The sequence below is a fragment of the Cupriavidus sp. F041 genome (assembly GCF_057814235.1).
Map to the genome: position 1 here is coordinate 1533177 of NZ_JBVASY010000001.1, position 55148 is coordinate 1588324.

The 55148-nt window shown below is 65.6% G+C and carries 54 protein-coding genes and 1 pseudogene (2 of these 55 cut by a window edge); 31 read left to right on the plus strand and 24 right to left on the minus strand.

Annotated features, from left to right (window positions below):
* On the minus strand, positions 1-172 hold the 5' end (the start) of the coding sequence (locus ACZY0R_RS06970) for a hypothetical protein (RefSeq protein WP_488857731.1). Its footprint begins 854 nt before the window's first position; only the first 172 of its 1026 coding nucleotides appear in the window; it begins with the start codon at positions 170-172; its stop codon lies beyond the left edge, outside the window.
* On the opposite strand from ACZY0R_RS06970, the gene ACZY0R_RS06975 reads away from it, so the two are divergent.
* From ACZY0R_RS06975 to ACZY0R_RS06985, 3 genes are all read left to right on the plus strand, one after another.
* Positions 150-554 (plus strand): hypothetical protein, encoded by a 405-nt coding sequence (locus tag ACZY0R_RS06975; RefSeq protein ID WP_488857732.1) that lies wholly within the window; start codon positions 150-152, stop codon positions 552-554. The genes ACZY0R_RS06970 and ACZY0R_RS06975 overlap by 23 nt on opposite strands.
* A 656-nt stretch (positions 555-1210) precedes the next feature.
* Positions 1211-2908 carry a 2-isopropylmalate synthase gene (leuA, locus tag ACZY0R_RS06980; protein WP_488859551.1) on the plus strand — a complete coding sequence of 566 codons (1698 nt, stop codon included), beginning with the start codon at positions 1211-1213 and terminating at the stop codon, positions 2906-2908.
* A 359-nt stretch (positions 2909-3267) separates the two neighbouring features.
* Positions 3268-3915: an OmpW/AlkL family protein gene (locus tag ACZY0R_RS06985; protein ID WP_488857733.1), complete on the plus strand. Its 648-nt coding sequence runs from the start codon at positions 3268-3270 to the stop codon at positions 3913-3915.
* Between the two features lie 85 nt (positions 3916-4000).
* On the opposite strand, the gene ACZY0R_RS06990 is transcribed toward ACZY0R_RS06985, so the two are convergent.
* Positions 4001-4696, minus strand: a complete 696-nt coding sequence (locus ACZY0R_RS06990) for an HD-GYP domain-containing protein (RefSeq protein ID WP_488857734.1) — start codon at positions 4694-4696, stop codon at positions 4001-4003.
* Between the two features lie 340 nt (positions 4697-5036).
* The gene (locus tag ACZY0R_RS06995; RefSeq protein WP_156176992.1) at positions 5037-6533 is read right to left on the minus strand and encodes an AMP nucleosidase; all 1497 of its coding nucleotides are present in this window, start codon (positions 6531-6533) and stop codon (positions 5037-5039) included.
* A 172-nt stretch (positions 6534-6705) separates the two neighbouring features.
* On the opposite strand from ACZY0R_RS06995, the gene ACZY0R_RS07000 reads away from it, so the two are divergent.
* Positions 6706-7095: a GNAT family N-acetyltransferase gene (locus tag ACZY0R_RS07000; RefSeq protein WP_488857735.1), complete on the plus strand. Its 390-nt coding sequence runs from the start codon at positions 6706-6708 to the stop codon at positions 7093-7095.
* Positions 7096-7134: 39 nt separating this feature from the next.
* On the plus strand, positions 7135-7569 hold the full coding sequence (locus tag ACZY0R_RS07005) for an EamA family transporter (protein WP_488857736.1): 435 nt from the start codon (positions 7135-7137) through the stop codon (positions 7567-7569).
* Positions 7570-7594: 25 nt separating this feature from the next.
* On the opposite strand, the pseudogene ACZY0R_RS07010 reads toward ACZY0R_RS07005, so the two are convergent.
* Both ACZY0R_RS07010 and ACZY0R_RS07015 read right to left on the minus strand, forming a co-directional pair.
* Positions 7595-7702, minus strand: a pseudogene (locus ACZY0R_RS07010) (MBL fold metallo-hydrolase); the annotation flags it as partial.
* A 59-nt stretch (positions 7703-7761) separates the two neighbouring features.
* Positions 7762-8355 carry a hypothetical protein gene (locus tag ACZY0R_RS07015; protein WP_488857737.1) on the minus strand — a complete coding sequence of 198 codons (594 nt, stop codon included), beginning with the start codon at positions 8353-8355 and terminating at the stop codon, positions 7762-7764.
* A 158-nt stretch (positions 8356-8513) separates the two neighbouring features.
* Here ACZY0R_RS07015 and ACZY0R_RS07020 point away from each other — a divergent pair, with 158 nt between their 5' ends.
* Positions 8514-8648 carry a hypothetical protein gene (locus ACZY0R_RS07020; RefSeq protein WP_488857738.1) on the plus strand — a complete coding sequence of 45 codons (135 nt, stop codon included), beginning with the start codon at positions 8514-8516 and terminating at the stop codon, positions 8646-8648.
* Between the two features lie 58 nt (positions 8649-8706).
* Here the strand turns inward: ACZY0R_RS07020 and ACZY0R_RS07025 are convergent, their stop codons facing one another.
* The 3 genes from ACZY0R_RS07025 to ACZY0R_RS07035 all read right to left on the minus strand — a co-directional run bounded on the left by ACZY0R_RS07025 (position 8707) and on the right by ACZY0R_RS07035 (position 11526).
* Positions 8707-9693, minus strand: coding sequence for a Bug family tripartite tricarboxylate transporter substrate binding protein (locus ACZY0R_RS07025; RefSeq protein WP_045236386.1), 987 nt, complete (start codon positions 9691-9693; stop codon positions 8707-8709).
* An 85-nt stretch (positions 9694-9778) separates the two neighbouring features.
* On the minus strand, positions 9779-10168 hold the full coding sequence (locus ACZY0R_RS07030; RefSeq protein WP_488857739.1) for an AtuA-related protein: 390 nt from the start codon (positions 10166-10168) through the stop codon (positions 9779-9781).
* Complete coding sequence (locus ACZY0R_RS07035; RefSeq protein ID WP_488857740.1) at positions 10165-11526, minus strand: acyclic terpene utilization AtuA family protein; 1362 nt, start codon at positions 11524-11526, stop codon at positions 10165-10167. Before ACZY0R_RS07035 ends, ACZY0R_RS07030 begins: the two co-directional genes overlap by 4 nt.
* 164 nt (positions 11527-11690) lie before the next feature.
* Here ACZY0R_RS07035 and ACZY0R_RS07040 point away from each other — a divergent pair, with 164 nt between their 5' ends.
* Positions 11691-12608 carry a LysR family transcriptional regulator gene (locus tag ACZY0R_RS07040; RefSeq protein ID WP_488857741.1) on the plus strand — a complete coding sequence of 306 codons (918 nt, stop codon included), beginning with the start codon at positions 11691-11693 and terminating at the stop codon, positions 12606-12608.
* Between the two features lie 436 nt (positions 12609-13044).
* Here ACZY0R_RS07040 and ACZY0R_RS07045 read toward each other — a convergent pair whose 3' ends face one another.
* The 8 genes from ACZY0R_RS07045 to ACZY0R_RS07080 form a co-directional block, all read right to left on the minus strand.
* A complete protein-coding gene (locus ACZY0R_RS07045) occupies positions 13045-13812 on the minus strand; it encodes an SDR family oxidoreductase (RefSeq protein WP_488857742.1) in 768 nt (255 codons plus the stop codon).
* A gap of 53 nt (positions 13813-13865) precedes the next feature.
* Positions 13866-15002 carry an ABC transporter substrate-binding protein gene (locus ACZY0R_RS07050; RefSeq protein ID WP_488857743.1) on the minus strand — a complete coding sequence of 379 codons (1137 nt, stop codon included), beginning with the start codon at positions 15000-15002 and terminating at the stop codon, positions 13866-13868.
* 242 nt (positions 15003-15244) lie between these two features.
* Positions 15245-15757 carry a hypothetical protein gene (locus tag ACZY0R_RS07055; protein WP_045236392.1) on the minus strand — a complete coding sequence of 171 codons (513 nt, stop codon included), beginning with the start codon at positions 15755-15757 and terminating at the stop codon, positions 15245-15247.
* Positions 15758-16001: 244 nt separating this feature from the next.
* The gene (locus ACZY0R_RS07060; RefSeq protein ID WP_488857744.1) at positions 16002-17444 is read right to left on the minus strand and encodes an acetate kinase; all 1443 of its coding nucleotides are present in this window, start codon (positions 17442-17444) and stop codon (positions 16002-16004) included.
* Between the two features lie 106 nt (positions 17445-17550).
* A complete protein-coding gene (locus tag ACZY0R_RS07065) occupies positions 17551-18897 on the minus strand; it encodes a hypothetical protein (RefSeq protein WP_488857745.1) in 1347 nt (448 codons plus the stop codon).
* Between the two features lie 10 nt (positions 18898-18907).
* Entirely contained in the window at positions 18908-19603 is a 696-nt protein-coding gene (locus ACZY0R_RS07070; RefSeq protein WP_045236394.1) for a C39 family peptidase, read from the minus strand.
* Complete coding sequence (locus ACZY0R_RS07075) at positions 19600-20055, minus strand: hypothetical protein (protein ID WP_488857746.1); 456 nt, start codon at positions 20053-20055, stop codon at positions 19600-19602. The genes ACZY0R_RS07070 and ACZY0R_RS07075 overlap by 4 nt, the downstream gene beginning before the upstream one ends.
* Before the next feature lie 200 nt (positions 20056-20255).
* On the minus strand, positions 20256-21764 hold the full coding sequence (locus ACZY0R_RS07080; RefSeq protein ID WP_488857747.1) for a hypothetical protein: 1509 nt from the start codon (positions 21762-21764) through the stop codon (positions 20256-20258).
* Positions 21765-22429: 665 nt separating this feature from the next.
* Between ACZY0R_RS07080 and ACZY0R_RS07085 the strand changes: the two genes are divergently transcribed.
* The 4 genes from ACZY0R_RS07085 to ACZY0R_RS07100 are packed head-to-tail and all read left to right on the plus strand — an operon-like array spanning position 22430 to position 26101.
* Positions 22430-23209 carry a GntR family transcriptional regulator gene (locus ACZY0R_RS07085; RefSeq protein WP_035875078.1) on the plus strand — a complete coding sequence of 260 codons (780 nt, stop codon included), beginning with the start codon at positions 22430-22432 and terminating at the stop codon, positions 23207-23209.
* Positions 23210-23259: 50 nt separating this feature from the next.
* Positions 23260-24288 (plus strand): tripartite tricarboxylate transporter substrate binding protein, encoded by a 1029-nt coding sequence (locus tag ACZY0R_RS07090; RefSeq protein WP_488857749.1) that lies wholly within the window; start codon positions 23260-23262, stop codon positions 24286-24288.
* Complete coding sequence (locus tag ACZY0R_RS07095; RefSeq protein WP_488857750.1) at positions 24285-25592, plus strand: 3-isopropylmalate dehydratase large subunit; 1308 nt, start codon at positions 24285-24287, stop codon at positions 25590-25592. Before ACZY0R_RS07090 ends, ACZY0R_RS07095 begins: the two co-directional genes overlap by 4 nt.
* Positions 25589-26101 carry a LeuD/DmdB family oxidoreductase small subunit gene (locus ACZY0R_RS07100; protein WP_488857752.1) on the plus strand — a complete coding sequence of 171 codons (513 nt, stop codon included), beginning with the start codon at positions 25589-25591 and terminating at the stop codon, positions 26099-26101. The genes ACZY0R_RS07095 and ACZY0R_RS07100 overlap by 4 nt, the downstream gene beginning before the upstream one ends.
* An 18-nt stretch (positions 26102-26119) precedes the next feature.
* On the opposite strand, the gene ACZY0R_RS07105 is transcribed toward ACZY0R_RS07100, so the two are convergent.
* The gene (locus ACZY0R_RS07105; protein ID WP_045236522.1) at positions 26120-26815 is read right to left on the minus strand and encodes a phosphoribosyltransferase; all 696 of its coding nucleotides are present in this window, start codon (positions 26813-26815) and stop codon (positions 26120-26122) included.
* A gap of 555 nt (positions 26816-27370) precedes the next feature.
* Between ACZY0R_RS07105 and ACZY0R_RS07110 the strand changes: the two genes are divergently transcribed.
* The gene (locus ACZY0R_RS07110) at positions 27371-27553 is read left to right on the plus strand and encodes a hypothetical protein (protein ID WP_488857753.1); all 183 of its coding nucleotides are present in this window, start codon (positions 27371-27373) and stop codon (positions 27551-27553) included.
* A 59-nt stretch (positions 27554-27612) separates the two neighbouring features.
* Here ACZY0R_RS07110 and ACZY0R_RS07115 read toward each other — a convergent pair whose 3' ends face one another.
* The 3 genes from ACZY0R_RS07115 to ACZY0R_RS07125 form a co-directional block, all read right to left on the minus strand.
* Complete coding sequence (locus ACZY0R_RS07115; RefSeq protein ID WP_488857754.1) at positions 27613-27789, minus strand: CsbD family protein; 177 nt, start codon at positions 27787-27789, stop codon at positions 27613-27615.
* Between the two features lie 410 nt (positions 27790-28199).
* Positions 28200-29846 carry an EAL domain-containing protein gene (locus ACZY0R_RS07120; RefSeq protein WP_488857755.1) on the minus strand — a complete coding sequence of 549 codons (1647 nt, stop codon included), beginning with the start codon at positions 29844-29846 and terminating at the stop codon, positions 28200-28202.
* The gene (locus ACZY0R_RS07125) at positions 29843-31897 is read right to left on the minus strand and encodes an ATP-binding protein (RefSeq protein WP_488857756.1); all 2055 of its coding nucleotides are present in this window, start codon (positions 31895-31897) and stop codon (positions 29843-29845) included. The genes ACZY0R_RS07120 and ACZY0R_RS07125 overlap by 4 nt, the downstream gene beginning before the upstream one ends.
* A 382-nt stretch (positions 31898-32279) precedes the next feature.
* Here ACZY0R_RS07125 and ACZY0R_RS07130 point away from each other — a divergent pair, with 382 nt between their 5' ends.
* Both ACZY0R_RS07130 and ACZY0R_RS07135 read left to right on the plus strand, forming a co-directional pair.
* A complete protein-coding gene (locus tag ACZY0R_RS07130; protein ID WP_488857757.1) occupies positions 32280-32873 on the plus strand; it encodes a response regulator in 594 nt (197 codons plus the stop codon).
* A 141-nt stretch (positions 32874-33014) separates the two neighbouring features.
* Positions 33015-33458: a nucleoside deaminase gene (locus ACZY0R_RS07135; protein WP_488857758.1), complete on the plus strand. Its 444-nt coding sequence runs from the start codon at positions 33015-33017 to the stop codon at positions 33456-33458.
* A 273-nt stretch (positions 33459-33731) separates the two neighbouring features.
* Here ACZY0R_RS07135 and cynS read toward each other — a convergent pair whose 3' ends face one another.
* Positions 33732-34175, minus strand: coding sequence for a cyanase (gene cynS / locus ACZY0R_RS07140; protein ID WP_045236404.1), 444 nt, complete (start codon positions 34173-34175; stop codon positions 33732-33734).
* A gap of 63 nt (positions 34176-34238) precedes the next feature.
* The gene (locus ACZY0R_RS07145) at positions 34239-34367 is read right to left on the minus strand and encodes a hypothetical protein (protein ID WP_488857759.1); all 129 of its coding nucleotides are present in this window, start codon (positions 34365-34367) and stop codon (positions 34239-34241) included.
* Positions 34368-34892: 525 nt separating this feature from the next.
* Here ACZY0R_RS07145 and ACZY0R_RS07150 point away from each other — a divergent pair.
* From ACZY0R_RS07150 to ACZY0R_RS07230, 17 genes are all read left to right on the plus strand, one after another.
* On the plus strand, positions 34893-35084 hold the full coding sequence (locus ACZY0R_RS07150; protein ID WP_045236405.1) for a DUF4089 domain-containing protein: 192 nt from the start codon (positions 34893-34895) through the stop codon (positions 35082-35084).
* Positions 35081-36493 (plus strand): AtzE family amidohydrolase, encoded by a 1413-nt coding sequence (locus ACZY0R_RS07155; RefSeq protein WP_488857760.1) that lies wholly within the window; start codon positions 35081-35083, stop codon positions 36491-36493. The genes ACZY0R_RS07150 and ACZY0R_RS07155 overlap by 4 nt, the downstream gene beginning before the upstream one ends.
* Positions 36490-37197, plus strand: coding sequence for a GntR family transcriptional regulator (locus ACZY0R_RS07160; RefSeq protein WP_488857761.1), 708 nt, complete (start codon positions 36490-36492; stop codon positions 37195-37197). The genes ACZY0R_RS07155 and ACZY0R_RS07160 overlap by 4 nt, the downstream gene beginning before the upstream one ends.
* 658 nt (positions 37198-37855) lie before the next feature.
* Positions 37856-38188: a hypothetical protein gene (locus ACZY0R_RS07165; protein WP_441626116.1), complete on the plus strand. Its 333-nt coding sequence runs from the start codon at positions 37856-37858 to the stop codon at positions 38186-38188.
* Between the two features lie 338 nt (positions 38189-38526).
* The gene (locus ACZY0R_RS07170; protein WP_488857762.1) at positions 38527-39564 is read left to right on the plus strand and encodes a GDP-L-fucose synthase family protein; all 1038 of its coding nucleotides are present in this window, start codon (positions 38527-38529) and stop codon (positions 39562-39564) included.
* A gap of 1 nt (position 39565) precedes the next feature.
* Positions 39566-40627, plus strand: coding sequence for a glycosyltransferase (locus tag ACZY0R_RS07175; RefSeq protein WP_488857763.1), 1062 nt, complete (start codon positions 39566-39568; stop codon positions 40625-40627).
* Between the two features lie 38 nt (positions 40628-40665).
* A complete protein-coding gene (locus ACZY0R_RS07180) occupies positions 40666-41928 on the plus strand; it encodes a glycosyltransferase WbuB (RefSeq protein WP_488857764.1) in 1263 nt (420 codons plus the stop codon).
* An 833-nt stretch (positions 41929-42761) separates the two neighbouring features.
* A complete protein-coding gene (locus ACZY0R_RS07185; RefSeq protein ID WP_488857765.1) occupies positions 42762-43661 on the plus strand; it encodes a response regulator transcription factor in 900 nt (299 codons plus the stop codon).
* Between the two features lie 213 nt (positions 43662-43874).
* Positions 43875-44813: a glycosyltransferase family 2 protein gene (locus tag ACZY0R_RS07190; protein ID WP_488857766.1), complete on the plus strand. Its 939-nt coding sequence runs from the start codon at positions 43875-43877 to the stop codon at positions 44811-44813.
* A 265-nt stretch (positions 44814-45078) separates the two neighbouring features.
* Positions 45079-46287: a GDP-mannose 4,6-dehydratase gene (gene gmd, locus ACZY0R_RS07195; protein WP_488857767.1), complete on the plus strand. Its 1209-nt coding sequence runs from the start codon at positions 45079-45081 to the stop codon at positions 46285-46287.
* Positions 46280-47272 carry a GDP-L-fucose synthase family protein gene (locus ACZY0R_RS07200; protein ID WP_488857768.1) on the plus strand — a complete coding sequence of 331 codons (993 nt, stop codon included), beginning with the start codon at positions 46280-46282 and terminating at the stop codon, positions 47270-47272. The genes gmd and ACZY0R_RS07200 overlap by 8 nt, the downstream gene beginning before the upstream one ends.
* Before the next feature lie 49 nt (positions 47273-47321).
* Positions 47322-47900, plus strand: a complete 579-nt coding sequence (locus ACZY0R_RS07205) for a putative colanic acid biosynthesis acetyltransferase (RefSeq protein ID WP_488857769.1) — start codon at positions 47322-47324, stop codon at positions 47898-47900.
* Between the two features lie 104 nt (positions 47901-48004).
* Entirely contained in the window at positions 48005-48133 is a 129-nt protein-coding gene (locus ACZY0R_RS07210; RefSeq protein ID WP_488857770.1) for a hypothetical protein, read from the plus strand.
* Positions 48134-48573: 440 nt separating this feature from the next.
* Positions 48574-49983, plus strand: coding sequence for a hypothetical protein (locus ACZY0R_RS07215; protein ID WP_488857771.1), 1410 nt, complete (start codon positions 48574-48576; stop codon positions 49981-49983).
* A 335-nt stretch (positions 49984-50318) separates the two neighbouring features.
* Complete coding sequence (locus ACZY0R_RS07220) at positions 50319-51464, plus strand: glycosyltransferase (protein ID WP_488857772.1); 1146 nt, start codon at positions 50319-50321, stop codon at positions 51462-51464.
* 135 nt (positions 51465-51599) lie between these two features.
* Positions 51600-52676 carry a glycosyltransferase family 4 protein gene (locus ACZY0R_RS07225; protein WP_488857773.1) on the plus strand — a complete coding sequence of 359 codons (1077 nt, stop codon included), beginning with the start codon at positions 51600-51602 and terminating at the stop codon, positions 52674-52676.
* 54 nt (positions 52677-52730) lie between these two features.
* The gene (locus tag ACZY0R_RS07230; protein ID WP_488857774.1) at positions 52731-54023 is read left to right on the plus strand and encodes a glycosyltransferase family 4 protein; all 1293 of its coding nucleotides are present in this window, start codon (positions 52731-52733) and stop codon (positions 54021-54023) included.
* 161 nt (positions 54024-54184) lie between these two features.
* Here the strand turns inward: ACZY0R_RS07230 and ACZY0R_RS07235 are convergent, their stop codons facing one another.
* Together ACZY0R_RS07235 and ACZY0R_RS07240 are read right to left on the minus strand one after the other, a co-directional pair.
* Positions 54185-54889, minus strand: coding sequence for a glycosyltransferase family 2 protein (locus ACZY0R_RS07235; RefSeq protein WP_488859553.1), 705 nt, complete (start codon positions 54887-54889; stop codon positions 54185-54187).
* Between the two features lie 168 nt (positions 54890-55057).
* Positions 55058-55148: the final stretch of a lipopolysaccharide biosynthesis protein gene (locus ACZY0R_RS07240; protein WP_488857775.1), read on the minus strand. 1265 nt of this gene lie beyond the right edge of the window; only the last 91 of its 1356 coding nucleotides appear in the window; its start codon lies beyond the right edge, outside the window; it ends in the stop codon at positions 55058-55060.

Here is a 55148-nt window from a genome sequence, read left to right on the forward strand (position 1 = left end):
GCTGCACCTGGCCGTCGACCAGCGACAGGACCGGATTCGACAGCGCCAGGTTGTAGCTGACAGTGCCCGGCTGCACTGTCACCGTCGCGGTCTGTGCGGGCAACTGCGTGGTGGTGTTGTCGGCCGCCTTGACGCTGGCGACCACCTGGATGGTGGCCGTACCCACCGCCATGCCTGTCACGGTGGCGCTGCCGTTTGCAGCGGCGGCAGGGATCACGGTGGCCACTGTATTGGCTGACGAAGTCCAGGCGAAGGTGGTGGAAGAGGTCACGTCCGTGCCCTTGCTGTCCACCACCGAGGCTGACATCGAAATGCTGCGTCCCACGCCCACCTGTCCCGAGGTCATCGTGAGCGTTACCGAGTATTTCAACGGTGTCGTATCGGCCGCGGTGCTCGCCGTGCTGGGCGCGGCCGAACTTCCCCCGCCGCCCCCGCCACCGCAACCCGCCACCAGCAATGCCATGGCGCCACAGGCCAGCCATGCTGGCCACCTCTTGGTGTTTGTCATGATGTCTCCCCCGTATGGCGTCCTGTCCGCGAGCCATGCCGAATGAGGCAAAAGGCGCAGGTGCCGAATCTCGTTTTCCGGACGCGCCAGCTGAGAAAATGGCGGAATCTCTGGTCACGTCGCTTACCAGACTAGTCAGGATGTGCGGGCTGCTGTACCAGCCATACGGTTGAGGGTTCCAGGCTTATGTGCGGCAGCGCTCATCCCCGCGCCGCCATGCGTCAGGGTGAAATGCGAAACGCGCACCTTTGCGGTTCAGGCCCGCCCGAAGGCGATGCGGCGGCGCCCTTGACGCCCGCGCGTCAACTCGACTACTCTTGCCAGATGCTTGCCGCTTCGCTGGCGACAGGCATGCAACGCAAGTGAACAGCGCAACCACGGAAGCCGCGCCATCCGGACCGCTTCCCGCACCGCACGCAATGCACCAAGCCACCTGCTCCCACCGCCAGGCCGCCGATGCTTCCAGCATCGCCGCAGCCGTGCGCGTGCCGGCAGCAGGCCGTGTGCCGGGCACCGCCTTTGCTCCGGCGCTATCGGCGCCGCGTCTCTCCTCCTCGCTACTGCTAGACCTACTGATCGGTTGCCGGGCCTAGTGCCTCGTGGCAGTTCGGCAGCCTCGCGCCACCCTTTTTCCGCCATGGCGTTTTGGCGCTCTGGCGTATTGTGTCTTGCATCTTCCCGCGAGGAAGGAGAACCGTCATGATGTTGCGCAACCCCGCCGCCAAGTACCGCCCCGCCATCGCCGTCGATATCGCCGACCGCACCTGGCCTGACCAGCGCATCACGCGCGCGCCGATCTGGATGAGCACCGATCTGCGCGATGGCAACCAGGCCCTGATCGAGCCGATGAACCCGCAGCGCAAACTCCGTTTCTTCGAGCAACTGGTAAAGATCGGCCTGAAGCAGATCGAGGTGGCGTTCCCCTCGGCATCGCAGACCGATTTCGATTTCGTGCGGATGCTGATCGAGGAAGACCGCATTCCGGATGACGTGACCATCGTGGTGCTGACGCAGGCGCGCAAGGACCTGATCCGTCGCACCATCGATTCCGTGCGCGGCGCGGCTCGCGCCGTGGTGCATCTCTACAATCCCATCGCTCCCGCGTTTCGCCGCATCGTGTTCGGTGCCAGCCGCGAGGAGGTCAAAGAGATCGCCCTGGGGGGCACGCGGCTGATCAAGGCTTTGACCGATGCCATGCCCGAGACGGCATGGAGCTACGAATACTCGCCAGAAACCTTCAGCATGACCGAGCTGGATTTCTCGCTCGAGGTCTGCGATGCGGTGTCCGCGATCTGGCAGCCGAGCGCTGCGCGCCCCCTGATCCTGAACCTGCCGACCACGGTGGAATGCAGCACGCCCAATATCTTCGCCGACCAGATCGAATGGATGCACCGCCATCTCGCAAGGCGCGCTGACATCGTGCTGTCGGTCCATCCGCACAATGACCGCGGCACCGCGGTGGCTGCCGCCGAGCTGGCCGTGATGGCCGGCGCGGATCGCGTGGAGGGTTGCCTGTTTGGCAGTGGCGAGCGTACCGGTAATGTGGACCTGGTCACGCTGGCGCTGAATCTCTACACGCAGGGCGTGGACCCTGGGCTCGACTTTTCCGATATCGACGAAGTGCGCCATTGCGTGGAGCATTGCAACCAGCTTCCGGTGCATCCGCGGCACCCCTATGTGGGCGACCTCGTCTTCACGGCCTTCTCGGGCTCGCATCAGGACGCGATCCGCAAAGGCTTCGCCCAGCAGAAACCTGACGAGATCTGGGAAGTGCCCTACCTGCCGATCGACCCGGCCGACCTTGGCCGCAGCTACGACGCGGTGATCCGCGTCAACAGCCAGTCCGGCAAGGGCGGCATGGCCTACCTGCTGGAACAGGTGCATGGCATCTATATGCCGCGGCGCCTGCAGATCGAGTTCAGCCGCGCAGTGCAGGCGATGACCGACGAGAGCGGGCTCGAAGCCAGCGCCGACGACCTCTACGGCTTGTTCCAGCGCGAGTATCTCGAACACGCGGCGCCGTTGCGCTATGTTGGCCACCAGATGGTGTCCGATAGCGAAGGCCAGGTGGAAATCGAAGTGGCATTGCTGCGCGACGGCGAGTCCGTCAGCGTGCGCGGCCGGGGTAACGGCCCGATCGATGCTTTCGTCGGCGCCTTCGCCGGCGCGCTCGACGCGCCGGTACGTGTGATGGATTACCACGAGCACGCGCTGTCGTCCGGCGCCAATGCCGCTGCGGCTTGCTATGTGGAAGTGCGTGTTGGCGATTCCGCCACCGGCTTCGGCGCCGGCATCGATGCCAATATTGTCACGGCGTCGCTCAAGGCAGTGGTGTCCGGCGTGAACCGCCACCTGCGCGCCACTGGCCAGTCGCAACGCGAGGAAGCCCTGGCCGGCTGAAGTCCGCCGCGGAAAAACCGGTGTGCCCCGCCCCCACGGGGCACACCCGGAAAGACGCCCTTGGCGGGACGCCCACGACATGCTCGTTGCTTGACTGTGTGCACAGCGTAAGGGGCGCCGGTGCCGGATGCCACGAATATTTGCGCATGTCCTTAGAACCCTGGACCAGGATAGGAAATGCAAAAGTCAGGCGGCTTGCCCGCGATCCCGCCTGACAACCAGACAGCGGCTGTGGCGACGCTGCGACGCGTACGTACGCGCGCGCCACCGATGCAGTGCTTCTTGCTTTCGGTCAAGGCTTGGCTGGGAACCCTACGCCACACTGTGCGTGAAGTTTCCTACTACACGAGCCAACCATCATGAAGAAGCGTCTGTCCTCCCGCCTTTCCACAACCGTTGTTGCTGCCATCGCCCTGCTCGGCAGCGTTGCCGCGGCGCCCGCCATGGCCGCGCCCGACGAAACCCAGGGCAACTGGATGGTGCGCCTGCGCGCCACCTATCTGGACATGGCCGACAAGTCGGACCCGATCGGCGGCGTTGGCGCATCAGACCGCATCACCGTCAACAACAAGTGGATCCCGGAACTCGACGTCACCTACTTCTTCACACCACACATCGCCGCGGAACTGGTGCTGACCGTGCCGCAGAAGCAGAACGTCTACCTTGATGGCAACAAGATCGGTTCCTTCACCCACCTGCCGCCGACGCTGCTGGTGCAATATCACTTCATCCCCAACGGTACCTTCCGTCCCTATGTGGGCGCGGGCCTGAACTTCACGCGGATCTGGGGCGCCGACATCGCCAATAACTCGCTATCGCTCGACAGCTGGAGTGTGGCGCCTGCCTTGCAGATCGGCATGGACTACAAGCTCACCAAAAACTGGTTCCTCAATGCCGACATCAAGAAGGTGTGGCTGTCGAGCGACGTCAAGGCGGCCGGCGTCAAGGTCTCGAACGTGAGCCTGGATCCGTGGCTGTTCAGCATGGGTGTGGGCTACCGCTTCTAAACACCTCGAACACGTCGAGCCCTTCGAACGCCTCGGACGCCTCGGACGCTTTTACCGGGCTTCCAGGCGCGCGGCAGATCCCCCGTCAGGCCCTAGCTTGACGGGGGATCTGCCGCAATGCATCGCGATTCAAGCCGTAGAAGCGCGCGACCACGGCCATCTCGGAGCCGACGCTGAGCAGCGCTTGCGCCGACTGCCGGCTGTGCAAGACCTGCGGGATGTTGGCGAGGAAGACGCTCGTCACGTCCGGGTCGAATTGCGTGCCCGACCCAGCCGAGACGATGGACAGTGCATCGTCGTCCGTCATGCGGGGGCGATAGCAACGCGCCTCGGTCATCGCGTCGAAGGCATCGGCAATCGCCACGATGCGAGCGGCCAGCGGGATTTCCTGGCCGGCCAGCCCGCACGGATAGCCCGTGCCGTCAAAGCGCTCATGGTGATGATGCGCGACCTGCGATGCGAGCCGCATCAGGCCATTCGAACTACCCGCAAGCAGGTTCGCGCCGATCTCGGCGTGGCGCTCGATCACCTGTCTTTCTTCGGGAAGCAACTTGCCGGGCTTGAGCAGCACGGCGTCCGGGATGGCGAGCTTGCCGACGTCGTGCGCCGGCGAAGCGAGCCGTATGCGCTCACACTCCTCGGCACGCAGTCCGACCATTTCCGCAAGGCCGGCCGCAATCGTCGCGGTGCGAACCAGATGGCCAGAAGCATGCGGATAACGCAAGCAGCCTGCCAGCGTCAGGCTGGCCAGCGTAACGACCGCATGGTGGTTCGTAGTCATAGTTCTGAAGTGGTGCAGATCGCAACGGCGCCGGCATGGCCAGGTGGATGCCATGCCGGGCAATCGCGGCATTCGCCGCATGAGGGCGAATGGAATCTGGCAAAGCGCGAGATTCTATGCCGGGACTGGGTTGTCGCCAATAGGCAATGGCCGGTTATCGCCAGGGATCCTGGCGAAACACGCGCTTGGTGGGCCGACAACGTGGTGAGCGGGAACAAGGAATGCGATGGACCGCCAGTGCGAACGTACGCCACCTCGCACGTCGATGAGAGCGCACCAAAGGAAGAAAGGCCCCGCATCGCGGGGCCTCTTGCATTGCAGCCTTCCCGAGGAATCCCGCCTAGCGGAACGCCGGTTCGTCGAAGCTACGCAGCTTGCGCGAGTGCAATTGTTCGGCACCACCTTCGCGCAAGATACGAATCGCTTCCAGCCCGATCGACATATGCTGGCTCACCCGCTGCCGGTAGAACGCATTCGCCATGCCCCGCAGCTTGAGCTCACCGTGCAGCGGCTTGTCGGACACGCACAGCAGCGTGCCGTACGGCACCCGCAGGCGGAAGCCGTTGGCCGCGACCGTAGCGCTCTCCATATCGATGGCGATGGCACGCGACTGGTTGAAGCGGGCGTACAGCGCCTTGGACTTCAGCTCCCAGTTGCGGTCGTCGGTGGAAACCACCGTGCCGGTGCGCATGCGGGTTTTCATTTCATTGCCGGACAAGCCCGTCACTCGCACCACGGCCTCCTGCAGCGCGACCTGGATTTCGGCGATGGGAGGTACCGGTACCCACGGCGGCAGGTCATGATCGAGCACGTGATCGTCGCGCACATAGGCGTGCGCCAGCACGTAGTCGCCCAGTTGCTGCGAGCGGCGCAGGCCGCCGCAATGGCCGACCATCAGCCAGCAGTGCGGGCGCAGCACGGCAAGGTGGTCGGTCATGGTCTTGGCGTTGGACGGACCCACGCCGATATTGACCAGCGTGACACCGAGCTTGTCCTCGCGCATCAGGTGATAGGCGGGCATCTGCGGCAGCGCGCGCGGACGCTGGGCGTCGTCGGGCTCGGCCGCGCCGCGCTCCTGGATCACGTCGCCGGGTTCGACGAAGCGCACGTAGCCGTCGGCGCCCTGCGCATCCTCGGCCCCCATCAGCGAGCGGCCAAGCGCGATGAATTCATCGACGTAGCGCTGGTAGTTGGTGAACAGCACGAAGCGCTGGAAGTGCTGTGGCGCGGTGCCGGTGTAGTGGTAGAGACGCTGCAGCGCCAGGTCCACGCGCTCGCCGGGGAACATCGAAAGCGGCCAGGCCTCGCCCGCCACCGGCTCATAGGTACCGTTGGCGATGGCGTCGTCGATGCGGCTCAGCTCGGGCAGCACGAAGGAGGCTTCCAGCTCGCGCGCCTGGGTGTAGCTGATGTCCGTGGTGGAGGCTTCGATGACGAAGGGCAGCGGGATCGGGCGCCGGCTCACGCCGACCACCACGGGCACGCGGTGGTAGCGTATCAGGCGCTCGATCTGGTCCCGGTAGTAATCCGCCAACAGTTCGGGCCGGGTGACCGTGGTGCCGTACACGCCGGGGTAGGCAACCGTGCCCCAGGATGGCCGGCTGTCGGTGACCATGGTTTCGAGATTGACCGAGATGCCGAGGTAGGGGTAACAGGCATGTGCCGCTGACGGCAGCGGCTGTCCCTTGGCAAAGGCATCGAAGCGCGCGCGGATGGCGCCGACCGAGGCATCGTAGATTTCACGGATGCGGGCCAGCGCGGCGTCGGCGTCGCTGAACTCGGCCAGCTGATCGGCCGGATGGGCGGAAGAGAAGATCGAGGCATTCATGGTGTCCATGATACCCCGCCACAGCATGGTAGCAACATGGCCTGTCGCAAATTGACGGGCCTGCGCGCGCTCGCTACACTGCCAGCAGTCTTTCGCGGCCCCGAGCCGCACTCGTCTCGGGACGCCCCCCCACAAGAAGGGCAGCGCCGAGTTGCAGTATGTGCTTGCATGGGGAGCCCTGATGGAAATCCGCAATCTGCTGCCAGAAGAAACCGAGGCAGCCAGACAACTCCTTGCGGCCAACGGGTGGGCACACCGGGTCGCCAATACGGAACGCTTCGCCCGCCTGATCGCCAACTCGCAACGGGTGGTGGTGGCGGTGGATAACGGCGAAGTCGTAGGTTTCGCGCGCGCCTTGTGCGACGACATCTCCAACGGCTATCTGTCGATGGTCGCGGTGGCACCGAGCCATCGCCGGCGCGGCATCGGGCGCGCCCTGGTGCGCCAGATCGTCGGCAACGATCCCGACATCACCTGGCTGCTACGCGCCGGACGCTCGTCCGAGGCAGCCTTCTTCGGCCAGCTCGGCTTCGTGCCTTCGCTGGTGGCCATGGAGCGCCGGCGCACCTGATTGGCGCAATGCGGCCCCCAACACCTCACACGCAACGCCATGGCTTCTTCCACCGGCTGGTTTCACTGGGCATTGCTGTCGGCTGTTTTCGCCGCGCTGACGGCGATCTTTGCCAAGATCGGGCTGGAGGGCATGAATTCCGACCTCGCCACCCTGGTGCGCACCGCGGTGATCATCGTGGTGCTGAGCATCTTCGTGGTGCTGACCGGCAAGTGGAGCAACCCGCTCGCGCTGCCGCCCCGGACCTGGATCTTCCTGGTCCTTTCGGGACTGGCCACCGGCGCCTCCTGGGTGTGCTACTTCCGGGCACTGAAAATCGGCGATGCCTCGAAGGTGGCGCCGGTGGACAAGCTCAGCCTGCTGCTGGTGGCGGTGTTCGCCGTGATTTTCCTCGGCGAGCGCCCCAGCTTGCGCGAGTGGGCCGGCATCGCTCTCGTGGGAGCCGGCGTGCTGGTGCTCGGGTTCAAGCGCTAAGCGGCGCCCGCGCCGCCCGGATTCCTCACCGGTCCGCGCGTAACGGCCCGTATTCCACCGGCACCCAGGCGTAGCCCCTGCCCTCCGACCGCGCGTGTCCGATGCCGGGGAACGACAGGTGAGCGCCCGCCACCAGGTTGTCACCGGCGCGATAGGTGCGCATGGTAAGGCGCTACAAAGACAGATGCATGATCACTGGCCGCGGTCCGCGGCGCCGAAACGAAGATACGACAGCACCGGTGCCAGTTGCGGCAGCGCCGGCGCCTGCTGGCAGGCGAGCGCACCAGCGCACCAGGGATAGAGCAGCCGGGCCAGCCAGCCGTCGAGCACCGGTTGCGCGGTGTCGGGGGGCAATACTTCCATGGCCTCGATCACGATGGCGAGGGCTTGCACGCGCGTGTTGCCCGGCCCGGAGAATTCCCATGCGTAGCTGCCGCAGCCCACACGTACGTCGCCGGTGGCCTTGTCGGTCATGCCGACCAGCCAGTCGCAGCCATAGCGCTGCGCATCCGCTGCGGGCGGGGCGTCGGCCAGGCAAAACGTATAGACATTGTCGTAGCTCTGGCCAAAGCGCCGCACCAGCACATCGCTGATCGCGGCCAGGCCTTCGCTGCGCGCGGGGAAGGCGATGGCCGCGGACTTGACCGTCATCTCCAGCGTGGCATCGGCGGCGAAGGCCTGCGCCATCAGGTGGGGGCGGTTTTCGTCCTTGGCGCGGATGTAAGTGCGGATCAGAGCCTGGGGGTCGAGGGAGCCGGGAAGACCCGATGCGGCGGTTACGTTCATGCTGTGCCTTGCGTGCGTCCGCGCATGGCCGTGGGCCGGGGCGCGGCGAAAGTTGAGTGGGTGCCGGCATGGTAGCCCGTCTCCGGCGCCCGGGGCGCTGCGGCCCTGCCGCCAGCAAGGTTGACCGAGGGCGCGCCCCGCCCCGTTCAACACGTCCGATGCTCGCCGCCGCAGTGGGCGGGCTGGAGGCCTTCAATGAAACGGAGTTCACCGCGCCGTCGCGGCCGGTGGGCAGCGCCAAGCCCGGCAAGCTGCCATATGCGGTTGGCTACAAGGCAATGCTGCCGCAGTAAGCCGGCATGGCCTGCCTCGCCGTGCAGGTGGATCGCACGGCAAGGCGGCACTCATGGATTATTCGGGCTGGATGTTGGCGGCCTTGATGATGCGGCCCCACTTGGCCGATTCCTGCGTCTGGAACCTGGCCAGTTCCGCCGGCGTGCTGGTGAACACTTCAGTACCGGTGGACTGGTAGAAATTGGCCGCGGTGTCGCTCCTGGCGGCCTTCACCATCAGCGCGTTGAGCTTGTCCACCACCGGCTGCGGCGTCTTGGCCGGTGCGTAGGCGGCGAACCAGTAGCTCATCTCATAGCCCTTGACGCCCGCCTCGTCGATGGTCGGCACATTGGGCGCAAGCGGCGAGCGGGTCTTGCCCGACACGCCCAGCGCCTTGAGCTTGCCGCTCTTGACCTGGGGTAGTCCGGTGGCGGTATCGGTGATCATCATCTGGATCTGGTTGCCCAGCAGATCCGTGACCGCGAGCGGATTGCTCTTGTAGGGCACGTGCAGCAATTGCACATGCGCCATCTGCTGGAACAGCTCGCCGGCGATACGCGAGGACGAGCTGCCGCTGCCGAAGCTGAGCTTGCCCGGCTCCTTCCTGGCCAGCGCGATGAAGTCTCCCACGCTATTGACCGGCAACTGCGGGTTGACCACCATGATCTGGCCGCCACGGCCCAGTGCGGTCACCGGAACGTAGTCCTTGACCGGATCGTAAGGCAGCTTCTTGAACAGGTGCTCGTTGGCCGCATGCGTGGTGTTGCTGGTGATCAGCACGGTATAGCCGTCGGGGCTGGCCTTGGCCACGTCGCTGGCGGCGATAAAGCCGTTGGCGCCGGGCTTGTTGTCGACCACCACCGTTACCTTGGCATCCAGCGTGATGGCCTGGCCGATCGCGCGGGCGAGCTGGTCCGTCGCGCTGCCGGCGGCGAAAGGCACCACGAAGCGGATCGGCTTGTCCGGGAACTCCGCGTGCGCCGGGCCGGCCAGCAGCGCGAGCGCGGCGGCGGCGATGCCGGTGACCGCCTTCAGGGCGGAAGCGGGCTTGGTGTATGCGGACATCTTGGGTCTCCTGTTCGAATCTCGAATCGTTTTGATTTGTGATGCGTGGTTTGTGGTTTGTCGCTTGCGGTCTGAATCCGGCGTTTCAGCCGGCGCCGGCCAGGCGCGGGGGCAAGGGAATTTCCAGTTGCAGCAGCAGGAAGGACAGCGCCTTGCCGTGCGTGTCCAGGTTGAGTGCATCGTTGACGCCGCCGTCGAGCACGCCGTCTATGACGAAGTTCATCGCCTGCAGCGAGGGCACCAGGTAGCGTCTGACCGCAGACGGCTGCCGGTAGCTGAACAGTGTCGCCACGGCGTCTTCGGTGACATGGGCGACGAGATGGTCGAAGTCGCGCGGGTCGTAGGCGATCACGCTGATATTGGAGCGATCGCCCTTGTCGCCCGTACGTCCGTGCGCAAGCTGATAGAGCGCAATGGTGGCAGCAGTGGCAGCACCGGCAGCCGGCGTGGCGGTATTGGAGGTGGTGGCGTTCATGGCAGCAGAGTGTGGCTTGCGGTGACGGCGCTGCGCGGCACCAGGCAGGACATGGCATTCAGGCGCGCGCGCAGCGCGGTGCGCACGCCACCGCCGCCGGCGGGTCCGCAGGTATAGAGCGCATTGACCTCGCGCAGCAGCGTTTCCGCCACGGACTTGTCCTCATGCGCCAGCGCGGCGCGCAGGCGCACGTCCCGCGCCTGCGCCTCGCCGGCTTGCGGCTGTTGCAACAGGCGGCCGCCATCGTCAGCGAACACGCTCAGCACGCCGATCAGGTCGAAGCGGATCGGCACCACGTGGCCTAGCAGGTCCATGCGCTTGCGCACGATCTCCGCGGCCAGGCGCGCGCGCGCCGCGGCGTTGGGGCCTGCGTAGGAAATCTCGCCTTCGGCGATCCAGCCGCCCTCGTAGAACAGGTTGGCCTTGAGCTGTCCGGGCCGCTCGCGGCCACGCACATTGCGCACGGCCACGCGGTCCGGGCCGACCTGCTCGACCGTGGCCGCGCTGATATCGGCGATCACGTCGGGCGTGAGATAGGCGGCAGGGTCGTGCACCTCGTACAGCAACTGTTCCTTGACCGTGCACAGGTTCACGCAGCCGCCGGTATCCGCCGCCTTGCCCACCTCGATATTGCCGTCTTCGTCCAGGCGCACGATGGGATAGCCGACGGCGTGCACATCCGGCACGTCCTTCATGCCGGGATCGGCGAAATAGCCGCCGGTGACTTGCGCCCCGCATTCGAGCAGGTGGCCTGCCATGGTGGCGCGCGCCAGGCGGTCCCAGTCCTGCCATGACCAGCCGAAATGCGCCATGGCCGGGCCGACCGCCAGGGCGGGATCGGCCACGCGGCCGCACACCACCACCTGCGCGCCGGCGGCCAGCGCATCGGCAATGCCTTGCGCCCCGATGTAAGTGTTAGCGCAAACGAAGCGCGCCTCGGGAAAATCAGGGCCAACGATCTGGCGCAGGACGGCGCGGCCGGCCTCGTGCGAAAGATCGTCGCCCTCCACCACCGCCACCCGTGGCGGCGCCAGGCCGAGCTCCGCCGCCAGTGCGCGCACGCGCTGCGCGGCGGCATGCGGATTGGCCGCACCGAAATTGCCGACGATGGGAATGCCATTGGCCAGGCACAGCCCCAGCACGGGCGCCAGCAGCGCGTCGAGCAGCGGTTCATAGCCATGGGCGGGGTTGCCGCGGCGCGCCAGCTGGGCCAGCGCCAGCGTGCGCTCGGCCAGGGTCTCGAACATCAGCACGGCCGGGCCGCCCGCTGCGATCAGGGACCGCACCACGGGCAGGGCGGCGTCGGTGCGGTCGCCGGAGAAGCCGGCGCCTGAGCCAATCAGCAGAGGAGCGGTCATAGGATGGAAGCCCGTTGATGGCCTGAGAAAAGCTTGGGTGATGAAGAAGTACGGGCCCCGAATGAGCACGTCCGATGAAGTCATTCTAGACGTGTCATCCTCAACCAAAAAACGGATAATTTGGATTAATCTATCGTTTTTTCAGCTGAATCGGGCGCCTGCCAATGAACCTCTCGGTCAAACACCTGCGCGCCTTCGTGGCCTTGGTCACGCACCGCAACTTCACGCGCGCCGCGCAGGCCTGCCACCTGTCGCAATCGGCCTTCAGCGCACTCATCCAGACGCTGGAGGAACAGGCCGGTACGCGGCTGTTCGAGCGCACCACGCGGCATGTGGAACTGAGCGTGGAAGGCCGGCGCTTCGAGGAAGTGGCCACGCGCCTGCTGGCGGACTTCGAGACCGCCTTCGCGGAACTGCGCGACCACGCCGAACGCCGCAAGGGGCGGGTTTCGATTGCCGCGCTGCCCTCCCTGGCCGCGGGCGACCTGCCGCCGATCCTCGCGGCCTTCCACCAGCGCTATCCCGGCATCGCCATCGAACTGTTCGACCTGCTGGCCGACGGCTGCATCGACCTGGTACGGCGAGGCCGCGCGGACTTCGCGCTGGCACCCGCCCCGGCGCAGGACGGCGACCTGCGCATCGAGCCCCTGGTGACGGACAGCTTCCACCTGGTTTGCCCGGCGGACCATCCGCTGGCGCGCCGCCGGCGGGTGGCCCCGCAAGCGCTTGCGGGCCTGCCCTTTATCCAGCTCTCGCGTACCAGCAGCGTGCGCCAGCACCTGGACGCCGCGCTGCATCCGCTCAAGCTCAACGGGGTGATGGAAGTGGAACACCTCGCCACCGTAGCCGCACTGGTAGCGGCGGGGCTCGGCGTGACGGTGGTGCCCGCGCTGGCGCTGTTCCAGTTCCAGCAAGAAAGCCTGGCGATCCGGCCCCTGCAATTACCCTCCCTGGTGCGCGAGATATGCCTGGTGCGGCTGAAAGAGAGGGGAGACTCGGTAGCGGCAGCGGCGATGATCGAAGCCTTGCAGGCGCATTTCAGGAAAGGCGGAAGCGGCAAGGCTGCAGCGACGATGCTGTAACGGCAACAGCCTGGCCAAGACCAAAGGCGAATGAGGAACTCGCGCCTGACAAGCAAAGCCTGACGGACCGAAGAAACGCAGATAAAGGCGCCACCGCCAGATCAACGACCCGGTGTAGCCGTGTGGAGCACCCCCAAGGGCGGGCCACACCCCAGCGCGATGCGAAGCGAGCCGTCAAGGTGTACCAGGCCGTATGGGGCGCCTCGTCGGCAGGCAAAAAGAGCGGAAAAGAGGGGGCCATGTTTGAGTATCGCCTTAAGGCGATGCGAGTTTGGCCCCCGGCCGCTCTTTTTGTCTGCCGACGAGGGGGGGTCGCCCCATCCGGCGCGCCTTCTTTGCCTACTTTTTTGGCAAGACAAAAAAGTAGGTCGCCGCCCCGCAGGGGTGGTGAAACCGCCTTTGACTTTAAGCTTTTGAAGTTGAAGTTAAGGCACCCTCAAAAATGCGCCAGATACCCCCCATCCACCGCCAACACATGCCCCGTAACATAAGAAGCCGCCGGCGAAGCCAAAAACACCGCCGCCCCCGCCACCTCCTCCGGCTGCCCCCACCTCCCCAACGCAGTCCTCTGCCGCAACCACTCGGCAACGCTGGCGTCATCCACCATAGGCTGATTAGGTTCGGTAGCAAAATACCCCGGCGCAATGGCATTGACAGTCACACCATCGCGCCCGAGATCCGCCGCCATCGCCCGGGTAAGCGCATCCAGCCCCCCCTTGGTAGCGGGATAGAGCACGTCATTGGCACGCGCCACCTGCCCCGCGATCGAGCTGATATTGACGATTCGTCCATAGCCGCCGCGCCGCATCAGTTGCGCGGCATGCCGGCACAAGTCATACGGCGCCACCAGGTTGGTCTCAAGCATCTCGCGCAGGTCCGCTGCGTCCAGATGCGCCATATTGCTGCGCTTGCGCGCGCCGGCGTTGTTGACCAGGATATCGAGGCGGCCATGCACGGCGTCGACGTGGGCAAAGGCAGCGTCGACCGCCGCTTCGTCGGTAATGTCGAGCACCAGTGGCTCGGCGCCGCCGCCGTGCCGGGCGAGCTGGGCCGCGGCGGCATGCACGCGCTCGGCATTGCGCGCCGCAACGATCACGTGCGCGCCGGCTTGCGAAAGGGCGGCGGCGATCGCCAGGCCCAGGCCTTGCGCGCCGCCGGTGACCAGCGCCACGCGGCCTTGCAGGGAAAAAGGTGAGGTAGCCATCCGGCGACTATACCGCAGCGCGCCGGCGGGGCGCTGCGGTCGGCCCCTTCGCTTCAGCGGATCAGCTTGCCCGTCGACGACACGATCGACATCTCCACGAACGACGACCCGGTATGCCGCGTCGGGCTATAGCTGATCAGGATCCCGCCCAGGTCATAGTCGCGCAGGCTCTCCAGTGCGCCGACCAGCCGCTCGCGGGTCAGATCCGGCCCGGCGCGGCGCAAGCCCTCCACCAGCACCTTGGCCGACATAAAGCCCTCCATGCCGGCATTGCTGGGCTCCACGCCTTGCTGCCGGGCCTGGCTGCGATATTCGCTGGCAATGCTCATCTGGCTGGAATTGGTGCCCGGCACCACCTGCGTGATGATCAGCCCGCGCGCGTCCTCGCCCAGCTCCTTGATAAAGGAATCGGCCGCGTTGTTGGACAGCGTGACGAACTGCGCCTGGCTGCCGCCGCGGCGCAGTTCCTTGATCAGGCGTGCGGCCTCGGAGCCCGAGCCGATCACCAGCACGGCCTGCGGATTAGACTTGTTGATGGCGGTGACGCCGGCCTGGATATCGCCCATCGGGCGGGCAAACGAAGCGCTTGCGGCTGGCTGTATGCCGCGCGCTTGCAGCGCGGTGCTGAAGCCCTCGAACACGTCCTGGCCAAAGCCGTCATTGGCGTAGAAGATGGCGATGCGGCTCATGCCCGTGGTGGCAAGATGGTTGATCGCGCGGGCGACTTCATCCTGGTATTTGGCGCGCACGTTGAATACGTAGCGGCTGACCGGACGATGCAGCGTGATGGCGCCGGTGAGCGGCGCCACCAGCGGCACCTTCTCGGCCTGGATGATGGGCAGGATGCTTTCATTCTGCGGCGTGCCGCGCACCATGAACAGCGCGAACACCTTGTCTTCCTGGACCAGCTTGCGCACATTGTCGGGGGTGCGCTTGGCATCGAAGCCGTCGTCGTAGGTCACCAGCTCGATCCGGCGGCCTCCCACGCCGCCGTTGGCGTTGACCGTCTTCAGGTAGACCTGCGCCCCGGCGATCTGCTCCTTGACCGAGCCCGCTACCGGCCCTGTCACGCCGGCCGACTGCCCGATCCGGATCGCGGTCTTGCTGACCCCCGGCTCCGCCTGCGCCACCGGCGCGCCCAATCCCAGCGCCGCGGCCAGCAGGCCGCACGCGATCCATTTTGTTTTCATCTCCGACCCCTCTCGTTCGCTTACGAATCTTTTGCTTTGTCATGCGCGCCACGAATGGGCGCGGCGACAAGCAAATTACCTCAAAGCGGCGCCCTTCGGCAAATCGTTATTGCAAAAGGCATCACAGCGGCATCGAACGGCAGCTCGGGGAGGAGTCAGGCATGGCAGGGAAAAGCAGGGCCGGAGCGCACAAGGGCGGGCGACCCGCAGGCCGCCATGCCCCCGCATTGGCCGGTCCCCGTTCAGGGGAAGGCGGGTATGGCCGGGTCCATCCCGGCGAAACGGGCTTCCGGATGGGACTGTTGCAGCAGCGCTTCGATTTCCTCAACGCGGCCACGCGGTACGTCCACCATCAGCAGGATCTTGCCTTCTTCGATGTCTTTCTCAAAGGCTTTGTGCCGGCTGTTGGGCGCGGAGCAGCCGATCATGCTGGACGCCCAGGCGCCGAACGCCGCGCCGAGCACGGCCAGCACACCAACCAGGCCCCATTGCGGGGTCTCGCTGACGATGGGGAACAGGGCGACCAGTGCCCCGGCCACGATGCCGATGCCGCCGCCAACCATCAGCCCCATTTCCGCAGCATGCACGATATCGGAAGTCTGGAACAGGTTGGCTTCATGCAGGCCAGTCATATCGGCACCATCGCGCGCGATGAAGTGGATATGACTGTTCTCGACGCGAGCCAGCAGCAGATCGTCCATGGTGCGGCGGGCGCTCGCCAGATCGGGCAATAACCAGAAGATGCGTTTGCGCATGACTCTCTCCTCGCTTCAGGCCGTTTCGCGGCCATTTCGGGTCATCCCGGCAGCGGTGTGCATGCGGAGTCGCCTTCACGCAGTCACGGTCAACATGGAGGTGGAGGTGCATCCGTATCCGCCCAGGGGACGGGGTAACTCATTTGTACGCCAGTCGCGCGGCAAGCGCAAGGCGATGACCACGGCATGCCGACTGCGCATCACGTACCGTCTCATCCATCGAATTCGCGCATGTCGCCAGCCTTCAGAAAGTGATTGGCAGGCGCACCGTGACCTGCAGATCCGGGGTATCGCGCGTCAGCCCCGCGCCGACCGATACGTTCAGCGTATAGCGGCTGTTGAAGCGATACGAATAGCCCACCAGCAAGGTACCTTGCGTGATGCGCACCGAGCCGGGCACGGTCTGGCCATTCTGCTTGGTCGGCCAGATGATGCTCTGGTCGTAGCCGATACTGAACGACGCATGCTCGTTGAGCGAGAGGCCCATGCCGAAGTTAAAGCCAAAGATATCGCCCGGCGCGATCTTGCCAAGATTCTCCTGCTGCCCGTTGAGCACGGTGCGGCTGACATTGTCCCGCGCGAAATTGTGCAGGTAGCTGAACGTACCGAAGAACACCGCCGGATCGGTCGGCAGCAGCCACGTAATGCCTGGCTGTATCGCCTGGAAGCCGGTGCCGGTGGGCAGCCCGAGCGGCAGGCCGGTGCCGGTGGTATTACCCACGCAGCGTGTCACGCAGTCGGTCACTACGTCGAAGGGACTCTTGCCGGTAGCAGACTTGTAGCGCAGCCAGCCGATGAAGTACGGCATTTTCTCGTTGCCATAGTTGAGCTGGTAGCGCACGGTGGCTTCCACGTCGCCCAGGCCCTGGCCACTGGCATTAAAGACGTTGTCGACCGCTGTGCCGGTAAAGACTTCGCGGCTGATGGTGGAGCCCGAGGTCTGCACGTAGGGCACCTTGACCTCGAGTTCGAGCCGCTTGGTCACGCCATAGCGCAGCGCAGCCTGCTCGATGTAGGTCGAGGTCTTGACCTCGCGGACATCGATCAGCCCGATCAGGATGGCGGGAATGATCGTGTAGCCGACCAGCGCCACGCGGTTGTTCGACGAATAGCCATACTGGAAGCTCGGCTCGAGCACGAACTTGCCCGCGGGCGTGAGTACGCCAGGCTGGTCGAAAATCGGTGCAATCGCAGGTGGAGCGGTGTCGGCCTCGGGGGGTTTGCCCACCGGCTGCTCGTCGCCGGCTTGCGCAACCTGGCTGTCGGCGGCTGGCTGCGCCGGCGTTGCGCCTTGCTGCGCCTGCGTGGCGCCTTCCTGCGGCACATTGGCGGTATCGGGCAGGGCTTGCATGCCTGCCGCGCCGGCGGCAGCCGCCGCGGCATTGGTGGCGGTGTCGCCGGGTGTCACGCCGCCGGTGCCCGGCGCGCGCTGGCCGCCGCGCTTTCTCGCCAGCACTTCGGGACCCAGCACACTGCGCAACTCGCGGATAGTGGCCTCTTGTTCCGCCATTGCCCGCTTCATCTGTTCCAGCGTCGCGGCCTGCTCTGTCACCTCGCGCTTGAGCGCATCCAGCTTCGCCGCCGTTGGTCCCTCGTCAGGCGGGGTCTGGCCGTGTGCCACCCCGCCCAGCAACAGCAATGTCGAGCACCCTGCCTGCCGGATGCCGCGCAGCGACTTTTTATTCATTTCGCCTTCCTCCCCCGGACGGCGGACTGCTTCGTATAGGAGTCCGCAACCTGCTTAACGCATACTGCCCCTCTCGTTGCACGTACTACCAATCGCCTGCATGCATTCAGTGCCGGCTCGCGGCAATCTGCAATGCACTGTTCAATGCCGAATTAGCCACCTGGGCGCGGAATGCCTGCAGGGTGTTAACGCCTGCATTGATGGTCACCAGATTCTGGATCGACTGGTTGTTCAGCGAGTTTTGAATCACCGTGGCAGGCGTGCCCGCCAGCATGCTGGAGGCGACGCTATTGCCCGGCCCGTTTTGTATCAGGCTTAGTGCGCCGTTGGTTGTCACCACGGCGCCACCCGCCGCTATCGCCGTGGCGGGCAGGCTGGTCACCGACGCGCCCGGGCTGCCGGTCGCGCTGGCGCTGGCGCCTGTACTGCTACTGCTGTTTCCCGTGCTGCTGCTGCCGTTCGCGCCGTTCGCGGTTACCGGGTTGCCGGCCAGCGCGTTGTTCACGGCTGCGCTGGCCATGGCCGCCGCACCTGCAGCCCCACCGAGCGCCGTGGCCAGGCGGCTGGCCTGGTCGGCGGTGATGCGGCTCACGTCGGGAATAGTAAGACTGGTTGCCACCACCAGGGCACCGTTGATGTACACGGCGCGTTCGATACCGAACGAAACTTGCAAGCCGGCGCCCACGTCGAACCCGCCACGCAAATCGTCAAGCCGCTCTTGCGCGACCGGCTTCCAGCTCGCCATGGTGCTGCGCGCGGCACGTGTGGGCGAAGTTCCGGCAGTCGCCGGCGTCACGGCAGACGTTGCCGGGGCAGCGGCGCCGGGTGCATCTGGCGACTGGCTCGCGGCGGCGAAACCGCCCCGCAGGCCGTCCAGCCGTTCCGGCGCTACCGGCTTCGGCGCGCCCGCGCTGCTGCGTACCGCAAGCCGGCGAGGCGCGCTGCCGGCAGCCGGCAGGCCGACGGCAGGGAGCGTCTGGCGGGAAGCGGCATCGAAGCCCCCGCTGGACGCTTCGAGGCGAGCTGGCGCGGCTGGCGCCAGGTCCGCGGCGGCCAGGACGGGATTGTCGGTTTCGGCCTGCCGCTCCACCGGCGGCGGCGCTAAGTCTGCAGCATCGGGGGCATCGGCCGCGCCGACGGTGGCGCCGCCATCTGCCGGACGGTCAGCCGGCTCCGCCACGGCGCGGGGTTCTTGCGAGACCGGCGTCCGGCCGGCCATGCTGCCAAGTGCCGCAGCCAGGTAAGGGTTGTTGGTTTCCGCCTGCACTGCGGGCGGTGCTGTGAAGCCGGCAGGGTCGGTCGCACCGAGCGTGCCGAGCGCCTCGATCCCCGTGCCTTCGTCGGCCCGCACCGGCCCGGCGCAGGCAAGGCCCGCGCCGAGCAACATGACGGCAGTAGCGGAACCAGCGCCACTGCGGCGATGCTGCGCGGACTTTGAGGATGTCTGGAACATGGTACGTTCCTTAGAAGTCGCTACCGCCATGCGAAGGCATGACGGTGAAGAACAGACTATCCCGGTTGATACCCATCGAATAAGGGCCGCTCGGCGCTACACGCCAGTCGGCCGCCAGGTTGAAGCGAGCGGATTCCTCGCGGTTGTGGATGACGAACAGCAACTGGCTGTCCCAGATCCGCTCAAAGTGCTCGCGCGACAGCGCACGCGTGCCAAGCGCCGGGTCGCCGACCAGCACGCGGTCGCCGTGCACCCCCTTCACCACGACAAAATGGTGATACCCGTTCTCCACCACCAGTACGATGGCTGGGATCTGGGTTTCCTCCAGCTTTGACAGGGGCAATTCATAGCCATCGGCAAGAAAGCCGCGCGACTCCAGGAAGCGCTTCATGTCCAGCAGCGAGAACCCCTCCTGCCGGATCTTGGCCTGGTCGCCGTTGACATACATGTTCTGGAACACCGTCTGCTCACTAACCGGAAAGCCGTACTGGTAAGTGAGCAGAGTAGCTACCGCGGCAGAGCCGCAACTGAAGTCGTATTGCTGGCGGATGGTGGTCTTGTACCGTGCCTCCTTGAGGCTGGTCACCCGCACGTTGTAGTAATTTCCGCCATCGCCCGGCACGTATATGTAGTCGGCCCACGCCACGGACACGCCGGCCGAAGCCAGCAAGAGCGTAGCCTGCAGAAGCAGCTTGCGCAGCATCATGGCTTGAACTGGATATTGACGATGGTGGCGTTCTGGATCAGCACGTTGGCGCCCGAGTTCTGGATGACAGTGGGCAAACCCGCGGAGCTGGCGAAAGAGCCTTCGGCAATGCTGTTTGAGCCGCTGATCATGCGGTTCACGCTGTTTTCCGCCACGGTGCCGCCGAGGCGCATGTCGTTGACCACCAGTTCGGATCCGCCGCGGATACCTTCGAGTTTGTCGCTGGCGACGGGTTTGCCGAGACCGGCAAAGATGCCGCGCTGAGCGCCGCCCGCCACGGCAGCGGGAGTCTGATCCGGCGCCGCCGCGCTGATGTTCATGGCGGTTCCGGTGTTGGCCGCAGGCACTGCGGCCGATGGCCCGGCGGGCTGCGGCCCGGCAAAGGCTTGCAGGCCAGGCCAGACCAGGATTGCTGTCGCGACCAGGGTGACAGCGGAGCGGACCGATCGCATGTTGGTGTCTCCTTCAGCCTCTTGCGTGCCGTCCCCATCCAGACGATCACACCGGAAGCGAGTGGACGCTTCGTCGAATGGGGCACCCCGGCCACGTCAAACGCGCCGGGATGCCCTAAAGTTGCCAGAGTCAGGCCGTGCCAGCGGGGCGCGCGCGCGAGCCATCCACACGCAACGCACGCCACCACCATGCGCGCACCTTACTTGCCGACCGTCAGGTTGGCCTGGACATTGACGCTTTGTTGCACCAGCGAAGCGAAGCCGCTGTTTTGGTTGGCGACCATGATGCCCGCTGCCGACTGACCAACGCTGGCCATGGTGTTGGACATATTGAAGGTGCCAGCATCGACGTAGTTGGTGCCGCCGCTGCCGCCAGCTCCACCCACTGCGCCATTGCCGGTACCACCCGTGCCGCCCGCGCCTACACCACCAGCGCCACCGGTGCCGGAAGCCGCGCCAACCGCGCCAGCGCCTGCCGTTGCGCTGCCGTTGGTGGCCTGGGTGGTAGCACTGCCATTGGCTGCGCTGCCGCCGCCGCCGCCACTACCGGCCACGCTGGTTTGGGTACCACCCGCGCCACCCGTGCCGGTGCCTGCGCCGCCGGAAGCCGTTGCCGCGCCGCCTGTGCCCGCACCACCTGCACCGCCAAGCCCGGTACCGGCACCTCCGGTCGGGCTGGATGCGCCGGATGTCGCCGCACCGCCTGCACCGCCGCTTGCGCTGCCCGAGCCTGCCGTGGCTGTGGTCGTGCCACCAGTGCCGGCACCGCCTGCACCTGCCGTGCTACTGCCACCGGCGCCACCGGAGCCAAAACTCCAGCGGCCACTGTTGCCGCCGCTGCCGGCAGCCGATGAGCTGCTGCCGCCAAAGCCGGCGCTCAGGCCGCCAGCGCTACCGCCGGCGGCACCTGCGCTGCCACCCCTGCCGGAGCCGGCGAGGCTGGCACCCAGCGCGTCGCCGCCGGCACCGCCGCCACTGCCGCCGCGCGCACCCACGCCAACGCTGGCGCTAAGCGCGCCACCGCCAGAGCCTCTGGCGTTGCCGCCGTCCCCTGCCCAGCCGATGGCCTTGCCGCCATTGCCGCCGTCGCCGGCATTGGCGCTGCCGTTGCTGGCAGCACCCGCGGTGGCGCTACCGTTGGAAGCGGAACCGCCGCTACCGCCGCTACCGCCATTGCCGCTGTTGCCACCGTTGCCGCCCGTGCCACCGTGGCCGGCGCCGCCATATCCGGAACCGCCCCTGCCGCCGGAGCCTCCATTGGCGCTACCGTAGTTGGTGGCGACATTGCCGATGTTGCCGATCGAGTTGCCGCTCACCGAGCCCGAAAGCTTGCTGATGGCAATCGCCTTGCTGCTATTAAAGGAGTTGGTGAAGTTGGCGGTGGCCGTGCTGCCGTTGTTCGCGCCGGCATTGCCGTAGCCGTGATCGAACTCAACCTTCCCCTTGTTGTCGGCGTTGGTCTTGGTGGTGGTGGTAGTCTTGGTCGAAGTCTTGGTGGATGTCCTCGAGTGATAGCTGTTGTCTTGCGAGGCCGATGAGTTTTCGTTCGCCGCCGCGCCGCTGCCGGACTGGGTGGAAGTTGCAGTGGCTGTCTGCGCGTTATTGCCATCCGTATCCGAACCATTGTTGTAATTCGTCGGATTAGCCATGGCCTGACCGCCTGCCCCAAGGGCTAAAGCAATCGCCGACGCAAGTAAGGTCTTTTTCATACAAAGCTCCCAGGAGAATTTCACAGCGGCTCAGCCTCTCGCCAGCGCTCGGGGAGAACGATGGCTGGAGGCCTGGGTCCGGCACTCGGCCAAACCAGCCTCCCTTTCCGCATAATCGGTGCCAGGCAAATGGCTCAAGCTTGTAAACCCTTGCGATACAAGGGCTAAAAAGGCATGCCTTCAACCTTAATCCGGCTTGCAGAGGACGCGCGGCGGTGCCGCCGCTGTGAACCGCACGCGACATGTCACACGGCTGTGACAAGGCCGGACGCGCTACATGGCAGAGAGTTCCCCGTACCAGCGAAAACTCCGCCTGCTATCAGGCCTTTAGCGCGGTTCCCAAGGAAAACCCTAGGTTGCCCATGATGTATCAAGAGTGAAACACACGTCCCGCCGGTGCACTGGTCGTCGCTCGTCATCACTCTCCCTGCTTCGGATGAGACGCTGCATGACAGCCCGACGCGTCCGCCCCGGCCCGGCCCGGCAGAAAGCAGACATTGGCCGGGATCATTGCGCCGGATGCTGCCCCTGCGCTGCATGCACACAACGCTCCCGGGCCATTCGGGGAGCGAATAGCGCACAACTGGCGACATGACTAGGCTCTATGTCTGATTTAAAGTACATTAAGGCTATTTGAAACTTGTCACCTATTCGCAAGGGAAACCATGAGTGAAGCCGTCGTTCCCCTGTATCACCAGATTTACGTGGTACTACGCCAACAGATTGTGGAAGGCCGTTTCGGTCAAGGCCCCCTGCCGGGCGAAATCGACCTCGCCAAGCAGTTTCACGCATCGCGCGTGACCATGCGCCGCGTCTTCGACCGCCTGGTGCAGGAAGGGCTGGTACGCCGCCATCGCGGCCTTGGCACCTTCGTCAATCCGCACCCGATCAAGCCGGTTACGGTCAGCGACCGCCCCGGCAGCCTGCTCGACAACATCATCGACATGGGGCAGAAAACCTCGGTCAAGGTGATATCGATCGATGACGTCCACGCCACCCCGGAAGTCGCCGAAGCGCTCGGGCTGCAACCGGGCGACCCGGTGGTCAAGGTGGTGCGCGTGCGCCACTACGGCAGCCGCCCGCTATCGCATATCACCACCTATCTTCCGGCCGACCTGGGGCGCGGCCTCAATCGCAAGGATCTCGAAAGCACGCCGATGCTGCGCCTGCTCGAAGGCTCGGGCGTGCAACTCGGGCGCGCCAGCCAGACGCTGTCGGCCCGGCTGGCCGACGTGGTGGTAGCGCCTTTGCTGGACGTGCCCGTGGGCGGCGCGCTGCTGGCGGTGCGCCGCGTGGTGCTGGACAAGGCTGGCCGCCCGGTGCAGTTCCTGCTCGGCCAGTACCGGCCGGACCGCTATGAATACCGCATGGAGCTCTCCCCCGCGGGTGGCGACAGCGCCAATGTCTGGGTGGAAAGCGAAGCGCGAACAGGGCTGCGCGAGTAAGAAAAGCGAGCGATACTGCACGCTCACGATCTTTCCAGAAGGAAACCGCGATGCCTGCTTCCAGCACGGGCCGACCTTTCTCCCATGCACTTGCCACCCCCTCGCGCCGCAAGGCGATGTACGGCCTGCTTGGCGCCGCCGTCAGTGTTGCGCTGCTAGCGCAGGCGCCGGTAGCGCGCGCCGAGATCGCCGGCGGCAAACCCATCCGCATCCTGGTGGGGGCGCCCGCCGGGGGCACCACGGATACGCTGGCGCGCACCATCGCCCAGGAGATGTCCCGCGAACTGGATCAGTCCGTGGTGGTGGAGAATCGCCCGGGCGCGGGCGGCAATATCGCCGCCGACCAGGTGGCCAAGAGCGCGCCTGACGGCACCACGCTGCTGATGAGCTTCACCAGCCACACCATCAACGCCACGCTGTACAAGAAGCTGCCCTTCGACCCGATCCAGGATTTCACGCCGATCACGATGGTGGCTACAGTCCCGAGCGTGCTGGTGGCCACGCCCAGCCTGCCTGCCAACAACATCCCGGAACTGATCCAGCTGGCCAGGAGCAAGCCCGGCAAGCTGAACTTTGCGATCGGCTCGGTGGGTTCGTCGGTTCACCTGGCTGGCGACATGTTCAAGATGATGACGGGCACCTATATCGTCAACATTCCTTACAAGGGCACCGCGCCCGCCATCACCGACCTGCTATCTGGCCATGTCGACCTGATGTTCGCAAGTACCTTCAATGTGCTGCCGCATGTCAAGACCGGCAAGCTCAAGGTGCTGGGCGTGACCAGCGCCGCGCCACTGCCGCAGTTCCCCGGCGTGGCGCCGATCGGTGCCACCGTCAAGGGATTCGAGTCGAGCGCCTGGTTCGGCCTGTTTGGCCCCGCCGGCCTTCCGCCCGACGTGCTGCAGGCGCTTTACCACGCCGCCCGCAAGGGTCTCGACACACCGGCGGTGCGCAAGCGCCTGGAGACGGACGGCGCGCAGCCGGTCGGCAATCCGCCGGAAGCCTTTGCCGCCTTCGTGCGCAATGACGTGAAGCACTGGGCCAAGGTGGTCAAGTATTCGGGAGCCACGCCGGAATGAAGCCGCTAGCCGGGCCCGCCCACGCCCCCGCCACGCTGGCGCAGAAACTGGTTGCGCGGGCTGCCGGGCTCGATGCGGTCACGCCGGGCACGGTGGTGACATGCCGGGTCGACCTTGCCATGTCGCACGATTCGAGCGGCCCGCGCCGGGTGGCGCCGCTGCTGCGCGAGCTGGGGGCGAAGGTCTGGGATCCGGAGCGCTATGTAATAGTGACCGACCACTACCTGCCTGCAGCCGATCCCGAGGCCGAGGCCATCGTCCGCTTCACGCGCGACTGGGTGCGCGAGGCGCGCCTTCCCCATTTCATCGACGGCGAGGGCATCTGCCACGTGGTGCTGCCTGAGCATGGCCACGTGCTGCCGGGACGCTTCATCGTGGGCGGCGACAGCCATAGCCCCACCGGCGGCGCCTTCGGTGCCTATATGTTCGGCATTGGCGCCACCGAGATGGCGGGCGTACTGGCCACGGGCGAGATCTGGCTGCGCGTGCCGCACACTATCCGCCTGCAATGGGACGGCAAGCTTGGCGACGGCGTCTGCGCCAAGGACATCATGCTGTTCCTGTGCGGCCAGCTTGGACTCGACGGCGGCCGCTACGAAGCGATCGAATACACCGGCACGGCCGTGGCGGCGCTGCCCATGCAGGAGCGCATGACGCTGACCAATATGAGTGCGGAACTCGGCGCGCAGACCGGCCTGATCGCACCCGATGCCACCACGATGGCCTGGCTGGCGGAAGCGGGCGTGCCCGCCTCCACGCTCGACGCCATCGCGCTTGCGTACTGGCGCACCGAACCCGGAGCCGCCGTGCTGGCCAGCCACCGCTTCGACGCGGCCGCTCTGGAGCCGCAGGTGGCCGCGCCGCATTCGCCGGCCAACACCGGCCCCGTCGGCCAGGCTGCCGGACAGCCCGTGGACATCGCCTACCTGGGTGCTTGCACCGGCGCCAAGCTGGAAGACATGCGCATGGCCGCCAGCATGCTGCGTGGCCGGCGCGTGGCGCCCGGCGTGAGCCTGCAACTGGCGCCCGCCTCGCTGCGCGACCAGCGCCAGGCCGAGCGCGAGGGCACGCTGGCCATCCTGCTGGATGCCGGTGCGCAATTGCTGCCCAATGCATGCAACGCATGCGCGGGCTATGGCCCGTCCCGCTTCCCGGCCAACAGCCGCGCCATTGCCTCCACCGCGCGCAATTTCGCCGGCCGCATGGGCGACAGCGGCAGCGCGGTCTGGCTGGCTTCACCGCTGACCGTGGCGGCATCCGCCGTCACCGGCAGCATCACCGACCCGCGAGAATTGTTGCCATGAGTCCGGTACCCGCCCCGCCCCTGCCCGGTGGCCGCATCTGGCGCTTTGGCGACAATGTCGATACCGACCAGATGGCGCCCGGTATCCATATGAAGGGGGGCGTCCAGGAGATCGCCCGTCATTGCCTGGCCGGGCTGCGTCCCGAGTTTCCGGCCAAGGCGCGCCCCGGCGACCTGCTGGTGGCCGGACGCAATTTCGGCGTGGGTTCCTCGCGCGAGCAGGCGCCGCAGGCGCTGCGCGAGCTTGGCCTGGCCGCGGTGATCGCGCCGTCCTTCGCCGGCCTGTTCTACCGCAATGCCATCAACCTCGGCCTGCCGGTGCTGACCTGCCCCGACACCACGCGGCTGGTGGATGGCGGGCCGGCGCGGCTCGAGCTGGAGCGGGCTTGCCTGCTGCTGCCCGACGGCAGCCGCGTGGCGTGCGAACCGATTCCCGACTTCCTGCGCACCCTGCTGCAGGCCGGCGGGCTGGTGCCGCACCTGAAGGCCAGGCTGGCGGCGCAGCGTTGAGCCGCCGGCGGCCCGGGTTCACGCCGGGCGCCCGCAGGCGCCCTGGCGCAGCAAGGCCATGACTTCCTCATCCGTGGTCTGGCGGAAATCCAGGTAGAAAGCGCCCACGGCGCCAAAGCTGGCCGGCACGTTCAGGCAGACCACCTGGTCCGCCGCCGCGCGCAGGCTGTCCAGGCCTTCCTCCGAGGCGACCGGCACCGCGGCCACCACCTGCTTCGCGCCCGCACGGCGCACGCCTTCCAGCGCTGCGCGCATGGTCGCGCCGGTGGCCACGCCATCGTCCACCACGATCACGGTACGGCCGGCCATGGCAGGCACGCTCGCGCCACCGCGATAGCGTTGCTGCCGGCGCGCGATCTCGTCTAGCTGGCGCCCGCGCTCCGCGTCGAAGGTGCCGCTATCAAGGGCGCGTCGGGTCCAGCGGTCGTCGTTGGCCACGGTATATGGAGCGTTACCGGCGGCGTCGCCCTCCACCACCGCACCCAGTGCCAGTTCCGGGTAGCCGGGCGCGCCGATCTTGCGCACCAGCAGGATATCGAGCCGCCCTTCCAGGATGAGAGCCACCTCGAATGCGACAGGCACGCCGCCGCGCGGCAGGGCCAGCACCAACGGCGGCTCGCACTGCGCGGCGGCGCCAAAGCCGAGCCCCGCCAGGTGCCGGCCAAGGAAGATCCCGGCTTCGCGGCGATCGGCAAAGCATGGCGGCAACGGCATAACGCTGGACATGGCTGGCTCCTGCAGTGGGTCGGTCGGGCCGGGTCGCGGCAGGCCAGTGCCGTGGCAACGCTACCCGCGGCGCACGGCTTCGAGGCAGCGCGGCAGTGGCGTGCCCTAGCCAAATATAGACGGAGAAGGCTGGCGAATCGAGGTGTCCGGCGAGGTGCCCAGCGATACCGCGCGCGACGCAGACATCGCCCCGGGTGCGGCCTGGAGTCCGCCTGGGCAGCGTAGGGCGACGAGCGCACCTTTGCCACGGCAAACAATCGCAGCGGGGGGAAATGGCGCGTGGGACGGAAAAAGTCACCACGGTCACATCACGGACGCCGCGAAGGCGCGCCACGTGATGCCAGCGTCCCCGCCGGCCCGTTGGAGGGTGCGATTGGACGCGATTCCGCAACAGTGTATTTTGCCGGGCCTGGATTTTCTTTCGGGCGCATCTGGATAAGATGGCTCGCACCGATGGCAGCCAACCGGCTCGCCATTTCACCAGCGCCAGCCATGCCGGTTGTTTACCGCCCGGCGCGACAGTCAGGATCAGCGAGAACGCACATGAGCACGCACCACAAATCCAGTCACGAAACCCATCGCACGGATCACGCCGCCACGGACGTGAGCAGCCTTGGTCTCGACATCCCTTTCGGCTCGCTTGATGCCGCGGCGCTCGCCGAACTGCCATATACCTTCCGCCCGGCCGGCACCTTCACGCGCTACTACAACGAGTGCTTTAGTTAAGCCAGGCCGTGCCCCGGGCCGGGGGACCTGCCCGGCCCGGCAGACGCGGGCTCCCAGTGTCAGCGGGTACGCCTGGCATCCGCTTTGGCGTCACCGTAAGCCGCCTGCGTCTTGCCGGCTATCTGCTGCGCCTTGCCCTTGACCTCGGTAGTGGCGCTGCCCGTCACCTTGCCGGCGACCTCCTTCATCTTGCCCCTGGCTTCCTCGATACGGCCCTTCACTTGATCCTTGTTCATTGTCGGCTCCGGTTAGCGACGAGACGGGATTAAGCCGCCCCCAGGCATTGGACTACGGCTGGCTGCCGTGCCCGCGCCGCGTCCACATGCATGGACCAGGGGGCGCTGGTACCAGCTTAGGCAAGCGCAGCCCCGCCGTCTGTCGGGCGGTGGCTCTATGTCATGTAGGACGAGTGCCATTCCATCAGGCAATCGGCCAATCAGGCAATCGCCAGGAAATGAAAGGAGAAAAGAGGAAAAGAACGCCTCGCGTTGCGACGCGAGGCGCTGGCCGGCAAGGGGATTCCGGCAGGGAGTCGCATAGCCCGACGGGGAAGTGAGGCTACGCCCGAATTCTATATCATTTTTATCATTTGTAAATATGCATGATGTTTCATATTTGCGCCAAAAGATAGTCCTCCAGCACCAGATCACATGCGTTCCGCCACGCCCAATGCCTCGCCACGCGGGCCTGGTGGCAGCGCGACGCGTTCCAGATGCGCCGGCAGCCAGTCGCTCAGCGCAGCCAGCGTCATTGGCCGCGCGAAGTGATAGCCTTGCCCCAGGCGCACGCCCTTGCCCGCCAGTTGCGCGCGCTGCGCCTCGCACTCGATGCCTTCGGCCACGACCGCAAGGTCAAGCGCATGGGCAAAGTTGAGGGTGACGTCGACAATCTGGCCACTGACCTTGTCGTCCTGATCGGCTTGCACAAAGATGCGGTCGAGCTTGAGGAAGTCCACCTCGAACTGCTTGAAGTACGCCAGGCTGCAGTAGCCGGTGCCGAAGTCGTCCACGGCCAGCTTGATGCCGCGTGCCTTGGCACGCTGGATCGCGCTGCGCTGATGCTCGACCAGCGAAACCGCGTCGCGTTCGGTGATTTCCAGCACCGGGGTGATATTGGCTCGCAGCAGCGCGAACAGTGGCGCCTCGTCGGCCCAGAAGCCCACATTGTCGAAATGCTCGTTGGTGATATTGAACGCGAGATGGAAGGCCGGGGGCAACACAAGCGACTCGAAGTCGCGCAGGACGCGGGGAATCAGGTCCAGGGTCAGCGCAACCGCCAGGCGCTGTTGCTCGATCGCCGGGATGAATTGCTCCGGCTCGAGCAGGCCGCGCCGTGGGTGTTCCCAGCGCGCCAGCACTTCCACCCCCGTGCACAGCCTGCTTTCGAGATCGACCACTGGCTGGTAGTAGGGGATGAATTCACCGCGGCGCAGCCCGCGCTGCAACTCCGCGGCGAAGGAGCGGCGCGCCGCGCGGCGCGAATGCAGCGCAAACACCGCCAGCGCGGCAAAGCCGGCGGCCAGCGGTAGCAGCACCAGGTATTTGAGGCTCTCGTGCAGCACAAGACTGCGCGGCGCGCTGGCGATCACGGCGATCGGGTGTCCCGCCAGTCGCCGGATATCGACGATACCGCGCGCGGCTGCCTGCGCGGCATCTCGCCTGACCAGCGTTGGCGCGCCGGTTGCCGCGGCCGCCTCACCCGCCGCGGGATCGCCGGCGTTGAGCATGAAGCGCGTGCCCGCCACCTCGATCCCGATATCGGGAAACCCCAGCTTGCCGGCAGAATGCACCATGTCGGCCAGGTAGCGTCCTTCCACCCAGACCAGCACGCCGTTGCCGGGAGCAGTACCAAAGAATACCGCCAGGGCCATGTTGCTGCCGCGATAGGGTCTGGCGAGCCGGTATTGCAGGCCGGGCTGCCAGTTCAGCAGATCAGCCAGCGGCACCGCGATCTCACCCTGCACCGCCGAGCAATAGCGCATGCCGCGCGACACCAGCACGACGTCGCGCACATAGGCGGTATAGGCGCCCTGCTCCTGCAACTGGCGCGCCACGCTGTGGCAAGGCGCGCCCACCAGCGTGCGGTCCTGGTAAGCGACGCCAAGCGCATCGGCAAGCGCAAACTCAAGGTTGTCGCGTACCGCCGAGGACACCCCCTCCACGCGTTCGCGGGCATCGTGCGCGGCCAGCAGCGCGATCAGCCATAGCGCCAGGCAGGCGCCCAGCAATGCCGCCAGCAAGGCGGCCCGGCGTCCTGCAGACTGGCCAGGTTCGCCCCACAGCCAGCGCCTCATGTTGCCGCCGGCAGGCTGAGAGCGACCACGGTGCCCTTGCCCAGTTCGCTGCTCAGCGTGATCTGACCCTGATGCACGGCCACGATTTCCCGCACGATCGCCAGGCCCAGGCCGTTCCCCGTTGTATTTCCCTGCCGGTTGGCCCGGTAAAAATTGTCGAACGCCAATCCAGCTTCTTCCTTCGTCATGCCGATACCTCGATCCTCGACCCGAACCGACACCTTGTCCTGCCCTTGCGCCAGCGGTGCGACGGTGACAGTGACTTCTTTTTTAACGTCAGAATACTTCAGCGCGTTCTCAATGAGGTTACGCACTGCCTGCGTCAATTGCGCGCGGTCCGCCAGTACATGAAGCGGCGCGTTGGCAGCGATCACATGCACCCTGCCCTGCTCGGCGAACTCGGCCGCCACAGTCTCGCGCACAAGCGCCGCCACCTCCACGCGCTCGCGCTCCAGCATGCCTCTGCTGCGGGCTTCGATGCGGGCCAGGTCGAGCAGGTCGGACAGCAGGGCATTGAGCTGCCTGGCCCGGGCATGGATGGCGTGGTAGATGCCGCTGCGCCGATCCGGCGACACGACATCGGCGCTCAGCAGCTCGGCGTAGCCGGCGATGGCCGCCACCGGCCCCTTGAGTTCGTGCGCCGCCGCCGAGACGAAATGAGATTTCATGCGATCGTGGCGTAGTTGCGACGTGACGTCGCGCAGCACCAGCACCAGGCCGCCGCCGCTGGCGGCATGCACGATGCGCACCTCGTAGGCGGGCGACACCGCCATGTCGAACTCGACAATGCCTGCGAACTCGCCGCCTGGATGAGCACGGTCCAGTTCAGCCAGGAGTTGTTCGGCATGGCATGCCTGCCGCGCCGGCCGCCGGCCCCGGAAAAGCCAGTGGACGAACTCGCGCTGGGTGGCGCCGCGCAGCTGCGGCAACGACACCCCAAGCAGTTCGCATAGCGCGGTATTGGTCTCGTCGATCACGCGATCGCGGCCAAAGACTGCCACCCCGTCCGGCATGGCCAGGAACAGGCCGCGCAGGTGTTGCTTCTTCTCGGCCAGGATGTCGCGCACCACGCTCTCGCGATCGGCCAGCATCGCAAGCTCGTGCAGCGCGGTGAACTGCCGGACCTGGAAGAACATCACGAGTAAGGTGACCACGGCGGCAATCACGATCACCAGGCACAAACGGTCGTGATAGCTGGCCAGCGCAGCCGAGCTGCTCATGCCCACCAGCACCGCCAGGTTGCGGCCTGGCAGGCGCTGGATGGCGTAGATGCGCTGGCTGTCATCGCGCCCGCCGGCGTCCGTGACGAGGCCGCCGCGCGCACCGGCCAACCCCCAGCGCAAGTCGGAACCGGGCATCAGGATCTGGCCAGGCTGGCGACTGTCCTCGCTCCAGCGCGCGCGCACCACGAAGTCGTCGGTGCCCGCCAGCAGCACGACGCCGGATGGCCCCAGCCCCGCCCGCGAGAAAACCTCGGACAAGTAGCCCGGATCCAGCGACACAACCACCACGCCGGCGAATTGGCCGGTCATCGGGGCCACGATGCCCCTGGACAGTTGCACGGACCAGCGCCCCGTGACGCGTCCCACCAGGGGCACGCCGACGTATAGCGTCGGCAGCGCGCGTTTCTCGTGCACACGAAAATACTGGCGGTCGCTCAGGTCCAGCGGTTCGAAGCTGGCGATGGTGGACGAGCGCAGCCTGCCCTCGCGGTCGAGCACGGACACTTCCAGGAAGGGTTTGGTGGAGAAATAGCCGCTGCGCATCCATTGCGCCAGCGGCAGCACGGGCCCGCGCTCAACCACCACGCCACCGACCAGCGATGCGATCTGGTCGGCTTCGGCCAGCGTGCGTTCGGCATGTTCGCCAAGCAGCCCGGCGATGCGCGCCAGGGTGGCATGAACGTGCCGCAATTCGGCTGCGCGATCCCATAGCGCCCAGCCGGACAGCGCGCCCCAGATGCCGATCAGGATGACAAGGCTCGACCAGAACGGACTCCCCACGGAGCGATGCGCGCCTGCCAATGCCTGTCGGTAGATTTCCAGCCTCATGGGAAAGCTACCAAAAAACGAATATATTGTTCATCACAGCCGTGAATCGCAGCCTTCCATGCTAGTCCGCTGTCCGCGCGTGCGGCCGGCGCCCCCGGTGCCGCTGCCCCGATGGCAGCCTGCCCGCGGCGAAGCTTCACAGTATGATCTATTCGGCTGCGCCAGTCCGCACGTCCTGGCCTATCGTCGCGGTACGCCAGGCGCCGCCAGCCAGTTGCATCACGCAGCATTCCCTTCGACAGATCAGCGATGCTTTATCATAATTGCGTGTTTTCCTGGCATTAAGTTGCGCTTTGGCAGCTTTACGAAGAATAATGAAAACAATACGATACGTAACGCCCCGACTGTACCGGGCGCGCGCCGCGGCAGTTGACAAGACTCTATGACCGATCTGCGTTTCTATTCCACCAAGACCGCCGCCGAAATGCTTGGCGTGTCCTTGCGCACGGTCCAGCTCTGGGTCGAGAACGGCCGGTTACCCGCGTGGAAGACCGACGGCGGGCATCGCAGGATCCCGGCCGACGCCGTCGACCGCATGGTGGCCGACCAGCGCAACCAGGCGGCGGCACCCACGGCGACTGCCGCAAGACCATTTCGCGTGCTGCTGGTGGAAGATGACGAACACCTGCTGCAGATTTACCGCATGGCGCTGGAAACCCTCAGTCCGCCAGTCGAAATACTCGACGCCACCAACGGCTACGATGGTCTGTTGCTCATCGGCAGCAGCAAACCCGACCTGGTCGTCCTGGATCTGATCATGCCCGGCATCGATGGCTTCCGCCTGTGCCGGACCATCGACGCGCAGCAGGAATTTGCCGCGACCCGGATGGTCGTGGTGACTTCGCTCGACAAGCACGCTATCGCGGACCGCGGCGGCATACCCGCGCACATCCGCGTATTCTCCAAGCCGATCCCGATGTCGGTACTGCAGTCGCTGGTCATGACGTTGCAGGTCAGCCCCGGCGCGACGGCTTAGGATAGGCGATGGTGGGCTTCAGCCCCGGCATTGTATATCATTTTTTTCAAACAATTTTGCGCGGCAGGTTTCATATTTACGCATTCCCGCCCCGCGAAAGCAGTTCGGCAGGCCGCATCGCCCCCGCCCAGGAGTTCCCCAATGTCTATCCATGAGCAATATCTGCGCGAAGCGATACGCCTTGCCCAGGCCAATCGTGCGCGCGGCGGCAGGCCGTTCGGCGCGGTGCTCGCGGTGGATGGCGAACTGGTTGCGACCGGTGTCAACGACATCGTGCACAGCTTCGACCCCACCACCCACGCCGAGATGGAGGCCATCCGTGCTGCCTGCCGCAAACTGGGACGGCCGAGCCTGAAGGGCGCGGTGATCTACGCCAGCGGCCATCCTTGCCCGATGTGCCTGGCCGCGCTGACCATGACGGGTGTGGAGGCGATCTACTACGCGTTCGACAACGCCGACGCGGCCCCTTACGGACTCTCCAGCGAAGCCGTGTACCAGGCGCTGCGCCTGCCGTTGACGCCGCCGCCACTGCCGCTCACCCGCCTGCCGGCGGGCATGACTGCGGCCGAACTCTATGGTGCGTAGGGCGGCAACGCGCGGGCATCACCCGGTCATCACGCAGCGCGAAATCAAAGCGTACCCGTTTCTGCGTGGGTGCCCGGACCCTGCTGCGTACCCGTTTCTGCGTGGATTTTGCGCGCCCAGGAGGCCGAGCGTACCCGTTTCTGCGTAACATTTTCCGCGACCCGGAGCCCTGGCGTACCCGTTTCTGCGTGATGGAATCCAGGCGGCAATCCGGCCAGCAAACCCGCGCGGCGGCGCGCGGGACGACCGGTGCCGGACCTCCCCGGAGGATCCTCAGTAGGTCTTGTAGGGCAGGAATTTTCCCGACATCTCAATGCGCACGCGGTCGCCGTTGGGGTCGGCCTCGCGTTGCAGGTCCATGCGGAAATCGATCGCGCTCATGATGCCGTCGCCGAACTCTTCGTGAATCAGTGCCTTGAAGGTGCTGCCGTAAACGCTGACCAGTTCGTAGAAGCGGTAGATCAGCGGATCGGTCGGCACCGGGGTCGGCAGCGAACCCTTGTAAGGCACTGTGCGCAGCCACGGTTCGGCCTCCGGCGGCAAGCCGAAGATCTCCATAACGGCCTGCGCGCCTGCCGCGTCGAAGGCCATCTGGCCCAGGCAGGCGGCAGTCGTCCACTCTTTGCTCTTGCCGACCTTGCCGGCTACGTCGGCCCACCGGATGCCCTTGGTGACCTTGGCTTCGATGATCAGGTCGGTTACGTCGCTACGGTTCATTTGCAGTCCTTTCGGTTGAATGTGTCAGGTGTCGGCGGCACGGACGCTTCCCGCTGCGCAATGTCAGGGAAGCCCGTCCGGCCAGGTACAGGCGGCGGCGCGCGCGCTGTCGTATCGCACCAGCGCGGAGAACGAGGTGGCGCCCGGCACAAAGGCCTGCAGCGCCAGCACAACAAGGACAATCGGCATCATCACGCCTCCGGCGCTTTCGTGCGCACGACCTCGAGACCCGGTGCCGGCCGCGCGCGAATCCGCGTCACCGCGCGCGCGCCCTATGCGAAAACCGCAGGGCATGCGGCGATCGCAGCGTCATGCCGGAAGTGGACCAACATGGGGACTCTCCCGGCCCCGGCGCAAGGTTCGTGCCACTGCGCAAGATGGTGCGCACGCCCGCTTGCGCCGTGGACCGCTCCGTCCCCGGCACCATCGGGCGCGCACTGCCGCGGGGAATATCGGCGTGGATACGCACCCGCGGCCGGCCGCCGCGCCCCCAAGCGGTGCAGTGCCGGGCACGGCCTCCCACCGCGCGCGCTGCGGCCTACGTGGCACAGCCATTGCTTGCATACAAGACCGCATACAAGCAAGAGCGCAACATGCCGCGCGCGTGGATGCATCGCCTTTCACGGCCATCTCCGTGCCGCATGGACTTTCGGATCCCAGCCTCCGCGCGCCCCTTCAGTACCCGGCCTGGGAGCGACGAAACCCTGGAGAAATGCCATGACCAAGCTTTGCGACGAGACGCTGGCGCATTACGCCCGCAGTGCGCTCAGGCTGCACGGCCTGGACCTGCCGGCAGACGCCGAGGCCCGCGTGATCGAACAGTTCCTGCGCGTCGCCGCGGTGGCGGGGCCGATGCTGGCGCACCCGTTCGATGCGCATGATGCGCCGGCCCTGGTATACAGGCCATGAACGTCCACGATTTCCGCTTCGAGTCCGCGCTGACGATTCGCAGCGACATCGATACCGGCGCGCGCAGCGCACTGGATGTGGCCGTCGCCACGCTCGCGCGCATCGAGGCCTGCGATCCGCTGCTGCATGCCTTCACGGCCGTTACGCGCGAACGCGCGCTGGCCGAAGCGCGCCGCATCGACACGATGCGTGCCCAGGGCGGGCGGCTGCCGCCGTTGGCGGGCGTGCCCTATGCCGTGAAAAACCTGTTCGATGTGGCGAACGTCACCACGCTGGCGGGCTCGCGCGTGCTGGCGGGCAACGCTCCCGCACGGCGCGACGCGGCGCTGGTGGCCCGCATGCGCGAGGCAGGCGCGGTGCTGGTGGGCACGCTCAGCATGGATGAATTCGCCTACGGCTTCACCACCGAGAACGCGCATCGCGGCACCTGCCGCAATCCGCACGATCTCGCCCGCGTGGCGGGCGGCTCCTCGGGCGGCAGCGCGGCGGCAGTTGCCGCAGGCCTGGTGCCGCTGTCGCTCGGCTCGGACACCAATGGCTCGCTCCGCGTGCCGGCGGCGCTCACCGGCATCTTCGGCCTGAAGCCCACCTACGGACGGCTGTCGCGGCGCGGCAGCTACCCCTTCGTACACAGCCTGGACCACGTCGGCCCCTTCGCGCGCTCGGTGGCGGACCTGGCGGCGGCCTACGATGTGCTGCAGTACGCCGACAGTCGCGACCCCGCCTGCGCGCGCCGTCCCATCGAAGCCGTGAGCGGGCAGGCGCCGCTGCGCGTGCGCGCCGCACGCCTTGACGGCTACTTCGATGACATGGCCGGTCCCGCCGCCCGTGCCGCCGCCCGGCGCGTGACCGAGGCGCTCGCGGCAGTGGATGTCGTCACCCTCCCCGGCGCGGCGGCCGCACGCTCGGCGGCCTTCATCATCACCGGCACCGAGGGCGGGCACCTGCACCGCGAGCACCTCAGGCACAGGTACGCAGAGATGGAGCCGCTCTCGCGCGACCGGCTGGCGGCCGGGCTGGTCCTGCCGGCTGCGTGGTACGTGCGCGCGCAGCAGGTTCGCGCGGCGTTCCGCCAGGAGCTGCTCGGCGTCTTCGCGCGCACTGACCTGCTGATCGCGCCGGCCACGCCGGTGGCGGCACCGCCGGCCGGGCGGGAGAGCATCGAAATCAATGGCCAGGTGCTTCCCGTGCGCGCCAGCCTGGGGCTACTCACGCAGCCCGTCTCCTGCGTCGGGCTGCCGGTGCTCACGGTGCCGCTGGCGGGACCGGATGGCCTGCCGCTCGGCGTGCAATTGATTGCGCCGCCATGGCGGGAAGACCTTGCCTTCGCCGCTGCCCATGCGCTCGAAGCCATGGGCGTCGCGGCCTGCCCGCGGCCGTCGGCGTTGCTGGCGCGGGCTGCCGCATGAGCGGCGTGGAAATCCGCGCCTCCTCGCGCACCGAAGCGGTCTATGCACAGTTGCGCGACGATATCTTCGAGTTCCGCATGCTGCCCGGCGACCGTTTCACCGAAGGCGAGATCGCCTTGCGGCTCGGCGTGTCCCGCACGCCCGTGCGCGAGGCACTGCAGCGGCTGCAATCCGAAGCGCTGGTGCAGGTGTACTTCCGCAGCGGCTGGGAAGTGGTGCCGCTGGACTTCACGCGCTTTGACGAACTGTACGAGCTGCGCAAGCTGATCGAGGTCAACGCCGTGCGCATGCTTTGCACGCACGCCACGCCGGCGGTGGATCACGGCGCGCTGGCGCGGCTCGCGCAGTTCTGGCGCGCGCCGCAAAACGAGCGGCTGGAAGACGGCCGCCTGGTGGCCCAGCACGATGAAGCCTTTCACGCCGCGCTGGTCGCCGCGGCCGGCAACCGCGAGATCGCCACGGTGCACCGGCAGGTGACAGAGCGCATCCGTATCATCCGCCGGCTCGATTTCACCTGCGCCGCGCGCGTGACCGCCACCTATGACGAGCACGCCGCCATCCTGGGCGAGATCCAGCACCAGCGCGCGGAGCGGGCCGTGCTGCTGCTGTCCGGCCATATCGAGGAAAGCCGCGCCGAAGTGCGCAAGATCACGCTGCACCGCTTGCAGACGATACGCACCGGCGGCAGTAGCCCGCGTCCATAGCGGAAGCCATCCCGGGCACCCGACGAAGCCCGCCTTCCCCAAAGCGTACCCATTTCTGCGTGGGTCCGGAGACCACCGAAGCACGCCGACCAGCCCCTGGCCAAGAGAGTCGACTGCGACCTGAAACTGCTCGCCCGCTCAGGCTGAACGCCAGGGTTCCGCCACGCAAAAACGCCACTGCGTGAGCAAAATCTTTGCGCGAGTTATTTCCGATGTAACGCCACATTACGGGACCGGTCACGGTCCCGTTTTATTTTCAGCCTGCAACGGGCCCCTCGGCAAAGCCCGCGCAACCAATGCCGGCAAGGGCTGGCGGGGGGCGCGCAAGGGCAGTCGAAGGCATGCGGCGCAGGATGCGGCGCCTTGCGCAAGTGTGAGCAAGCCTTACAAGTGCAAGCACAACGGCGCCGGCCCGATGGCTACAGTGAGGCCATGTTCAACGCGAAGCCAGTCACGGAGTCCCCGACATGAAACGCGCCATCGCCCTGGTTGTCTTGCTCTCATCCGCAGCGGCCCTGTTGTCCGCCTGCATCGTGGTGCCCCCACGCGGCGGCCCGCCGCCGTACCGCTACCACGACCGCTATTAAGCGGCCCCCGGCAACCCGCACGAAAGCCCCGACCGTACCCAATGCATCGTTCGCATCCCTGGAGCTGAATCATGAAACGCCAACTGCTGCTCGCCCTCACCACCCTCGCCGCCGGCGCCGCGCTTGGCCTGATCTCGCCGGCCCAGGCCCAGGCTTATCCGCCGGGTTACCACGGCAACCCGTACATGCGCCCGGCCCCGCCGCCTCCGCGCTATGAGCCACGTCCGGCCGCGCGTCCCGGCCAGGCTTGGGTCCCGGGACACTGGACGGCCAACGGCGGCCGCTACGACTGGCGCGGCGGCTATTGGCAGCACGCGCGGCCGGGCCAGCGCTATGTGCCCGAGCGCTGGGTGCAAAGCCCGCGCGGCGGCTGGGTGATGCGCCCCGGCTACTGGGTACGCTAACGCTGATCCCGCGCCATCGCGCAATCGTCCCCGCCTCGGCGGGGACGATTTCATTTCAGGGCGCGCGATCTGCGCGCTTGCTCGGCCGCCGCATGCGCCAGCCCCCGCTGCCAAGTGTGTGCTAGGGCACAGTCCCCCCCAGGACCGGGCATTACAGTCGCCTCACTACCCGTCACTCGGCTTGCCGCGAGGGCGAGCCAGGCCTCGTGCCGTGTGAAGGAGACGTGCCATGCCAGACGACATGCAGATCGTACCGCTCATCCTTTGCGGCGGAGCGGGCGCTGCGGCACGCCGCGATGCGTTCGGCAAGCTGGCAGACTTCCGGGCCCGCCACCATCATGCGTGAAGCCGACACCGTAATGCCGCCGGACGCACCGCCATCGCCGCTGCCGCGGCGGCCACGCGTTTTCGTGGCGGGACATCGTGGCATGGTCGGCTCGGCCATCGTGCGCGCGCTCGACGCGCGCGGACAGGGGGAGACGATCACGCGCGGCCACGCCGAACTCGACCTGGCCGACCAGCACCAGGTGCGCCACTTCTTTGCCACGGAAGCCGTCGACACCGTCTACCTGGCCGCCGCCCGCGTAGGCGGCACCCGCGCCAGCAACACCTATCCCGCCGAGTTCATCCATCAGAACCTGATGATCGCGGCCAACGTCGTGCACGAGGCGTGGCGCGCTGGCGTAAAGCGCCTGTTGTTCCTCGGTTCGAGTTGCATTTATCCGAAGCTCGCACCCCAGCCCGTCGGCGAAGCGGCGCTGTTGACGGGCCCGCTTGAGCCCGGCAACGCGCCCTACGCCCTGGCCAAGATCGCCGGCATCGCACTGTGCGAGAGCTACAACCGCCAGTACGGCACCGACTACCGCAGCGTGATGCCGACCAATCTCTACGGTCCCGGCGACAACTACCACCCCGAAAACAGCCACGTGATACCCGCGCTGCTGCGGCGTTTCCACGGAGCCGGCATGGCGCACGCGCAGCAGGCGCCGGTGTGGGGCAGCGGAGCGCCGCTGCGTGAGTTTCTCTACGCCGACGACCTGGCCGCGGCGTGCCTGCATGTGATGGAATTATCCGAAGACACCTACCGGAAAACCGCGCCGGCCGGCTTCCTGAACGTAGGCAGCGGCAAGGAAGTCAGCATCCGGGAGTTGGCGGGACTAGTGGCACAGACGGTGAGCTTTCGCGGCGAGGTCGTCTTCGACAGCGGCAAGCCAGACGGCACCCCGCGCAAGCGGCTCGACTGCACGGCGCTCACGGCGACGGGCTGGCAGCCAGCCGTGTCGCTGCGCGATGGCCTCCGGCTGGCCTACCTCGATGCATTGCAAAGCGGCACGCTGGCCCACGGCACGGCGCCGGCGCAACCTGGGGAGGCCTGACATGAAGCCACTGCTTCGCCATTTCGCAAAACGTGCCCGGTCCCCGCTCGCCGCGGCGAACGGCCCGGCAGCAAGCACTGGCGGGCTATGGCCGGGCCAGGTGGTCTTTCCCACCGGCAGCGCGGATGCCGGAACCTGGCGGCGGCGCCTGCAACTGGTGCGTGCCATCACACTCAGTCCCGGCGCGCTGGTGGTACTGGCCGGTCAGAGCCGGCTGGACAACTGGGCCATGTTGCTTGCCAGCATGGTACTGGGACGGCGGCGCGCTGCCTTTTTCCACGGCGCTGCCTTTGCCAGCATGCCCGGCCGTTTCGGCGCGCTGGCCGACGCGGTGCTGCTGCGCCATTGCCATGGCGTCTTCGTCGGCAGCGAGCGCGGGTGCGCGCGCGCCATCGCCGCCGATGTGCCGCCGCGCAGGATCTTCGCCTGCCGCCCGCCCGCGGTACTGCCGGACAGGTTCGATGCCGGCACCGCGCTGCGCGAGCGCATCGAGCATGCGCCAGCGCCACATGCGCCAAATTTCCTGCACATCGGCACGCTCACGCACGCACCGGCCCTGCTGCTGCTGCTACGCGCCTTCGCCGCCGCGCGACAAACGTGGCCGGCTGCCACGCTGTCGCTGGTCGGCACCGGCCCGGGCTACGGGCGGCTGCGCGCCACGGCCAACGCGCTCGGGCTGGGCGCATCGGTACGCTTCCTGGGCGCAATGGCGCAACCGGATTTCGCGACCGAATATCGCAAGGCGAGCTGCCTGGTACTGCCAGATGCGGCCCAGCGCTGGCATCCGCTGGTGCGCGAAGCATTGAGCTACGGCTGCCCGGTGGTGGTCAGCGTCAACAACGACGATGCCGGAGAACTGGTCCGCGATGGCGTTACCGGCCTGTACTTCAAGGCCGGCGATGCCGCCGCGCTGGCGGGAAGCCTTGCGCAAGTGCCCAGGCAATTCGGCGATGCCGCCGCTACCGGCGCCCGTTGTCAGGCGATCGCGCTGGAAGACACGCCCGCATCGGCGGGCAGGGCCATCGCCGCCGGCTGCATGCGGATCATGGCTGCCGAGGATTAAGCGCGCACCGAACCCGAGCACCGACGCAACCCGATACCATGAAGATACTGATGTACTGCATCAACTACGCCCCCGAACTCACCGGCATCGGCAAGTACACCTGCGAGCAGGCCGAATGGCTGGCCGCACGCGGGCATGAAGTGCGCGTCGTCACCGCGCCGCCGTACTATCCGGCCTGGCGCGTCGGAGAGGGTTATCGCGCCTGGCAGTACCGCCGCGAGCAACGCGGACGGGTGGGGGTGTTTCGCGCGCCGGTCTGGGTGCCGCGGCGGCCCAGCGGGATCATGCGGCTGCTGCACCTGGCGAGCTTTGCCTTGTCCAGCCTGCCCAGCGTGATGTGGCAGCTACGCTGGCGCCCGGATGTGCTGTTTGTGGTGGAACCAGCCCTGATGTGTGCGCCGGGCGCGTTGCTCTTCGCCCGTTTGAGCGCCTGCAAGACCTGGTTGCACGTGCAGGACTACGAAGTGGACGCGGCCTTCGCGCTGGGGCTGCTGCGCCGGCCCTGGCTGCGCCGCCTGGCACTGCGCGTGGAGCATCATCTGATGTCGCGCTTCGACCGGGTCTCGTCGATCTCGCCGGCCATGGTCTCGCTGGCTCGCGGCAAGGGCACGCAAGCAGTCCGTGCGGCACTGCTGCCCAACTGGATCAACCTGCAGGAAATCGGTGCCGGCAACGCCGCGATGGCCCGGCGTGCACTGCAAATCCCCGGCGAGGCCGTAGTGGCACTGTATTCCGGCAACATGGGGGCCAAGCAGGGCCTGGACGTCATGGCCGAAGCGGCACGCCTGCTGGCGGGCCACGAGCGGTTGCACTTCATCTTCTGCGGTGACGGTGCCGGGCGGGCGGGGCTCGAAGCAGCCTGCACGGGGCTGCCACGGGTGCGCTTCCTGCCCTTGCAACCGGCCGGGATGTTCGCGTCGCTGCTGGCCGCCGCCGATATCCACCTGCTGCCGCAGCGCGCCGGCGCCGCCGATCTGGTCATGCCGTCGAAGCTGACCGGCATGCTGGCAAGCGCTCGCCCGGTCGTCGCCACTGCGGAGCCGGAAACCGAACTTGGCCGCGTGGTCGCCCAATGCGGCGTGCTGGTGCCACCCGGCGACGCAGCCGCGTTCGCCGGCGCCATCGACTCGCTGGCCGCGCAACCCGCTTTGCGCGCGCATCTGGGTGGCGCCGGCCGCCGCTGGGCCGAACAGCACCTGGATCCCGACATGGTCCTGGGTGAACTGGAGAGCGCACTGTTCGCGCTGATCAGCCACGACCCCGCGGGCGCGGCCAAGGCGATCGGTCCGGGCGGAGAATAGCGCGCGCCGCTCAGGAGCCCGCGGCCCTCCACGGAAAGTGCTCTGCCGGCACGCCGGGACAAGTGCGCTTCCGTCCGGCTCGGCGGCGCCGCGCCTTATCTCGCCTCGCCGGCCCGGGTTGCAGGGTCCTCCGAACCACATTTACCCGACCAGCCCCCGGCGTTCTCCCCTTGGAGTCGGTAGCAATTCCGCCGGCCGTCCATCGGACCGCCGCCACTCGTCCAGAGGTAGGAAACCGGGCTCATCCTTTTGCATTAGTCCTAATTGGCCATCCTCCCAGCCATCGGCGCAAGGGCCGGAAAATTCTACCCGCAAGCCAAGTTTCAATAGTGGAGCAAAGCGGTATCAGGTGATATTCAGCCAACCCCCGAAAGGGTGAAATAAAGTCGAAAATGGACCTCTCGGCGAGAGTATCCGTTACACCGCTGAAACTTTCGCAAAACGATTTGTTTCACCTCTGAAACCCGGTCCGCAGCCATTTTAATGACGCTTGGCTAACACCGCCAAGCCAGTGCCATCAACGCTTTCCGGATTGTAAAAATTCCCTCATTCATCCTTTTGACAGGCTGAGAAAGGAGCGCTTGCATTCCCTCCAACCAGCCCATAAGATGATTTTAAGCCTGTTATGGGGCGAGATTTCTCGGGGTAGGGTTCGGGTCCTTCTTCTGGCTGCGCTGACATTGTTCCGCCCAAAACGGAATACATTGCAGCACGGAAGCACGGGGTTACAGCGTACTTCGCAGGCACCGCCAATGTGTGCCATGCAGGCTGGCATTCCGTAACGCAAAAGCGTCCCGCACTCCCTGCTCCGATTAACGGGGAGTCATAAAAGCATGAACGCGTTGCTGATAGAGGAGCATCCTTTGCTCAGTCTCGGGCTGTTTCAAATGCTCGAGAACATCCACGGTACCGGGCACGTCGTTAACCTCTCGCCCACCGACCTCGCCCACCTTGATGGTAGTCATCGCAACGCCGACCTGATGGTGTTCGGCATGCCCGCCGATACTGTTTCCGGCTGGCAGCAACTGGACCACGTACGCGAACTGATCGCGCCCAGGCGCATCCTGGTGCTGGCCGACGCGCTCCCGCTGTGGGTACCTTCCGCCGACAGTGCGCGCAATATCTGCGGCTGCCTGCCCAAGTCGGCAGCGTTGCCGGTAATAGAAGCCGCCATCCGGATGGCGGTCTCGGGTAGCCATGGCCTGCTGCTCGCAACCGAACCGGGCGTCGGAACGGCCCCTGCCGCATCGCGCTCAGCTCTGCCGGCAACGGCTTCGCTCGCATCGGCAGCACCATTGCCGCTGGCTGTCGCCGTGCATGCCGATCCGCACGTGGTCGCCGCATGCGCCGCGACGCCGCGCTCGGCACTGCGCAGCGTGCTGGCCAGCGCGCAATCGCTGTCGTCCCGCACCGACGACGCGGAGCCCAGCTACGACGAAGCGGAAATGCTCAAGATCACGCCGCGCCAGTATGAGGTACTGGTACTGCTCGCACGCGGCCATCCGATCAAGACGGTCAGCCGCATGCTCAATATCTCGGTGGCGACAGTCAAGAGCCACGCCTGCACGCTGTACCAGCGGCTCAAGGTCCGCAACAAGGGCGAGGCCGTCTACGCCGCCCTGCAGCGCGGCGCGACGCTGGACTGGGTCAGTGGCGACGAGCGCGTGACCACCATGGCGTCGGCAAGCACCCGGCGCAGCGAGGCGCACAGTGCCGGCAGCGCGGCGCTCTGACGACGCCAATGGTACGGCGGCCGCGCCAGCAGCGCGCGTCGCCGGCCGTCGCGGCGCCTGACGCCGCGACGGCGGAGACAGCACGCCGCCTCTGAGTACCGCCCGGCGAGGCAATCAGCAAACGCAACGGGTCCATGGCAAACCTGCACCGGCCATGGCGCGTGCGTTGCCGCGAATCGATCGGCCCGCCAAGTACCTGCCATGGAGGGCATCATGCCAGCCAGCACATCCCTGCCGAGCTTCTCGCTCTGCATCTGCACCCGCAATCATCCCGCCGGTCTGCGTCGCGCGCTGCATTCCGCGTTTGCGTCCTCGATACCGCCGCACCAGTTGCTGGTATCCGACGACAGCACGAACTATGACACGCGCCAGATGATGCGCGCCGAGTTTCCCGCGGTAAGATACCTGGAAGGGCCGCGACGCGGGAATGCCGCCAACCGCAATCGCATGCTCCCGGTCATCACGGGCACCCACGTGCTGTTCATCGACGACGAGACGGTGCTTGGCCAAACGTTCCTGCAGCAGGTGGCCGAACGGATCGCGGATGACAATGTCTATCTCTATCGCCGCAGCGGCACCGGCCCCGCCACACCGCTGATCGTCACCGGCCCCAGCCTGAGCGACGGGCAGAAGTGCAAGCCGAAGAAGAGTTCATTCCTGGGGTACCCGTCGCTGAACTACTGCCACGGCGAGCGCCTTTGCTCAGTGGTGCTGCACAGCACGGTGTTTCCATCTGAACTGTTCCGGCACGTCGCATTCGACGAGAGGCTGGCCGGTGGCTATGACGTGATCGACCTGGCCAGCCATGTCGTGCTCGACGGCGGGTGCCGTATCGAATGGCTGCCGAGCGCCGCCAACCAGCATATCCCCGGCGCCGAACCCCTCGACGCCGGCCACCTGGCCGAAGCCTCCCGCATCTATGCGACGCTCCACCGCTACAGCCACTACCAGCACCGCCGGGTAAAAGCCGGGATCTTCCTGCTGCTGGCACTGGCGCACAGTCTCGCGTCCAACCTGCATCGATCCGGACTACGTGGCGCGACCGCGTTTTGCGAGACAGCCCGGTCGTTGTGGAGCCATCTGCGCAGTCCTGCCCGCGCTGGTATTGCCACCACATCGGGCGACATCGGCGCAAACATGACACAAGACTGAGGCCGCTGGCCGCGGCGGCCCTTGCGTACCCGTTTCTGCGCACGCTTGCGGCATGCTGTTCCCGTACCGGCCAAATGCGGCACCGCACTATGTGTGCTAGCAAACGGTTATCCGTGCACACCGGCAGTACAGTCCGAAAAACGGCCCTTGTCCGCGTTGCACGCGGCGCGGCAGGTCGCCCTGGCATCGTGCCGCGATCCGGCTCGCCGCCCGGCGCGCTTTGGGTTGCCTGGCAAGAATCACACTCATCGGACATCGGAACGCTATGGGCGCAAACGAACTGGAACCTCTCGGTCATGTGGCAGCAAGCAGCCAGGACAAAGCACAAGGCTCGCCACGGGATGCGCGCCGGCGGCGCGCGTTGATTACCGGCATCACCGGCCAGGATGGCTCGTATCTGTGCGAGTTCCTGCTCAACAAGGGTTATGAAGTGCACGGCATCAAACGGCGCAGTTCGCTGTTCAACACCGACCGCATCGATCACCTCTATGAGCATCCGCAGGCAGAAGACCGCCGTCTGGTGCTGCATCATGGCGATATGACCGACACGGCCAGCCTGGTCCGCGTGGTGCAGCAGTCGCAACCGGACGAGATCTATAACCTGGCGGCGCAAAGCCATGTGCAGGTCTCGTTCGAGCAACCGGAGTACACCGCCAACACAGACGCGCTTGGCACTCTGCGCCTGCTCGAAGCCGTTCGGATCCTGGGGCTGGAAAAACGGACGCGCTTCTACCAGGCGTCCACCTCCGAACTGTACGGCCTGGTGCAGGAGATTCCTCAGAAGGAGACCACGCCCTTCTATCCACGCAGCCCCTACGCCGCGGCCAAGCTGTACGCCTACTGGATCACCGTCAACTATCGCGAGGCGTATGGCATGTATGCCTGCAACGGCATCCTGTTCAATCATGAGAGCCCGGTACGCGGAGAGACCTTCGTGACCCGCAAGATCACGCGCGCGATCGCCCGCATTGCGCTCGGCCTGCAGGACACGCTGTACCTGGGGAATCTCGCGGCGCTTCGTGACTGGGGCCATGCGCGCGACTACGTGGAAATGCAGTGGCTGATGCTGCAGCAAGCCGTGGCAGAGGACTTTGTGATTGCCAGCGGCGAGCAGCATAGCGTACGCGAATTCGTCGAGCGCTCCGCGGCCGGACTCGGCATTACCGTGCGTTTCGAAGGCGAAGGCGTGGACGAAGTCGGCGTGATCGCGCATGTCGACAAGAGCCGTCCGGAGTTGTCCTCGCATTGCAAGGCCGGAGACGTGATCGTCCGCGTGGACCAGCGCTACTTCCGCCCGACGGAAGTGGAAACCCTTCTGGGCGACGCCACCCGCGCACGCGAACGGCTGGGCTGGTCGCCGCGCATCGGCTTCGAAGAGCTGGTGCGCGAGATGACCGAGTCAGACTTCTCCGCAGCGCGCCGCGATGCCCTGGTCAGGATGGCTGGCTTCCGTGCCTACAATCATCATGAATAGGAACACACGGCGTATCTTCGTGGCGGGCCACCGCGGCATGGTGGGGTCCGCCATCGTACGGGCCCTGCGCGCTGCCGGCGAAACCGACATCGTCACCCGCTCCCACGCGGAGCTCGACCTGACCGACCAGCAACAGGTGCGCGAGTTCTTTGCCACCGAAGGCATCGGGCAGGTCTACCTCGGCGCGGCACGGGTTGGCGGTATCCATGCCAACAACACCTACCCGGCAGAGTTCATCCAGCAAAACCTGATGATCGCGGCCAATGTCATTCACGAGGCCTGGCGCAGCCATGTCGAGCGCTTGCTGTTCCTCGGCTCGAGCTGCATCTACCCCAGACTGGCCACCCAGCCGATCCGGGAGACCGAGCTGATGACAGGCGCGCTGGAGCCCACCAACGCGCCTTACGCCATTGCCAAGATCGCCGGCATTGCCATGTGCGACAGCTACAACCGGCAATATGGCACCGACTATCGCTGCGTCATGCCCACCAACCTGTATGGTCCCGGCGACAACTACCATGCCGAAAACAGCCACGTGATACCGGGCTTGATCCGGCGGTTTCATGAGGCGCGGATTGCCGGCGCCGCCACGGTGGCGGTCTGGGGCAGCGGCACGCCAATGCGGGAGTTTCTCCATGCTGACGACCTGGCCGAAGGCTGCCGCCACGTGATGACAATGTCCAAGGATGCCTATCAGGCCTGCGCCGCGCCCACGGGCATCCTCAATATCGGCAGCGGCGATGAACTCACGATCCGCGAACTCGCGGTGGAGGTGGCCCGGGCGACCGGCTACCGCGGTGAAATCCGCTTTGACGCGACCAAGCCAGATGGCACGCCGCGCAAGCGGCTTGACTGGAATGCACTGGCGCAAACCGGCTGGAATCCGCGCGTCAACCTGGCAACCGGTCTGCGCCGGGCCTACGAGGACGCGTTAGCCAGCGGCCTGTTGGGCGCCGCGCAGACTGAGGCAGTTCCCATAACCTAAGAGGCCAGCGGTGCGACCTGTTGCCAGGCGATGGCCCAAGGAGACCGACATGATGCAAGATCTGTCATCGTTCAAAATGCCAGAGGACTTCCGGGGACGCTCAGCGTTTATCGTAGGGCTGTGGTGGATCGTCGAAGCGACGCTCTTCCGCCACTCGCTCCACCGTGCCGACGGCTTCCGGCGATGGCTGCTACAGCTCTTCGGCGCACGGGTAGGCAAGGAGGTCATCATCCGTTCCACCGTGCGCATCACCTATCCGTGGAAGATAACGATCGGTGACCATTCCTGGATCGGTGACTATACGGAGCTCTATTCCCTGGGCGAGATCATCATCGGAAGCAACACCGTGATCTCTCAGCACAGCTACCTCTGCGGAGGCGACCACGACTACCGCTTGCCGGACTTCCCGATTCGCTGCCGCACGATCCGGGTGGAAGACGAGGCGTGGGTTGCCTGCCACACGTTCATCGCACCCGGTGTCACCATCGGCCACGGAGCCGTCATCGGCGCCCGTAGCGCGGTGTTTGAAGACATGCCGGCAAAGATGGTCTGCGTGGGCAGCCCGTGCCGTCCGATCAAGCCACGACTGCCGGAACCGGTTCTCAAGTTCGTGGAAAGCGCGGCTTAGCCCGCGCCTTTTGCCGTCATTCCCATGCGGTGCCGCACGGCGGGCAATCTCGTTGCCAAGCCGATATGATCCCTGCGGTGGATATTCCGCACGCAAGCGCTGGCATGAAGGCGAACGCGCACTATTTCAGCCATCCCCGGTGGATGGAGGACTGGCTTGCAGCCGTACATCGCTACCCCGAACTGCGCGAGCGCTGGCATGCCACCGTGGGTACGCTGGCCGCCAGCCGCTGAAAATCAGGGTGGCGCAAAGACTATCCGGCATCGACCCCAAATCCCGAGCCGCTGCCCTGAGCCTGCTCTGCGTGGCCAGGCGTGAGTTCGCAGACCGCGCCGCGCCGGGGCAAGGCAACGCGTCCACCCGCGCTATCGGGATGTCGCCAACATCAGCTTTGCCGCCCGAAGCATGGGGCTTCAGGCGCTCTTGCTCCTCTTGCCGGGATTGGCCGCGGTAGCGTGCCTGCCATCCATGGCGCCCGCCTGCCAAATGATGGCTGGTGTGTCCTGCCGAACATACGCCCTCCCGCACCAAAGGCAACACTTGGGACCATTGCGAAGGCCAGGGGACGCGGCACGGTGCCTACGGCCCGCCGGACAACATGCCGGTTTTGTCCATTCCATCCGCGAACAGGCTGCCCGGCGGTCTGCCTTGAAATACCGAGAGGAGCCAGCACATGCGTATACCGATCAACGCGGTGTGGGACATGGTAGTGATCGCGCTGATCGTCTCGCTGGTCAGCATCTGCCATTCCGTGTCGCACGTCAGCACGCCCACGTTGCTGGCTTCGTCGTTCATGCTGGCGGCCGTAATCGCCGCACACTGGGTGATGCACAACAATGAGCGGCTCCCGTCCATGGCGGACGCGGCAGTGCTGCTTTTCGAGTTGATGTTTCTGCTCCTTGCACCGAATGTCCAACTGGCCTTGCTAGAGGAGAACCTTGTCAACACCTCGGTTCTCAACGAGACGTACGCCGTCATCACGAACCTGCTTTGCATGACCTTCGTGCTGAGCTACCTGCTGGCCAGGCGTTACATACTCGCCCGCACAAGGCGCCATTCCGTTCGTCCGCCGACGCGTCATCCCTCCACCCGGCTATCGGCGCGTCGATCGCTTTTGCTGGTACCGGTTGCCCTTCTTACCGTCTACTTGTCAACGCGGTCCATCGAACTGGTCACGCTGGGGACGTTCGAGTCATCGCCCGCCTACCTCCTCGAGCAAAAATTTTTCTGCTTCATCCCGGTGCCGATCTTGTTCATGATTGTCGCGGCAAAGCGGACCCGCTTTCTGAAGGAACCGGTCTGGATTCTTTTTTTCCTCTTCTTCCTCGCCTGTGTACTGGTGAACCTGAATCCCGCAATCGAGAAACGCAATACGCTCGGTCCGGTCTATATGGGACTGTTGTTCCTGCTGGTTCCCGGCCTGGCCCGCACGTCACGCGTCCAGATCACCGTGCTCCTGCTTCTGATGGGGGTGTTCTTCCCCTTGTCTTCGGCCTTCACGCACAATCAAGTGGAGTCCTGGGATCTCAAGGCTATACTCGATCCCGATCTCTACTCCTACCACTTTCTGCAGTTGCACTATGATGCCTGGGCGAATCTCCACACCGTGGTGGAGATCGTCGACCGCCAGGGAATTCAATTGGGCAGGCAACTGCTTGGCACGTTCCTGTTCTTTGTTCCACACACCTTCTGGGAAACCAAACCGCTGGCCACGGGTATCGTAATCGGACAGTACTTGTCAGCAAACTACCAGATGGATTTCGACAACTTGTCGGCACCTCTGGTCGCGGAAGCCTATGTGGACCTCTCCGTATTTGGCGTAGTCATCGCAGCGGTGGCGCTTGCATGGGTAGCGCGCTTGCTTGATAAGTTCTGCTACTCGGACAATCCTCTGGCGCAGGCTGCGGGAATCTACTTCTCCCTCTATTTGATCTTTCTGCTGCGCGGCGCGTTGATGGTCGCCGTCGCCTACGGCTCGGGCGCGGCGCTGGCCTTCTTTGCTGTAGACCGTGTGATGCGTTACCGCCGAAAGCGCGCGCGAGCGCGCATTGACTCGCTGCCGGCACACCCGGTCACTTCCTGAGCAGCATCGGTCTCGCTGATCGACTCCCGAACGCCGCCGCGGCCCCTGGACCGCGGCGGCGGCACCGCTCTACCGCCATCGCGAACATCGAGCAGTGGCTCGCCACGCGAGTCCGTTCGGCGTCACGCCGCGACTGGCGCGCGCCACACCGCAGCCGTCGTCGATGCGGATGCGCCGCCCGCGTTCCGCCCCAAAGCCGCGCTGAATCTGTGTGCTAGCAAACGGTGCCGACGGCATGGCAGCCGTACATTGGCGTCAAGCCGCCATTCCGGCGTTGGCGCCGCTCGCGTTGCAAGTGGATATCCGAGGCTGCGGGAACTGAGAGGCACGGCAGGATGATCGACATCTATCACAACATGCTATGGCCCAAGTACAAGGGCGCGGTCTTCAGCGAGGCGTTCTCGCATGCACGCCAGCTTGGCCGGAGCGTGCGCTTTTCTCACGTAGTACCGACTGACGGCGGCCGCACGTCAATGAGTAACGTCGACGCGAGCTATCACAGGTATCCGCATCGAGTGCTGTTCGACCTACCCTATGAAGCGATCCCCCGCTGGAAGCTATGCCTGCGGCTGGTGCAGGAGGTGTGGCGCTCGCCGGCCGACATCGTGGTGATGCCCGGATATCACCTGATCGAGTACTGGGCCATGCTGCTTGCTTGCATGGTGCGCGGAAAACGGCGCGCCGTCTTCTGCGACGCCACGGCCATGGACCAGCCTAGCAACCCGATCAAGCATCGCCTGAAGGTATTTTTCTTCCGACACTGCGACGGCGTATTCGTCTACGGACAGCGCGGCTACGCCTACGCCGTGTCGCTCGGGGCCGAGCCGTCGCGGGTATTCGACCGTTGCCAGGCGGCGGCCCTGCCACATGGGTACCGCCCGGAAGACGCAGAGAAGCGTCGCCTGGAACTGGCGCCATCGCCTTCATCGCCCAGATTCCTCTTTGTCGGACGGATCTCGGAGAAGAAGGGGGTCAAGGACCTGCTGCGCGCCTTTGCCCTGGTCCTGCGCGAACATCCGCTCGCCACCCTGGTCCTGGCCGGCCCGTGTGACGACAGGCCATCGCTGGACCGGCTCGCCAGCGAACTCGGCGTGACAGCGGCAACGGAGTTTCTTGGCCCGATGGCTATCGACAAGCTGGCCGCGGAGTATGGCCGTGCCACGTGCCTCGTGCTGCCAAGCCATAGCGAGGCGTGGGGCCTCGTGGTCAACGAGGCGTTGAGCTATGGCTGTCCCGCGGTGGTCAGCGATCATTGCGGCTGTATTCCGGAACTGGTGCTGGAGGGAGAGACCGGCCTGACGTTTCCGGTACGCGAAATCAAGGCACTTGCCGGCGCCCTTGGGCAGGCGGTGCGGATCTTTAGCGATGTCGAAGCCACGGCCCGCAGGTGCCTGGAAGTCATTGGAGAGTTCACGCCAGCGGTGGCTGGGCGCACCATCGTGGACGGGTGCATCACGATCCTCGAGGATGCACGACGCTGATCATTGGCGCGCTACGCACCGGCCGGCTACGCCGCATGGTGCCGCGGCGCGCACAGGCGCACCTCGGCAGGAGCCGCAACAGCGGCGCGAGGCGCGCGCCATTGAAACACAAGGCTATCGATGCTGAGGAACAGCATGTCCAATCGAGTTATCTTCCTGGGTCCACTGCCACCGCCCGTGCACGGCTATTCCGCGGCCTGCCTGCGCATGCTGGAACACTTGCGCAAGCAGGCCAGCGTCATCACGCTGGACACTGCCTGGGCGGGCACCGGCAAGCTCGCGCTGGCAGGAAGCCTCTGCCGGCGGTTCATGCTCTGGCTCCGGCTCCTGTACGCCTGCCTGTTGCAGCGGCCCCGCTCTTTCTACATGGGCATATCAGGCGGGCTCGGGCAGATGCTCGATATCCCCTTCGCACTCACGGCGCATCTCTTTGGCGTGAGGATCTTCATCCATCACCACAGCTTTGCCTACGTCAGCAGGGCGCGCTGGTACACGCGTGCGCTGCTATGGTGTGCGCCGGGGGCCACGCATCTGGCGCTGTGCGACGGCATGGGCGAGAAGCTGATGCAGATATACGGCCTGCCCGCCACGCAGGTACGCGTTCTGCCCAATTCGAGCCTGGTCGACTTCGAGCAGGAGGATGTCCCCGAGCCATCGCAGCGCCACAAGCTCACGATCGGCTTTCTTTCGAATATCACCACGGCCAAGGGCATCTTCACCTTCTTTGCCCTGGTGCAACGCGCCCAGGCACTGAACCTGGACATCGATGCGCGCATCGCCGGACCTGTCGCGCAGGAAATCCTTGCCGATTTCAACGCGGAGCTCGCCCGGACACCCGCCGCCCGCTACGTCGGCGCGGTACATGGAGAAGCCAAGCATCAGTTCTTTTGCAGCATCGACGTGCTGGTGTTCCCCAGTACATATGCGAACGAGGCCTCTCCGCTTACCGTGCTTGAAGCCCATAGCTATGGCATTCCGGTCATCGCCAACGACCGAGGCTGCATTGCCTCGATGATTCGCGGCGACGGCGGCCTCGTAGTCGCCCAGGGAGCCGACTTCGTTGCTGGCGCGCTTGCGTTCCTGCGCAAGCAACAACCGCAGCGCACGCAAGTCACGCAGTTGCAGGCATCACTGCGCGACCAGTTCCGGATCGATCGCGAGCACGCGGGAGAAGCCCTGGGTCAGATCGTCCAGATGATATGTCACTCTTGACAAGCACGCTAACCAGCTTCCCATCAGGCGGTTAATTACTAGGGTCCAGACGCGATGAATGATCTCAGTATTCTGAAATTGAACCATTCAGACATCTTCGGTGGAGCGGCCCGTGCTGCCTATAGAATTCAAGGCGCATTGCGAGCGGCCGGTATCGACGTTCGCATGCAAGTCGTGAAGAAGCACTCCGACGATTGGGTTGTCAGTTCCCGTCCGGGCATCCTGCCCAGGATAAGGGGGATAGCAGGGGGCGCCGTGGGGGAACTTACCTCGCGCCTGCTGGGCCCCAAGGACAGCACACTCCGATCACCGGCCATATTGCCATCGGGGATAGTAAGGTCTATCAACAGGTCCTCTGTTGACGTCGTCCACCTGCATTGGATATGCGGTGAAATGCTATCAATCGAGGAACTGGGCCGTATCAACAAACCTGTCGTCTGGACTATTCACGATATGTGGGCCTTCTGTGGGGCAGAGCACTACACAAGTGAATTGCGCTGGCAGAACGGATATGCAAAGGTCCCCCGACAGGCAGGCGGGCCGGCGATCGATTGGGACCGCTGGGTCTGGCAACGCAAGCGCAGGGCGTGGAAAGCACCGTTTCATATTGTGAGCCCAAGTCATTGGCTAGCCACCTGTGTCCGGGATAGCACGTTGATGCGCGAGTGGCCGGTGACCGTGATTCCGAACGCGCTGGACCTGGAGACCTGGCGGCCCGTAGACCAACGTGTGGCACGCAGCCTGCTGAAGCTGCCGCTTGAAAAGAAAATTGTCGTGTTCGGCGCAATCGGTGGGGGCCGGGACGAGCGCAAGGGTATCGATCTCCTTCTCCAGTCCCTGAACATCCTCGATGTCGGCACAGACGAGATAGAGTTGGTCGTGTTTGGCCAGAGCCAGCCGCAAGAGCCAGTGAAATTGAAATATAAAACTCACTACCTGGGCCATGTTCATGACGATTTGACATTGCGCTGCATTTACAGCGCGGGTGATGCGATGGTAATTCCGTCGAGACAGGAAAATCTTCCTAATACCGGCCTCGAGTCCATGGCATGCGGTACGCCGGTAGTTGCGTTCAATATCGGGGGACTTCCGGATATTGTCTGTCACCAGCGCAATGGCTGGCTTGCCAAACCCTTCGACGTCGATGATCTGGCGAGGGGCATAAAATGGGTAATCGAAGACGAAGCCAGGTCAAATGTTCTGAGAATGGCTGCGGAAGAAAAGGCGAAAGAATATTCGTATTCAAATATCGCGCAACGCTACAGTGCATTGTATCGTTCCATCCTGAACCATGGCACGCAAGGATCTAACACGCTTCAAGACGATCTGATGGCGTCTGCCAGCTAGCATGTCTCTTCCGACACGGGAAAGCCCTGCACACGCCGCTCGCTTCGGTCGTGGAGAGTGGCCATGGCAGAGAGTGAAAGACGCTGACCGAGAAGCGCAGATAATTTGGAAGCACGAGCGAGCGCGCTCGGAGCACCTGCGGGCATCACCGCGCCGTCCCGCTACCGGAACTTGCGCAGCACCGCGCCGCCAAGGGCGCGCAGCGTCGCCAGCGGGCCAAGCCTGCTCAGCAATATTCCGAATTTTTCCAGCCGCTTCCGGTGCGGGTGGGCTGCGCTCATTCCGCTTTCCTCTGTCGACGACAGCGTCACACCGAGATAGTAGAACGCGTGTTTGGAGAAGCGGAGGTAGTACTGCAGCACAAAGTCCAGGTCGGCGTAGATCGGCCAGCGCTCGTCATACCGCAGATCGCAAATCCAGAATGCCATCGCCTGGTGGCAGGCATGGATGATGCCGGCCTTCAGCACATCGACGACATCCGCTGACTCGTGTCCACGCACGCTGATATTGTCGCCATACACGAGACGGCACTCCGGCTTATCCCCGACCGCCTCTGCGATTCTCCTCAGGGCGAACTCATCCGCGAAACAGTCGCCGGAATTCATGAAGTTGACCCAGTCCCCGGTGGCATGGCGCAGGCCCTTGTTCATGGCGTCGTAGATACCGCCGTCCGGCTCGCTGATCAGCACATCGATTTCCTGCCGCCGCGCCTGCATGAGTTCGACTGAACCATCCTTCGAGCCGCCATCGATCACAAGGTACTCCAGGTCAAACCCAGCGCGTTGCTGACTGGCCACACTGTCCATGGTGCGCGCCAGGCCATCGCGATTGTTGTAGTTCACGGATATGACGGAGATTCTTGTCATTTCAAACCCTGACAAAAAATAGCGGCAAAAAAAATAATCGCGGCCATCAGGGACGGGTGGCCCGCGTTGTGGGACGCCTCCAGACAGACAACGACATGCTCTCTCAGTTTCCCGCCCGCTTCAGGGTTTCGACAGCCCACGAGCCTGCCGCAGGCGAGGCCGGGACAACTACCTCGGCTGACGAAGAATCCGTAGCGCGCCACGTGGCAGCATCCATAGCGCGGTGACTGAATTAGCGACAATAAGCGCGATCACAACG

What these genes read in the sequence shown, in the direction of transcription:
- ACZY0R_RS06975 (WP_488857732.1), top strand. Translation starts at nt 150, where the DNA reads ATGGTGGCCGTACCCACCGCCATGCCTGTCACGGTGGCGCTGCCGTTT.
- leuA (WP_488859551.1), top strand. Translation starts at nt 1,211, where the DNA reads ATGTTGCGCAACCCCGCCGCCAAGTACCGCCCCGCCATCGCCGTCGAT.
- ACZY0R_RS06985 (WP_488857733.1), top strand. Translation starts at nt 3,268, where the DNA reads ATGAAGAAGCGTCTGTCCTCCCGCCTTTCCACAACCGTTGTTGCTGCC.
- ACZY0R_RS06990 (WP_488857734.1), bottom strand. Translation starts at nt 4,696, where the DNA reads ATGACTACGAACCACCATGCGGTCGTTACGCTGGCCAGCCTGACGCTG.
- ACZY0R_RS06995 (WP_156176992.1), bottom strand. Translation starts at nt 6,533, where the DNA reads ATGGACACCATGAATGCCTCGATCTTCTCTTCCGCCCATCCGGCCGAT.
- ACZY0R_RS07000 (WP_488857735.1), top strand. Translation starts at nt 6,706, where the DNA reads ATGGAAATCCGCAATCTGCTGCCAGAAGAAACCGAGGCAGCCAGACAA.
- ACZY0R_RS07005 (WP_488857736.1), top strand. Translation starts at nt 7,135, where the DNA reads ATGGCTTCTTCCACCGGCTGGTTTCACTGGGCATTGCTGTCGGCTGTT.
- ACZY0R_RS07015 (WP_488857737.1), bottom strand. Translation starts at nt 8,355, where the DNA reads ATGAACGTAACCGCCGCATCGGGTCTTCCCGGCTCCCTCGACCCCCAG.
- ACZY0R_RS07020 (WP_488857738.1), top strand. Translation starts at nt 8,514, where the DNA reads ATGCTCGCCGCCGCAGTGGGCGGGCTGGAGGCCTTCAATGAAACGGAG.
- ACZY0R_RS07025 (WP_045236386.1), bottom strand. Translation starts at nt 9,693, where the DNA reads ATGTCCGCATACACCAAGCCCGCTTCCGCCCTGAAGGCGGTCACCGGC.
- ACZY0R_RS07030 (WP_488857739.1), bottom strand. Translation starts at nt 10,168, where the DNA reads ATGAACGCCACCACCTCCAATACCGCCACGCCGGCTGCCGGTGCTGCC.
- ACZY0R_RS07035 (WP_488857740.1), bottom strand. Translation starts at nt 11,526, where the DNA reads ATGACCGCTCCTCTGCTGATTGGCTCAGGCGCCGGCTTCTCCGGCGAC.
- ACZY0R_RS07040 (WP_488857741.1), top strand. Translation starts at nt 11,691, where the DNA reads ATGAACCTCTCGGTCAAACACCTGCGCGCCTTCGTGGCCTTGGTCACG.
- ACZY0R_RS07045 (WP_488857742.1), bottom strand. Translation starts at nt 13,812, where the DNA reads ATGGCTACCTCACCTTTTTCCCTGCAAGGCCGCGTGGCGCTGGTCACC.
- ACZY0R_RS07050 (WP_488857743.1), bottom strand. Translation starts at nt 15,002, where the DNA reads ATGAAAACAAAATGGATCGCGTGCGGCCTGCTGGCCGCGGCGCTGGGA.
- ACZY0R_RS07055 (WP_045236392.1), bottom strand. Translation starts at nt 15,757, where the DNA reads ATGCGCAAACGCATCTTCTGGTTATTGCCCGATCTGGCGAGCGCCCGC.
- ACZY0R_RS07060 (WP_488857744.1), bottom strand. Translation starts at nt 17,444, where the DNA reads ATGAATAAAAAGTCGCTGCGCGGCATCCGGCAGGCAGGGTGCTCGACA.
- ACZY0R_RS07065 (WP_488857745.1), bottom strand. Translation starts at nt 18,897, where the DNA reads ATGTTCCAGACATCCTCAAAGTCCGCGCAGCATCGCCGCAGTGGCGCT.
- ACZY0R_RS07070 (WP_045236394.1), bottom strand. Translation starts at nt 19,603, where the DNA reads ATGATGCTGCGCAAGCTGCTTCTGCAGGCTACGCTCTTGCTGGCTTCG.
- ACZY0R_RS07075 (WP_488857746.1), bottom strand. Translation starts at nt 20,055, where the DNA reads ATGCGATCGGTCCGCTCCGCTGTCACCCTGGTCGCGACAGCAATCCTG.
- ACZY0R_RS07080 (WP_488857747.1), bottom strand. Translation starts at nt 21,764, where the DNA reads ATGAAAAAGACCTTACTTGCGTCGGCGATTGCTTTAGCCCTTGGGGCA.
- ACZY0R_RS07085 (WP_035875078.1), top strand. Translation starts at nt 22,430, where the DNA reads ATGAGTGAAGCCGTCGTTCCCCTGTATCACCAGATTTACGTGGTACTA.
- ACZY0R_RS07090 (WP_488857749.1), top strand. Translation starts at nt 23,260, where the DNA reads ATGCCTGCTTCCAGCACGGGCCGACCTTTCTCCCATGCACTTGCCACC.
- ACZY0R_RS07095 (WP_488857750.1), top strand. Translation starts at nt 24,285, where the DNA reads ATGAAGCCGCTAGCCGGGCCCGCCCACGCCCCCGCCACGCTGGCGCAG.
- ACZY0R_RS07100 (WP_488857752.1), top strand. Translation starts at nt 25,589, where the DNA reads ATGAGTCCGGTACCCGCCCCGCCCCTGCCCGGTGGCCGCATCTGGCGC.
- ACZY0R_RS07105 (WP_045236522.1), bottom strand. Translation starts at nt 26,815, where the DNA reads ATGCCGTTGCCGCCATGCTTTGCCGATCGCCGCGAAGCCGGGATCTTC.
- ACZY0R_RS07110 (WP_488857753.1), top strand. Translation starts at nt 27,371, where the DNA reads ATGAGCACGCACCACAAATCCAGTCACGAAACCCATCGCACGGATCAC.
- ACZY0R_RS07115 (WP_488857754.1), bottom strand. Translation starts at nt 27,789, where the DNA reads ATGAACAAGGATCAAGTGAAGGGCCGTATCGAGGAAGCCAGGGGCAAG.
- ACZY0R_RS07120 (WP_488857755.1), bottom strand. Translation starts at nt 29,846, where the DNA reads ATGAGGCGCTGGCTGTGGGGCGAACCTGGCCAGTCTGCAGGACGCCGG.
- ACZY0R_RS07125 (WP_488857756.1), bottom strand. Translation starts at nt 31,897, where the DNA reads ATGAGGCTGGAAATCTACCGACAGGCATTGGCAGGCGCGCATCGCTCC.
- ACZY0R_RS07130 (WP_488857757.1), top strand. Translation starts at nt 32,280, where the DNA reads ATGACCGATCTGCGTTTCTATTCCACCAAGACCGCCGCCGAAATGCTT.
- ACZY0R_RS07135 (WP_488857758.1), top strand. Translation starts at nt 33,015, where the DNA reads ATGTCTATCCATGAGCAATATCTGCGCGAAGCGATACGCCTTGCCCAG.
- cynS (WP_045236404.1), bottom strand. Translation starts at nt 34,175, where the DNA reads ATGAACCGTAGCGACGTAACCGACCTGATCATCGAAGCCAAGGTCACC.
- ACZY0R_RS07145 (WP_488857759.1), bottom strand. Translation starts at nt 34,367, where the DNA reads ATGATGCCGATTGTCCTTGTTGTGCTGGCGCTGCAGGCCTTTGTGCCG.
- ACZY0R_RS07150 (WP_045236405.1), top strand. Translation starts at nt 34,893, where the DNA reads ATGACCAAGCTTTGCGACGAGACGCTGGCGCATTACGCCCGCAGTGCG.
- ACZY0R_RS07155 (WP_488857760.1), top strand. Translation starts at nt 35,081, where the DNA reads ATGAACGTCCACGATTTCCGCTTCGAGTCCGCGCTGACGATTCGCAGC.
- ACZY0R_RS07160 (WP_488857761.1), top strand. Translation starts at nt 36,490, where the DNA reads ATGAGCGGCGTGGAAATCCGCGCCTCCTCGCGCACCGAAGCGGTCTAT.
- ACZY0R_RS07165 (WP_441626116.1), top strand. Translation starts at nt 37,856, where the DNA reads ATGAAACGCCAACTGCTGCTCGCCCTCACCACCCTCGCCGCCGGCGCC.
- ACZY0R_RS07170 (WP_488857762.1), top strand. Translation starts at nt 38,527, where the DNA reads ATGCGTGAAGCCGACACCGTAATGCCGCCGGACGCACCGCCATCGCCG.
- ACZY0R_RS07175 (WP_488857763.1), top strand. Translation starts at nt 39,566, where the DNA reads ATGAAGCCACTGCTTCGCCATTTCGCAAAACGTGCCCGGTCCCCGCTC.
- ACZY0R_RS07180 (WP_488857764.1), top strand. Translation starts at nt 40,666, where the DNA reads ATGAAGATACTGATGTACTGCATCAACTACGCCCCCGAACTCACCGGC.
- ACZY0R_RS07185 (WP_488857765.1), top strand. Translation starts at nt 42,762, where the DNA reads ATGAACGCGTTGCTGATAGAGGAGCATCCTTTGCTCAGTCTCGGGCTG.
- ACZY0R_RS07190 (WP_488857766.1), top strand. Translation starts at nt 43,875, where the DNA reads ATGCCAGCCAGCACATCCCTGCCGAGCTTCTCGCTCTGCATCTGCACC.
- gmd (WP_488857767.1), top strand. Translation starts at nt 45,079, where the DNA reads ATGGGCGCAAACGAACTGGAACCTCTCGGTCATGTGGCAGCAAGCAGC.
- ACZY0R_RS07200 (WP_488857768.1), top strand. Translation starts at nt 46,280, where the DNA reads ATGAATAGGAACACACGGCGTATCTTCGTGGCGGGCCACCGCGGCATG.
- ACZY0R_RS07205 (WP_488857769.1), top strand. Translation starts at nt 47,322, where the DNA reads ATGATGCAAGATCTGTCATCGTTCAAAATGCCAGAGGACTTCCGGGGA.
- ACZY0R_RS07210 (WP_488857770.1), top strand. Translation starts at nt 48,005, where the DNA reads ATGAAGGCGAACGCGCACTATTTCAGCCATCCCCGGTGGATGGAGGAC.
- ACZY0R_RS07215 (WP_488857771.1), top strand. Translation starts at nt 48,574, where the DNA reads ATGCGTATACCGATCAACGCGGTGTGGGACATGGTAGTGATCGCGCTG.
- ACZY0R_RS07220 (WP_488857772.1), top strand. Translation starts at nt 50,319, where the DNA reads ATGATCGACATCTATCACAACATGCTATGGCCCAAGTACAAGGGCGCG.
- ACZY0R_RS07225 (WP_488857773.1), top strand. Translation starts at nt 51,600, where the DNA reads ATGTCCAATCGAGTTATCTTCCTGGGTCCACTGCCACCGCCCGTGCAC.
- ACZY0R_RS07230 (WP_488857774.1), top strand. Translation starts at nt 52,731, where the DNA reads ATGAATGATCTCAGTATTCTGAAATTGAACCATTCAGACATCTTCGGT.
- ACZY0R_RS07235 (WP_488859553.1), bottom strand. Translation starts at nt 54,889, where the DNA reads ATGACAAGAATCTCCGTCATATCCGTGAACTACAACAATCGCGATGGC.